This is a genomic window from Arthrobacter caoxuetaonis (assembly GCF_023921125.1).
GTDB classification, from domain to species: Bacteria; Actinomycetota; Actinomycetes; order Actinomycetales; family Micrococcaceae; genus Arthrobacter_B; species Arthrobacter_B caoxuetaonis.
In genome coordinates this window covers 1-55,313 of sequence record NZ_CP099467.1, presented here as the reverse complement: position 1 = coordinate 55,313, position 55,313 = coordinate 1, and the positions used below count along the sequence as shown (strand labels likewise).

The window sequence follows — 55,313 nt, the reverse complement described above, 5'->3', positions numbered from 1 at the left end:
CCATCTCCCAGGCGCTGGACCGGGCCTCCCAGCACGTGCAGGTCGCCGGCACCATCCTCACCGCTGCGCCCAACGAGCTCATCATCTCCTCGAGCGAGCCGGGCTCCGATGAGCAGGTCATCAACCGGTGGGTAAAGAGCGGCACCACCTTCTACCAGCAGACCTGGACCGGGGCGGCGAACGCCTACCCGTTCACGTCCGGTGCCTGGATCGCCGTCTCCAACAAAGGAGCAGCAGCCCCCAACGGTGACGGCAAGCAGGTCACCCGCGTCTCCGTAACGGATCTGAAGGCCGACGCCCCGGCTGTCTTCACCTACTACGGCGTCGACGGCACCGCCCTGTCCGTGAGCCCTGCGCTGAGCGCAAAGGACGGCGGCACGACCGCCATCAAGCGGATTGCCATCAAGCTCAAGGCCAGCGTCGGAACAGCCGGCACTGCCGAGAACGCCACCTCGGCGTCCCTGCGCAACGGCACCGGTGGTGTCTCCGACGGCGCCGCGGCCGCACCGCTCTGCCCCGTGCTTTCCTTCGATGAGCGCGACAAGACGAAGCCGGTGCTCCGCTGGACCGTTGTTCCCGGTTACCGGGACTACGTCATTTACCGCAATGCTGCCGCGGCTGCGACCGTGAACGTGGCTTCAGGCAAGACCGTCGGAACCTGGACGGACACCACCAACCCTGCTGCTGCCGGCGACGCCGTCACCTACACCGTCTACACGAAGGCTGCGGACGGAACCCTCTCATCCGGGTGCCGCCCCGCCATCTGGCGTGCACAGATTGCTGCTCCGGCCTGGAAGGCCACCTCCGTGCTGCCCTCCAGCCCTGAAAGCACCGGCTGGTCCACGGGAGCCCACGCGTCCCTGAAGCAGCCCCGCATCGTCATCAGCTGGGGTGCCGTTCCCGGCGCTTCCGGATACGAGCTGAAGTACCGCGAAGTCAACGCCTCCACCGGTGCAGCGATCGCCGGCAAGACCCAGTTCCTGCAGGCGCCCGGTTTCACCGCGGGAACCAACACCACCACCTACACGTGGGACGGCGGAGGCTGGGGCAAACGCTACGAATGGTACGTCGAGGCATCGGCACTGTCCGGCCAGTCGAACAAATCCACCACCATCCAGACGCTCACCCACCCCGCGGCCCCCGCTGGCCTGAACTCGAAGGCTGAATACGGCACCGGTGCGGACAAGAACACGACGGGCAGGAACATCCTGACTTGGAAGGCGTCGCCGACAGCCAACAGCTACGAGATCTGGCGCTACGCCAACAAAGCGACATCCGGTACGGCTACCAAGGTCGGCACCACGACCGCCCTGACCTACACGGACAAGGCGGCGTACGGCACCAAGTACGCCTACTACGTGGTGGCCAAGAACAACGGCCCCCGCGGAGTCGACGCTGCCCAGGCCGTGGTCACCGACGTGCGCTCCAGCGCCAACCCTGAATCGGGCGCCTCATCCAAGGCTGCCGTGAAGGCCCAGCTGCAGTTCCCGCCCATCCCTAAGATGGTCCCCGCCGGACCCAACGGAACGCGCGACCTTGAAGGCAGCAACAAAATCCTGTGGAACGAGGCTGACTCCGCCGACGGCTACGCAGTCTGGAAGGTTGCAGCGCAGGGAACAAACGTTGTTGCCACCTGCCTTGTTACGAGCTGCTCGGCCGAAGCGCCCAAGGGCGTCCAGGCTGAATCCTTCAATGAGAAAGCTGCTCCGGGCACCAAGTTCTGGTATTTCGTCAAGGCTTACAACGGAACCGGTCTCAGCGTCGATTTCTCAGCCAAGGAGCCGGTCACGCAGCGCCCTGCTGCCCCGGTGCTGAAGGTGACCCGCCAGCCGGATCTGTCGAGCCCCGCAGCATCGTTCTCGGTTGTTCCCAACGCTGACGCCGGCAACGGTTCAGGGGCAAGGTTCTGCACCGAGCTGACCTGCAGCTACCAGCTGTACAAGGATGGCAAGGCTCACGACGTCGCCATGACCGAAAAGCCCGGCAAATCGACGGTGGACTGGACGAATATCGCCAACGCCGAAGGTGCCACCATCGGCTACTCGGCGAAGTCCAGGAATGAAGCCTTCACCAAGGAGGGTTGGAGCGACGAAGCGAAGGTCACCATCAACACCTACCCGGGTCAGTTTGCTGTCCTGGACTGGGCGGGGGACGCCAACGGCAACAAGGCCGACCGGTTCAACCTCGACCTGCGCAACATCGAAATCGGCGGTTCATCCTACGGGGCAGTCCAGAACGGCTACTCAACGGTGACCTGGGCCCGCTCTGCAGGGGCGAGCACCTTCACCCTGAAGCGGGCATCCCTCGCCAATGACAACACCGGCTCATCCAAGGGCCTGCCATCGGGTGCGAACCTGACCAAGACGATCAACAGCGGGGCAGGCGGAACCTGGAGCGAGATCGCAGCCCCGGGCGCCACCTACCGGTATGAGCTGAGCGCAAAAGCCCCCAACGGGCTCGTGCGGACAGTGAACAACCGGGCCAGCTTCACCACCCCGGCCGACCTGCCTCGTGAAGGCAAGCAGATCGTTGTCTGCTCCACCGCGGCCTGGAATGCTCCGCAGCTGGTGTCCGCCAAGCTCATCGACTTCCAGCACACCCCCCGCTACGGCGCCTGGAAGGGCGTAAGCGTCCGCGGACTCGAGCACATCAGCCCTGACAACAAGGGCTGGGTCGAATCCTCCAGCACCACCGTCAACCCCGGCAGCGTGGCCAGGGAAATCCTGACCAGCAACGGAACCGCCTACTACAAGGGCTTCGCCTTCGGGCATGACCTTTGGACCAACGGCAACGGCGGTCCGAACTCGGCACGGCTGCGGCTCTCGCTGGTAGCGATGGCACAGCAGGGTATCGGCTGCGGACCCGCGGGCCAGGGTGGCAATGCCATGAAGGAGCCGACCTACCCCTGCTACGGGTACGTGGAAGGTACCACCTGTGTGGCCGTGAACGAGCACAATCGCCCGCGCTGGGTCACCAACTGATGAGCAAGGCACCGACAGGACGACCGAAGGAAAACATGGCCCTGACCCCCTCGCAGAGGCGGAACCGCCGGCTGGCCGCCGGAGCAGCCCTCGCAGCAGCAGCCGTTGCTGCGGGGGCCCTGGGCCTGTGGGTTACCGGAGGAAAGACAGTTGAAGCATCAGCTTCCTCCATCCCGGCCCTCGTCCCCGCAGACGCCGACACCCTGGTGATCGCACCGTTCTCCGGATCGTGGTGGGAGAAGGTTGCGCCTATGGATGAGCCGAACAAGATGCTTCCGGAACTGGATCCTGCCTCAGCGGGCCTGGACATCGAGAACATCGGCTACTCCAGGAGCGTGGACCCCGAAGACCACGGGGTACCGTTCGCGCTGCCGCTGCGCCTCTTCTACATCGAATCGCCCACCGGTGAAGGTGCCGAAGAGGTGGCTGAATGGCTCAAGGACCAGCCGGCCGCCGACAACAGATCAGTGGCCGTCGAAGGCGACGTCGTGGTTATCGGCAGCTCAACGACGACCTACAAGGCACCCGAGGAGTCCGTCCTTGAGCTGGAAGCCTACGACCCGGAGCGCCGTGAAGGCGAAGCCACCATGTGGATGAACACCGGCCGGGAAGCAGTATCCCTGACAGGCGACGGAAACAACGACAAGGCCCTGGCCTTCACGGAGGTTCTGTCTTCAGGGTTCGGCTTCGAGGAGGGCACCAAGTGGCTGGGCACCAGCACTGACGGGGAAAGCTGGTCTGGCGCTTTCACAGCCGGCGGCGTCAACCCGGATGCCATCGACTTCAAGAAGGCGGTCACCGTCCTCGCCTCGACGGAGGAAGTGCTCGCGTCGGTCGAAGGTCCCACGGGCACGGCAGAAGTCGTCAAGCCAGGCCTGGGAGCCATCCTTGAGACGGCGTCGTTCATCGCGGGAACCAAACACATGGGTGCCTTCCTCGACGAACAGGGTTCAGCAGGGCTGGACGACCCGTTCATCACCGTCACCAGCGATGTGACCGCCTGGAATGCAGCGATCAGCGGGGTGCACATGGCCAATGAGAATCTGTCCGAACGCACCCTGGCCGCCAACGCTGAAGAAATGGTTGTCACCTATTCGTACGGCAAGTAACCGGCGCGTCGGCTTGACCTGAATGACAGAAACCTTTCTCTCATGTACGGTCTTGGCTATGAAGACGATTATGAAGCGCGCGCTGGCCACGGCCGGCTCCATGGCCCTGCTCGGCAGTGGGCTCATCCTCGGTGCCGCACCCGCCCAGGCACTCAGCTGTCCTCCTGGCCAGATCATGGTCGACCTTGGCGGCGGCGGACAGACCTGCATTCCGGCCGCCACAGACGGCGGTAACGGCAACGGTGGCGGAGATTATGGTGGAGGCGGTGGCAGCGGCCCCGGCACCGTGACCGGTCCTCCGGCCCAGAACGGCGGCAACTACGGTCCGACTCCGGGCTACCAGCCGCCGACGCAGACCTACACTCCGCCGGCCCCCGTCTACAATCCGCCGGCACAGACGTATAACCCGCCTGCACAGACGTACACGCCTCCGGCGCAGAACTACTACGCACCCCCGGCCCAGACCGGCGGCGGATATGCCGGCTACGTGAACCCGGGCACCGGCGGGGCCGTCTCGCAGAACGCCGCGGGCACCTGGGTGGATTCCAGCACGGGAGCAGCGGTTGACCCCGGTGTTGCAGCCGAGGCAGCTGAAGCCGAGGCCAAGGACACTGCAGCTGAAGAGAAGGCCGCCGCTGAGAAAAAGGCTGCGGACGAAAAGGCAGCCAAGACGGCTTCGGTGAAGTCCACCGCCGAGAAGGCCGCCACCTACCAGCGCGTCCTGGCGACTGCCGAGAAAGCAGTTTCCGGCCGCTAGCCAATACCATCTGAAGCCCCGCTGAACACCCCGTTCGGCGGGGCTTTTTGGCGTCATAGTGGGCACTGTGCATTGCCGTGAAAATCGCTAAAATGATATGGTATGCCGTCCCCCAGACTACGGAGTCAGATGACCACCGAACCCCTCTCCCCGCTCACCGTTTTCCGGAACAGCAGGGATATTTTCCTCAACAGTGTTGTGACCGGAGTGAGCGGCCTCGAGTCGGCAGTCCTGGAATTCGAAAGGGACCACGCCCGCCGCACTGCAGCAGCGGAAAGTGAAGCAGCACGGCTCCGCGGCGTGAACGCAGACCTGCTCGCAGAACTGGGGGAGAAGGCAGAAGCCCTCCGGGCAGCTGAAACCGGCATCCCGGTACTGCCGGCCGCCGATCCGGCGGAGCTGGAGCAGGCCCGTGAAACCATCAGTGAACTCCGCCGGGAACTGGAATCCCGTCCTGAGCAGCCCGAGCCCGCCCCCGCGGCACCCGACGCCGGGGAAGCAGACCAGCTGCGCCGCGACCTGGCGGCCAGCGAGCAGACCCTCACCGAGAAGGAAGAGGCCCTGCGCGAGGAAGTGCGCCGGCGTGAACAGGCCGAAGCGGATGCCCGGAACCGCCGCAGCGCCTATCACCAGACGCTCACGGGCTTGAACACCCAGATCACAGGCCTCGAGCAGCGCATCCGCGATGAAGAGGATGCCAAGGAAGCCCGCGACGAAGCTGCCCGGATTGCAGCCAGGAACGAGGCGCTGGCCGTCATCAAGGCCGTCGCAGCAGACAGCCCGGACACTCCGCTGGATGAAGCCCTGGACATTATTGCCATCGCCATGGCCATCCCCGCCGGCGACACCGCAGCACCGGAGCCCGCCGCAGGCGAGGGCGCTGAGGAGCCGGTTGCCCCGGCCGCCCCGGTCCTGGAGATCCCCGACTTCGACCCGGAGGATGAAGTGCCTGAGGCGGACGCAGCACCACCGCACGAAGAAACCCCGGTAGCCGGTGAAATGACCGACGAAGAGTTCTTCGGCAACCTTGAGCCTCCTGTCATCCAGGAGCAGCCCCTCTTCGGAGCCCCGGATGCAGACCCCGCACCGGACAGCCCCGACGACGAGGATGACGAGCTGGGCCCGCAGGTGATGTTCGACATCGACGCACCGCTGCCGGCAGAGCCCGAACCGGTGCAGGAAGTCCCGAAACCCGGGTTCGGACTGTTCCGCAAGGGCACTGGCCAGGCGGCCTAGCCCATGAGAAAGCCCCCGCAGGAGAAATCCCGCGGGGGCTTTCCCTTGTCCGGACTCAGGCCCTGGCAGCCATGTTGGAGAGCTTCCTGGACTGGGCGGCGGCCAGAGCGGCACCCTTGAGCGGCCTGCCGTTCTCATCGAGACCCGAGACGCCCATCATCTCGGCCATCGGGTCCTTCATCGCTGCGCGCCGCTGGGCGGTGGTGTCCGGCTCATCGGTTTCGAAGGCGTCCTCCAGCTGCGCCATCTGCTTCCTGGTCGGCTCCGGCTGATCGGTCTTGGGCACCCCGAGCTTCTCCAGCCAGGCACGGTACTGGGTCACCTCAGCGTAGTAGGACTTGAAGACCGAGGGCTCATCGCCTTCAGGCTCTGAGGAACCCACACCGCGGGAAGCGGCGCCGTCGGTGCGGACGTTCTCCGGCACGAGCGGAACCCGGTCCGGATCCGAGAAGACCAGGCGGCGGTTACCTTCGGTGGGTTTGGCTCCCATGAGCAGCTTGTGGTGCAGGTTGGTGCGGAGGGCCGGTTCAATGCCGGTGTTGGCCGAGGCGACCTGGGTGGCGAGCATCAGGAAGACGCCGGTGAAGCGAAGCTCGGCGGCGACGCGCTTGATGCCGTTCTTCAGGATCTCCTTGTACAGGTTGGTTCGCTGGGCCTCCTCGGCCATGTCCTTGAGCAGCTGCGGGGCGTCCTTGCCGGCCTTCGGCACAGCTTCGAGCGCGAAGAGGCCGGTGAGCTCATCGACGATCACGATCAGCGGCTTCAGGCCCTTGTTCTTGGGCAGCAGCTTCCAGTCATTCACGCCGTGGGACTTGATGTAGGCGGATCGGCGTTCGCCTTCCTCCATGATGAGCCGGATGGCGACTGCTGACTGTGCGGGGGAGGCGCAGCCCCAGCCGCCTGGCCGGACATACTCCTTGCACCATTCGAAGTCGGCGCTCTTGGTCGGAAGGTCAATGATTGCCAGTTCGGCACCCTTGGCCAGCCACGTGGCCAGGTAGCAGTTCAGCAGTACGGTCTTGCCACCGCCGGAGATGCCGCCAAGCTGGGCATGTGCGCCGGCATTCATGTCCAGGAAGAACGTTTCCCCGACCGTTTCGCCGGCGGCCGGCAGCTTCATTCCCAACGGGATCTTGAACGTCTCTTTGCTCGTGTGGTCGAACTTCACGACGGCGTCCATGGGCGTCGGGATGGCGCCCGGGAACGTCGGGGGAGAGGAGGGGATGATGGAGGCTGTGAGTTTCCGGGCGTCGACCTTCACGTACCAGCCCTCGTTGCCGACGACGGTCGTGGCCACTTCCTCCAGCTTGGACTCGTGCTTGGAGGGCACGTACTGGCGGGGCAGCTCGAGGTCGAATCCGCCGTCGCGCCGGGGCTTGACCTGCACTTCCCACGGCTTGACGCCCAGGGCTACGGAGACGGCGCCGCGGCAGCGCGCGACGTCGGGAGAGAGCTTGGTGAGGACAGCTGTGCCCAGGAACGGTTCGAAGCGGGTCATTTCCCACCCGTCGCCGTGCTGGTCCGCCAGCTTTATGGCCATCTTCTCGCCGTCGCTTGGCTTGGTGCCGCGGGTGAGGCGGACCGTCTTGGACTTCGAGTTCTCCGACTGGCTGACGGAGGTGATGGTGACCTGCCGGGTTGCTACGGCGACCAGGCCGCTGGAGCCATCCGGCCGGGTGACGGTTTCGATTGAGTCGATCTCGAAACCCTCACCGTGCTTCTCGACGATCTTCTTTTCGACCTGCTTGGTGTGCTTTTCAGGCTGGAAGCCGGCGGGCAGGTTGATCCGGATCCGTTCGGTATTGGAGGCCAAGGGTGTGTCCTTCGATAGGCATAGTTCTCTGCCCTGGGACATGCGTAGATATGAGGCTCGGCCGGCCGCAGCGCCTGCTGGGATAGGCTCGATCAATGCCCGAATTGAGTAATGAAGCCCTGCAGGAACTGGGAGCCTCCGGCCTGACCGCCGAGGAGTGGAGTTCCTTCAACTGGATGAGGTTCAGCCTCACGGCTCCGGACCATTCCTGGGCGGGATCATCGTGCGGCTGCCCGGACGTCGCATGCGCGGGCAAGCACCATGCCTCGGGAACCACGTGCAGTTGCCTGGCCCGCGGGATCGCCAACTACAAGAGCGTGCTCAGGGGCCTGCAGGCCCTCAGGTCCTAAATGCAAGGATCCCTAGCGGGCATTCTCATTCGAGCGCTGCCATGAGAAGATCCGGACACGACTTTCTCAGGGGGACCATGCACCAGCACACCGGCTGCACCGACGCGGCACCCTGGCCCGCAGTCGCCTATGAAGAGCACAGCGGGCCGTCCTATGACGCCGCCGTTCCGCCCTCCATTGCCGACCTGCAGCCGGCACTGAACCTGCGCACCCAGGCCCTCGTCGAAGCGGTCACCGTTGACATGGTCCGATTCGACGCCGTCACGGGACTCAGCGAGCTGGACATCAGGCACCTGCTCCTCATGACCGAGGCCTCCGCCAGCTCCCGGATCGAAGGACTGGCCTCCGGCGCCCTGCAGGTTGAACTGGCCATGGCCGGGGAAACCTCAGACCCCGTTGCCTCACTCGTGGCCGCGAACGCCGCCGCAACCCTGACCGCGGTCTCCGCCGGCACCCCGGCCACCGCCACTGTCAGCCACATCCACCAGGTCCTGCTTGAGAGCAGCCCGGAGTCAGGGCCCGGCCAGTTCCGGAACGTCCAGGCGTGGATTGGCGGAGGTGCGCCGCACACGGCAGCGTTCGTACCTCCCGCCGCCGGCAGAATCAGGGCCGCGATGGAGGACCTGGAAGCGTTCCTTCGGCGCGAAGACATTCCGGTGCTCGTCCAGGCAGCCATTGCGCACGCACAGTTCGAGACCATTCACCCGTTCATTGACGGCAATGGCAGGACTGGCCGGGCGATGGTCTCCGGCCTGCTGAGAGCTCGGGAGATTACCAGGCAGGTCGTCCTCCCGTTTTCTCTGGGCCTGCTGGCTGACACGCGTTCTTACTTCGCGTCCCTTCAGGCGTACCGGGACGGAGACATCGGCCCCATCGTCCTCCGGCTCGCCGAAGCTGCAGGCATCGCCGTGGACAGGGGGCATAACCTGGCCGCAGAGATCAGCAGGACGCGCAGCCATCACGCTGAACAGGGGCGCGGCACCTTCCCCTCGAGCCTGCGGCGGATCCTCGACCACCTGCCGGCCCACCCGGTCCTGACAGCAGAGAAGGTGGCTGCGCTGCTGGGCGTATCCACTGCCACTGCCTACCGGTTCACCGAGAGCCTGGAACGGACCGGAGTTACTGTGCCAGCGGGCAAATGCGGAGGAGTCAAGGCTTGGGAAGTCCCTGAAATCACCGCTTCGGTGGATTCTCTTCTCACCCAGGTGCGCCGATTCACGTGATGTCCGCACACATAGGAGGCATGGACACTACTTCCTCCGTGCCGGCAACGGCGACAGACCTTATCGAAAGCTTCATGCGGCTGCTCTCCAGCGCACTGAGCTCAAATCCCGGGCACACCACCGTGGACCTGAACGGCTGCTACATCTCGCCGTTCGCTGATCTGCTGGACGCTCTCGTTACCGGGGATGCCGAGGCGCAGACATCGGCTGCTGCCAAGGTGCTGGCCATCGAGGAAGCACTCGCCCGGACCGCCACCAGCACCGAGGCCGCCCAGACAAAACCTGAGGCAGTAACGCCTGGCAGCCTCGTCCGCGCTCTGGTGGCTTCACTGGGACGGACCCTGGTTGCGGCGCTGGCAGGAGAGAAGGACCGGTCAGTGGTCGACGGCTGGTGCCGGGAAGAACGCCCTGCACCCGGCCCGGAGGCCCTTGAAAGGCTGCAGTGCGCCTACGAGCAGTGGCAGCTCATCGAGGCTTCAGAAGGCGCCGACGTCGCCCGCCTGTGGTTCATCGGAATGAATCCCCGGCTCGACGGCACCGCTCCGGTAGAAGCGATCATGGAGGGCCGCTTCAGGGATGTTGCGGCCGCTGCACGCGAGATGGCCGGCGGAGGAGGATGGGCATGAAGGCTTATGCATCAACCGCTGCCTGGCTGCTGGCCGAGTCAGGGCTGACGGCGAACCAGATCGGCAGATGCCTCGATGTGCCGGGCCGGGCACTCCATTCCTGGTCGCACGGTACGACTCCGCCCCCGCGGTGCATTGAACGCCTGGAGGAACTCAAGGAGCTCATCCTCAGTCTCCCCGCGGACAACCCCGAAGACAGGCGCGCCCTCCTGCTGGATTCAGCCAAGGGCCCAAGCCTGTTCCGCCGGTTCATGGACACAACACCGAGGTCCCAGCGGATCCAGTTCACGGTCCCGCTCATCGAAAGACTTGGCGCCTAGCGCAGAGACAAGCTGAACTTCGGAAATACGAAGTCACATTTTCGGTTATCCAAAAAACAACGAAGAGCGGCGGGTCAATTCTGGTAAATTCCACGCCATGTCTCGATTCTCAATAGCTGCGCGTCAATTTGCAGCAATCACAGTTCTTATTGGTTCTACGGCAGCTTTGAGCGGGTGCACGTCCACTCCAGCTGAGGCTGAAGGAAGCGGCATCCCGACCCGTACCCAGACAGCTCAGCCGTCTTTGACGGCCGATGACCACAAAGAAGCGGAATGGAAGAAGAACGGCTTCGACATCATCAACGGAGATAAAGTCACGGCGCCGGACGGGTCGACCTACCAGAAGATTGCCCTGGCACCTGGCGAGGTCGCCGGCGCAGCCGCGGAATGGGACCGGATGGAGAACATGTACAACCAGTACGGTTGGAGCCGTGAAGAGTTCATGGAGGGAATGCGGCTCTCATCCGAGTACGTCGTCTCCGAGCTGCTTGACTCTGTTGCCCTGGAAACCGGCAGTGAAGGGGTAGGCCTGTGGCGCAGCTCCGGGGCTCCCGAGAAGCACTTCGGTCCGTCGATGCTCGTCGACGCCGCGTTTGCTGTCCCCAGCCCGGTTCTCATTACAGCATCTCAAGGAGACGGGCTGCCTCCGATCATTCCCCAGCTCATCCACGACGGGAAACCGCGCGCTGCGTCCGCGCGCGTTCAGATGGATCCGAGCACGGGGACAGCCCCCTACGGGGACGCCGGAGAGTACATCCAGTACCCGTTCGAATTCGAAGTCCTCTACCGCGTCTCCCCGGAGGCGTTCAAGGACTTTGCCGCCGCGAACCCCAAGGTGACCTCAGAGCTGCCGGACGGAGAAAGCGTCTACCGGGTGGCCGGAGAGTGGACTGCGGTGGTTGGAAGGACTGCCGACGGCCTGAGAATTGAAGGGGCCCAGTTCCACGAGACCAAGTACGGCGAGCTTTAGGCATCACCCTGGCCCGAGCGCACCCAGTGCATTTGCTATAGGGTGCGTTCGGGCCGGCTATGAGACAGCGGGAAAAGGTTGGGCCTGGTGACTGACCAGGATGCGTCCGCACACATAGGGCTTATGGAGCATATTTCTGAGTCAGCCGGCACCAGCCGCGTAGGTGAGTCGACCGCGCCTGTGTACGCAATCGCTGTCAGGGCCACCCAGGGCGTGGGGGATTACGCCGAAGATTTCACCACAGCTGTCCGCAGGGATGTAGAGGACCTTCTTCAGGGAATCTATGCCCTCGCCGCGGCCGTCGCCCGGGAAGCAGCCGAGAGCAACACGCTGGCAGAACAGGCGCGTGCCCGGGGACTGCATGCGGTGCCCGTGTTCTTCCACCCGGCGCTGGACAGTGTCCTGGCCTGGACGCAGCAGACAGGGATTGTGGGGAAGGAACTCACCGAAGCGGCGCTGACTGAGATCTTCCACCGCAGCCTGGGGACACGCGCAGAGTCCCAGGTCCACAAGGATCGCGCCGATGCCGTCCAGGTTCACAGCGGTCTGATGACGGACCTTCGATGGATGAAGGCACGGACGCGGTTCCTCCGGCAGTACCTCAGTGCCTGCGAGACAGAGGGCGATTAACCTGACGGTGACTGACCGGGTCCTGTCCGCACACATAGGGGTTATGACAGGAATCCGGAACACTCAGCCCAATCCGCTCGACCTCACAGACCTTGGCGGCGCGATCCGCCAGCTGGGTCCCGAAAGCCACGGCATCAAAGGCATCGGCGTTATGACGCTTCTTGTCGACGACGGCTTGGTGCGCATTACGGTCACCCATCCCGATGACACTGACGTGCGCGAACTTTTCGGCTGGGATGACGGCAGCAAGGAGGTTGATGCCCGTGCTGAGGCGCTGAGCGTCCTGGAAGATTACATTGGCTTCGTTCCGCAGCTGGACCCCGACCACGGAGAAGAAGTCAGAATCCTCGACGGCCGGATTACATTTACATTCCACGAGACGATTGGCGATGACCAGGTTATCGACCCCGAAGACCTCGCATCTTGGGTGTCCGACTTCGCTGCCATTGCCGACTGCGCCGTGCGTGCTGACCTCGCATCCCGGATCGTAGAACGCTACGAGCAGGGCTGAACACTCGGTCGGGGCCGTCCAAGACTGCCACTGTTCGTTATAACGAACAATGGCAGAACTAACCAATTTGTTCGATATATTGCACTTATCGCTGAACTGGGCGTATGTTCTTTATATGGAACATGAGACCACCCCGTTCTTCCGGGCTGTCGACGCCGCAAGCCTTGGCAGGTCCATTGCCGAGGCACGCCGTGAAGCCGGCATGACCCAGCAAGAGGTTGCCGAGCACCTGAAGGTCACCAGGGGGACCATCGTGCGCCTCGAGAGCGGACGCCCCGTTTCCCTGGTGGTGGCCATGGAAGCGATCCGGCTGATCGGCCGGGACGTCGCCCTCATCCCGCGCTTCGCCAAGGTCCAGGTCCGCCAGTGAGCGCCCCAAGGTTCCTGAACGTTTTTCTCCGCGGCCGGCACATCGGCGAGCTGCGCGGAAAGGACCTGAGGCTCTCTTTCCAGTACGACAGTGCCACCGTCGCCGAATACGGCGCCGGCAGCATCCTGCTGTCCCTGTCCATGCCGGTCCGCCGCAAACGCTATGAAGGCCCGGAGGTGTACAACTACTTCGACGGACTCCTGCCCGAGGGCCAGGTCCGGGCGCACCTAGCCTCGCAGAACAATGTCAGCACCCCCGACGCCTACGGACTGCTGACCGTCCTGGGTGCCGACTGCGCCGGAGCCGTCCAGGTGCTGCCACCAGAGGTTGAACCTGAAGCACCCCTGGCCGCGGCACCCATGACCGAAGACCAGGTGACAGCCGCGGTCGAGTCCCTGCCGACATGGGAGCTTCCGGAAGGCTTCCTGGTGACCGCATCGCTCGGCGGGGTGCAGTCGAAAGTGCTGCTGACCCGCCTGGCCGACGGGTGGGCGTGGCCGGGCCGGGGGGCGGCGTCGACGCACATCATCAAGCCGGCACCCACTGACGCGGCCATCCCTTTACTGCTTCCATCCGAACACTGGGCACTGAGCCTTGCTGCTGCCGCCGGGCTTCCGGCAGCCAGCACGAGCATGGAAACCTTCGGATCCCGGCAGGCCATTGTCGTGGAACGGTTCGACCGGAGCGATGACGGCAGCCGCCTGCATCAGGAGGACTTTACGCAAGCCCTGTCCCTGCCCAGCAGCTCGAAGTACGAAGGCGGGCTGGCTGCCCGTTCTCGTCTTGGACAGATAGCCGGTCTTGCCGCGCCTTTCACCCGGTCAGCCGACGCCTTCCACTGTGATCTGCTGCGTGCCATCACCTTCAACCTGCTGATCGGCAACGGTGACGCCCACTCCAAGAACTACTCACTGAGCCTGGGGGATAACGGCGAAGTCCGGCTTGCGCCCCTTTACGACGTCGCGCCCACCCTGCTCCTGTACGCGCAGAGCGTCAATGCCGGGCACGCAGTCAACAGGCAGATCCGACTGCCCTACATCACCCTTGAACATCTGGTCGCCGAAGCCGTCTCCTGGGGCCTGGGCGAGGATGCAGCCCGAAACACCACAGAAGCCGTCCTGCACGACGCTGCCGAGGCCGCCGCGGATGTGCCCGCCCCGGTGGATCTGGAGTTCCTGCAGGACCTCATCCCCAAGCGTGCCTCCCAGCTGCTCGCAGGCGGCACCGCGGGCAGAACACTCTAACCGCCGGGCATCAGCGAACCTCTCGGAGCCGGGAACAACCCCGGCGGATCTTCCAGCGCCCTAAGCCAAGCCCTCTTTTGGGGAAAGCAAGGGTGCGAAACCAGCTGGAATCCGGCGCTACGGCACGTCGTCTTCTTCAAGCACAATGGGATGGCCGCTCTGCTCGCAGGAATCGACGATGTCGTCCCTTACCTCCCAAAGCCTGACGCGGCGATCAATAGTTCTTGCTTCCTCGGCAGTGCCCAGTCGAGTTTCAACGTACTGGTCCACGTGCTGCGCGAAATTCAGGGTGTGGAACTCCACATCCCCGGAAGCCTCCGTTGAGGCAGCCTCTGCCACATCGCCGAGTTCCTGCAGTGACTGGGTGAAAAAGTAATCGTCCTTGAACAGCATTTTGTCGTCCAGGTCGGCCTTATTGTAAGCCGATTCGAAACTCGTGCAGGGGCCTTCATTGTCAGCTCCACAGGCACTAAGGGTCGCCAAAAGAGTGACGGCCAGCGGAACAATGGCAAGTTTGTTATTCAAGTCAGCCCCCCAAATGTGATGTGGCATTCAGGGTACCTAATCAAATGTCGCTTGCGCAGAAAATTAAGTTCAGCTGGAACCGCTTCCGAAGGCTCATTCTGAGCGCCGATAACGAACGTTACGTCAACCTAAGCCCTAGAAGACCCTGCGCCCTCCGGCGTGACGCAGCGCATCCAGGAGCAGGTCCTGCAGGGCGTAGTCGAGCATCGACACGTCGGAGAGGTCTGCAGGCTCCCCGCCGCCCAGTGACGCGGCGAGCAGCAGGAAGCGGCGCTCACCGCCGGACAGTCCGCCAGTCCACTCGGGAATCTTCTCCCAGTCAACCCAGGCACTTGGCTCGTCCGGCACAACCCACGCGTTCCCGCGGTCGGCGAACCGGCCGCCAAACGCACGAATGAGAAGCTCCACGGCCGCTTCCGCAGTAATGTCGCCGCGCGCCCATGCGCGCAGTTGATCGTGATGCTCCACTTGCCCCATGAGTTCCATGCGGCTCAGCCTATCGAGGCGTTAGGGATCCGCCCAATACTCCCTGCTATGCCGCCTCCTGCATCGTGAACACGGGCGCGTCCTCAACGAACACGAAGTTCTCGCCATGGATTCCCATGAAGCTTCCGACTTCGAGCATGCCTTTGCCTGAATAGAATTTCCTGGCCAGCACGGAGGTTGAGATAACAGCCAGGGCCGGCTGGCATCCCCTTGCCCGGGCGAACTCAAAACCGGTCTGAAACAGTGCTGTGCCGACACCGCAGCCCTGGAAGACCGGGTCCACATAGAACTTAGAGACTTCACTCAAGCCGTTCTCCGCAATGGATGTGTATCCCAGTGCAGACAAGGCGCGGTTCAGGTATGGGTGTGCCCGCGTCATTGCCAGGTGCCCGGCCACCTTGCCGTCAACGAGCGCCACCCATCTGCCCAGCACTTCCTCCTCCAGCAGCCAGCGAGAAAAGGACGCAGCTGTCGCGTCTGCATCGCGCGGCGGCGGGTAGGTTGGATCGCCCTGCCTCACGTGCAGAAGTGCTGTAACGGCGGCATCCAGGTGGAGGTCTTCAGAAAAAGGAACGGTTATTGTGGGCATGCCCAATTCTATTTGAGAGGCATTCTCATCGAATTCATCACTACCCTCAGCCCTGGCCCAATGATGACCCAGCACCAGTTCTTCCAGCCCTTCTCAATCCGGTCAGGACTCCGCAGGTGCGCCGCGTTTCAGCCTCACGTTGTGCATCATGCGGCCGGCGAAGGTTCGCACCCTGGGGAACTCACCGTCGGGCAGGACCTGGAGTTTGACCGTTTCGTCGCAGGGAACCCCGGCGGGCACCCTGCAGGCAGGACAGCTGTGGGCTTCCTCGACCATTGACCATGCTTTCCCCAGCTCAACCTTTTCCCCGGCGCTGAGGTGCCTGTTGCATGCGGCCACCCGACCTCGGCCGGGCCAGAACACCGGGATCTGCTGGCAGGGCTCCCCCGTCTTGGTTGGCCGACCGCAGACAGAGGCCATCTCGTCGTGGTGGGCGCGGTTCCGCCTATCCTCCTCGGCCAGCCGGTTGAGCAGCTGCGGCAGATAAGCCTGGTCGCCGGGTTTGGCGATCTCCGCGAAGTACAGCAGCCAGTGGGGGCTCAGGTATGGGCGCCACGGCCTTCCATGCTCGCTTCTGGGTGCAATCTGGGTGTCGTTCTCGATGAGGCTCATGGCCGTCCGCCACTGGGACATTTCGCGCTCCAGCCGGGCAGACATCCTGCTGAGGCTTTTCATGGCGTCGTCAAAGTCCAGGCATGCCAGCGGCTCATCCCGGTAGCGGGCGGCCTCGTACTCGAACGCTATGAGCGAGCCCATAAGCCTTTGGCAGGCAATAAGCATCCGCCGTTCGGCACCGAGCCATCCTGTACCGTCTTCGTCCTCGTCATGGAGTGCCGGCCGCCTGACCGGAGCGTTCCACGGAAGGTCCTGGTCATCGCCGTATTCGCCGTCTGGAAGGAGCACGTCGAGTTCCTTTTCCTTATGGCCTGGTGTCAGCCTGCGTCCACATCTTCGAGGCCGGCCAGCCGGATCATCTCGGCGCTGAGCTGTTCCTCCTGCCCGCGGGCTTCCAGATAGCCCGGCAGTGCCTCCCTTGCAGCTTCCAGGTCGCCTGCTGCAAGACGGTCTGCCACGACCGATGCCATGATTCCTGCGTGAATCTGGGCGTTGTTGAAGCGATCCGACAGGGCGCGTGCCTGCTCTTTGTCGATACTCATGAGGCCAACGTAGTCGATGTACCGGACATCCGGGCGGAAAGAAACAGGTCACCTGCAACCGGGATATTGGCCTGGAGATCGCCTAATGTTCGATACTGCGGGGCTCCAGTGGTAGAACAGGTCCATGCCGACCGACACCGCTTCGTGGCCTCCCGAGTGGAGGGAGAACCTTGGCGTGTACCAGGAAGCCCTGACGGCCGATGGCGGCCATGCGCTGACCCGGGAAACCTGCAGCGAGATCCCTGCCGGTGACCTGGGCGGCATCGAAACAGGTCTCCGCGGAATCATCAGGCTCCGGCCCCTGGAGTCGATCACGGTGGGTGACCTGTATGTGGCCACTCCCCCTGTCCCGACACGGGAGGAAGCCCTGCGGATCAAAGCATGCCTCATCCTGTGCCGGAACCAGTCCAGTGATTATCTGGATCTGGCCGTCCTGGTCTGCCCCATGGGGCCTAACAAAGCAGCAGCGGTCCTCTCGGGCATGGATGCCTACTACGCCGGCCAGAACCGCGACGGATCAGCTGTCAGCTCCCAGATCGTTCGCCAGCTCGCAGACCCCCAGCCGAAGGATGCACCGGAAACAGCGAAGCAGGAATACATGGGAGCATTGTCCGGCCAATGGCTGGACTGGAGCGCTACCGTTGACGCGTGCCGCGGCGTCGCAGCACAGATGCTTACCGAGGTGGAGGCGTCATGGCGCTGAAGTTCCGGAACCTCACCGTGAGCCCGCAGGATCCCGTGGAGCAGTGGGGCGTTGAAGGACTGCTCGCAGCCGTTGAGCGTGGTGACATCAACGACTGGCGCCGGATCGCGCGGGCGCTCCGGACTGACCCGCATGGGAAGGTTGCCCAGCAACTCTCCGAGGTCGCAGCGGCAGCTGAGAACCCGGCCATCCCCACACTGCTGCAGCGGATTCACCGGCAGGCACTCACCGGAAAGACAGCCCCGAAACCCTGAAAATTTGCGCCGGAAACAGGGTCTGCATTTGGCCCCCCAAAGCGCCTCTGACTAGCGGAAACAATCTGAAATACTCCCCTGTCGGCACCACGGTTCCCGTAGTGTCAGAACTATGAGTAAATGGGGGATTCTGCAGGAAGACGCTACCGGCTCGGCGATGAAGCGGCGGCGAAAGGCATTGGCAACACTCGCCACCACCGCCGTTCTCGGCGCCTCAATGCTGCTCTCAGCAGCCCCCGCCAGCGCACGCATGGTGTGCTCGGACGGCGTCCCCGGACTTCCCCCGGTCTGCAACTGGGTCGAAGACAACACTGGCCCGGGCACGGGCAACACTCCGATCGACCTGGGCGGCACATCTCCGGCTCAGCCCGCACCCGCACCGATGCCCCCGGCTCCTGCACCTGCCCCGGCGCCGGCCCCTGGCCCGGTCTACAACCCGCCGACCCAGTCTTACACGCCGCCGGCCAATAACGGCGGCGGCTACCAGGCTCCGGCGAACAACGGCGGCTACCAGGCCCCGTCCTACACTGCACCGTCCCAGGGTTACGCTGCGCCGTCCGGCCAGGGTTACGTTCCGGGCAACACCGGCTACACCGCTCCTGTTGACGGCGGATCTGCTGCTCCCGCCGCAGGCGAAGCTGCTCCGGCTGAGGACAGCCCGGCCGCTGAAGACGAGGCAGCCAAGAAGAAGGCAGCCGAGGCTGCAGCGGCGGAGAAGAAAGCCGCCACGGAAAAGGCCGTCAGGGATGCTGCATCCCAGGCTGTCACCCACTACCAGCTGCGCGCAGCCGCGTCCCAGGCCGCCAGCACGAGATAGCCCAGGCTCCCGCCGCCCCGGCTGCTGCTTCAGCGGGTTCCGGCAGGTCCTGAACGGTAGCCGGACAGCCGCAGGATCTCGCTCGCTACACCCTCGGCCAGCATGCGTGCCTCCAGGTAGGCCGGGAGTGCCTCTTCGGCTCCCCTGGTATCTCCCACGGCGAGCCGGTCCGCAACCTTCATGGCAAGCGAGCCGGCGTGCGCCATCTTGTCGGCGTACCACCGGGACATCTCACGGATTTCATCCCTGCCGGCCATGCCCCGAGCCTAGCGCCAACCCCTACTCCCCTGCCGTGGCCGGAGAAGCGGCTGTGGATAAGCCCCCGCCCGCTGTCTGGTTGGCAGCAGTTCAAGCCCCCTGAGGTGCCAGTTCCACCTCATGGTCCAGGGACTCCAGACCTTCCGGAAGCTCGTCCGGGAACTGGGGGGTGTCCTGCTTCTTGGGGCGCACGGACAGTTGAGGCGCACCGGCCTCTGTCAGTGCCTGGTTGAGTCCGACGATGCCATCCACCGTCCATTCCCGAGCGACTCTCAGAGTGCCGTCTCCGAAGGCGAAAGCGGCTTCCTTCTCGCTCTCCGGCTCGGTGTAGGCCTTGGCAGAGGTCCAGGAAATGTAGGAGGCCCTGGTCAAGGGCAGGGTTGCGTTCACTTCGGAGTTGCTCAGCCGGGCGTAGTCGGGCTGCCAGATGCGAACGAATTCAGCAAACATGACTGCTGCGTCGGAAACGGAGCCGAGAGGGAAGGCATCGTCCAAGGCCAGATGGATTTTGTTCCAACGGTCCAGTGGCGAGCCACATGTGATGTGGATCCGGGCTGCCGCCGGCAAGTCGTTATCTGCCGGTCCGGTGCTGAGAAACGCGGTGAAGGACGTTGCTGTTTCACCCCAATCCAGGTTGCGGCTCTCCTCCAGAAGACCGGCCAGGGCATCCGGGGTGGTCGGGACGACCACGAAGGTCGCTTTCCTGCTCATCAGGTCTTCGGTGTCGCGGTACCACCTCATCCCTGTCTTCTCCGACAGGAGTACCAGGGCGGTGGACAGGCGGGCAGCCGATGATTCGTAGCCCTCCTCGCGGCCGCTCCAGCCGAGGCTCATCGTGGCCCGGCTCCCGGCTCCGAAGATTTCCCTAATAGTCTTCACGAAGTTCAACCTACCCGTCTTTCTTCATGGGGACCCAGTTGACGGTCAACCGGCCCGAGGCGAGCAAAGCACTGGCATCCGGATCATCCGCGAGACGTGCACGGAAAGCGTCGGCGACGGACTTGTCATCGAAGTTCCACTCCAGCCTTGCGTTGGGCACATCCTCGATGGCCCTGATCTGCCTTGCGGACTGTTCGACCCAATCGTTCAGTGCCTGCTCAAAACGCTGAGGGATATTCATCATCCAGGCGTAATAGCCTTTCGACTCCTGGAAGCGGTGCAGCGGCGGCGGCCCCGGGTCGGGGATGTATCCGTCAAAGTCGACTTCACCCTTCGACCCCGGCGTCACCTTCTCGACTGGCATGGAGTATTCGAGCCACTTGCCCTCCACAGGATCAACGCCGGTGATGAACTGCTGGTAGGGACCCCCGTGGCTTTGTGCGGTGGTGTAGTTCCAGGAACCACCACCGACGCCGGTCTCCCCCAGTTGGGGCTGCATCTCAGGTGCCCGGCCGACATATCCGGGCCGCGGATCGTTGAGGTTCGGCATCCGGACTCCGTAACGGGGCGGACCATCTCCTGCCGGAGTTCCGGAGCTGCCGCGGCTGTCGGGGCCCACTGCTTCGCTGCGCCAGACGGAGGTTTTAGAATCGGCCAGCCACGTATCGGGGATGCCTGCGAAGGAAGGCTGCAGTCCCCCGAAGATGCCTGCCGGCTGACGGGCCTGGCCCTGGACGGAAGGGGCTGGGCGGTGCGGTGCGTGGCCTGGGGCGTGTGGCCGGACCGAACCCAGGTCTCCGACTTTGAGGGCTTTGGCGGCGAGTCCGCCGGGAATGAGGATCGTGGCGATGTCGAAGATGTTGCGGCCGCCGGCGCGGGCAGGATCGGTCTCCCACATGTCCAGGCCGATCGCGTCGCCGCCCATGTCCCAGAGTTTGGCGCGCGCTGTATCGCCCAGGGGCCCGAAATGGGTGGCGAATCCCATGGTGACCACCAGGTCCCCCAGCCCGGCCCACGCTTCCTGGCCTTTCTCGGCTCCGCGGATGAACAGCAGCGACCCGGCGAATTCGACTGTGTCCCTGGCGCCGTCCATGAAGCCGAACATCATGCCCTGCGGGATGGAGCCCTGTTTGAAACCCGTGTAGTTCCATTCGGCGTTGTTGCCCCAGCTGAGCAGGTTCGCCTCGCCCATGGCCTCGTACGCACGGCCGGTCAGCCCGAAGGCCCTCTCCCCTGCCCCGGCACGTCCTGTCTCATCGGCGGCACCATAGGTTGCCCCTCCCCAGATCCCTCCGAGGGCGTTTGCGCAGCGGCGCTGGGTTTCCTCCAGCTCCATGGTCAGTGCGGTGAGGGACGCGAGGATCCGGTCCTGCTTGTCCGTCATGGCCCGGTCGGTGTTCCATTCCGGGTCGCCGGCGGTTTCGGCCATGAAGGCCTGCGCCTCCGGCTTCACCGTGGTCAGGTACCGGGTCTTGATCTCGGCTGCCTCGTCGGCGTACCGGCGCAGGGCGGCTGCGGCTGTCTCGACGTCCTCGAGCAGCGCATTGGCGGCGTTCGTGACCGGGACCATGGCGCTGTACACGTTCTCCTGGCCGGGAGCTGAATACACGCCGGGGTTTTGCAGGGCCGACCAGGTCGTGGTGCTCTCGGCGGTGGCTTCCTGGACGGTGCGGGCAGCGTAGAGCAGGGTGACAGTGTGTTCGCGGACGCCGTCCGTGTCCGGGAACTGGGATTCAAAACTGACGAGGTCAATGGCTGCGGACCCGTCGCCGCACTGGGAGATCACTGGATCCACAACCCGGGGCCGGCCCGTGTCGGGGCGTTGGGGTCTGCCAGCGGGTCATCCATGATGGAGGCCTGCGCTGCCTGTGCACTGCTGGTTCGGGCTGTGCCGCTCATCTCCTGGTCGGCGGAGAGAAGGATGTTTACGACGTCGGTGACCGCGGTGATGTTGTTCCGCATCCGGGTCTCGATGATGAGCATGCTTCGCTGGAGCACATAGGTGTTCAGTCCGGACAGCTGTTCGGCGACCGGCCAGGCCTGGGCCGCGGAGGCAATGTTCGCGGCGGCGGTTTCCAGGGCCCTCGCCATGGCCTCGTTTGTCTCGGACTGGCGGGCCACGTCGGAGAGTACCGAGCCGATGACCTGCGGGGTGACATCGAAGTTTCCTTCGCCTCCGGCCGACGGCGGCGGGCCGGGGGCCTGGTGCATGTCGAACTTCATGATCCCCCTGGGTGCAGCTTGGCCGCGGACAAGGTCCCATCCAAGCCAAACGCACCCAGCCAGGTCAAGGGTGGTGCATGGGCAGAACTACCCATGCGCTCCGGAGACCGTGCTGTTGTGCTGCTCGATGGCGGCCAGGATGTCCCGGACGACGTCCTCCAGAACATAGCCGGGGTGGACCTCAATGAGGGTGCAACCGTTCTCGGCGCAGGTCATGGCTTTCACAATGTCCCGCACTTCCTGGTCTTCGAACGTTTTCTTTCCGCCGAAGAACTCCACCGGCCGGGTGTGCTGCAGGCCCTGGTACTCCACCGCGATGTCGTAGGCCGGCAGGAAGATGTCCAGGCTCTGGGGAGCAAGCCAGTAAGGGCGGTACTGGTGGACAAACTTCTCCTGCGGCATCGCCTCCCTGAGCTGGCCCAGGAGGTGCATTTCGGAACGCCACTGCTCACCCACCCGCGGCACACCGGCATGATCGCGGGCATCGTTCTCGGCCTGCCGCGTCAGGAACCTCAGCCAAGCCCTGAAGAGGCCGTAATGGCGGGTGGATTCGATCCAGGGACCCGGCCACGGCACTGTTCCGTCGGGGTCCCATCTGCTGGGATATTCGTAGGTCCGCGGCGGCGCTGCACGGTCCTGCTCCAGGAACCATCGGATGTCATCGGCCGTGTAGACCTGCTGGACCTCGTCTTCGATGTCGGCGGCGACCTCATCAACGGGCTTGTCGGCTGTGAGGCGCCGCCAGAAGTCAGTGACGATGCTGACGCCACGCTCGGCCTGGAACTCATCCAGCCGGGCCTGAAGGGCGTCCACGACGTTGTCCAGGTCATGGATACCCTTCCGCGTGATGCCCCATTCGCTCCACTGCAGCACCTGCATTGCCTTCAAAGGCGGATGGCCCAGGTGCTCGGCCAGCGTCAGATGCAGCGACGCGGTCACCCCGATGCGGAGGGCGTCGTACCCGGCCGCGAAATCGCCGTCGAGAAAGCAGAACGTTGCCATGGTGTCGCTGGCGCGGAATGGCCCGCCGTCCTTCGCATACGGGTAGGCGTCAATGAGCGCTGTCAGGGTCCGGCGCGCAGCCGCGGGGTCGGCATCGCGTTCTTCGACAAGGCTTCGCATCAGTACTTCGGCGTACCCCGTCTGCCCGTTCACGTCGACGGGATTCCCGGCAAGGAAGGAGGGCAGGAACACCCGGTTGTAGAAGGACTTCTGGAGCCGGTTCATCCCCTTCTCTTCGTCCAGCTCGTCGAACTTGGGGACGCGCCTGGGTTTGGCGGGGACGGAAGATGGCTCACTCATGCAGGGAACATAGCATCACCGCAGGTCAGCTGAGCATCGGACCCAGGTCAGTCCTGCTGCGGTGTGTCCATGTCGCCGGCGGTCCGGTGGGTAACCATGCGCTTCTTGACCTGAAATTTCCGTTTGGATTTCACCCAGATGTAGTCCACGCACGGGCTTCGGCGTCCGGACTTGCACTTCGGGCATTCGTCCTTATTGCGCTCAGGTTCGGGCTGCTGGGGGCGCCGGCCGGCCAGGACCATGCTGGTTCCGGTTTTCCCGTGCTTGATCGCTCCCATAACAGCCCTTTCCGTTGCGCGGACTCTCTGCCCGGCATATCCATCATGCCCGCTCCCCCGCTGGCTGGGCGGCAAGATGCTGCCGGTTGTTGGTCACGCAGGGTTCCTCAAGCACTCGTATGCCGGGAATCGGCAAGATATTGCCTATTTGGACTTAGCATGGGAGGATCACGTCAGGATTCGATGAAAACGGCAGCTTGTTGCCGGTAGGAGGAAGTTGTGCCGGACTTCGAGGCCATAGGCCAGGCCATACGTGATGCACGACGTCGTGCCGGGATCACCCAGAAGGACGCTGCGGACCTCTCAGGGGTAGCTGAGCGCACCGTCCGCGCCATCGAGTCCGGCGTCGGCAACCCCTCACTGGGTTCAGTCATCGCCGTGGCCAACACCGTCGGCCTCCATGTGAAGGCCCTCTGATGGCCTCAATCGAACAGCTGCGCTTCCTCCCGGCAGCCGACGTCTACAAAGCCGGACGGCACGCGGGAACCATCTCCCGGGCCTCGGACGGCGGAACCGTCTTCGAATACCTTCCCGGCTACCTGGACTCCAGCGGGCCCGCGGTCGCCACCACCCTGCCGGCCGTACCGGAACCCGTCACGACGGCGCACGGCGCCCTGCCACCCTTCTTTGCCGGGCTCCTGCCCGAGGGGCACCGCCTCACGACCCTGCGCAGCGCAGTCAAGACCAGCGCAGATGATGAACTCACGCTCTTGCTCGCCGTCGGGGCGGACGTTCCGGGCGATGTCCAGATCGTGCCGGCCGGCGAAGAGCCCCGGGAGCCGGACGTGCTGGCCGACGCCGGAGACACCGAAGATCTGGACTTCAAGGAGCTTGCCGCGGCACTTGACCTGCATGGCCTGCCGGGAGTCCAGGACAAGATCAGCCCGTCGATGCTGACCGCTCCCCTGGCGATGCGCCGGAACCGCTACATCCTGAAGCTGGATCCGCCCGTCTACCCGCATCTGGTCGTCAACGAAGCACTGCACCTCACGGCCGCCAAGGCGCTGAAGATCCCCGTGTCCAAAGCTAGTGTGGTGAAGGACCGCCACGGTTCATCCGGGCTGCTCGTTGAACGGTTCGACCGGCGCAGCGCTGACGCGAAGACCTGGACACGCATGCCCATGGAAGACGCAACCCAGGTCATGGGGCTGCCGCCGGCATCGAAGTACAACGTGGCCGCGGAGGACGCTGTCAACGCATTGGCCGCCGTCTGCCGGGCCCGCCCGGTCGCAGCCCGAAACCTGTACCTGCAGCTGATGTTCGCCTGGCTTACCGGAAACGGCGACCTGCATGCCAAGAACATTTCCATCCTGGGCAGCGGAGGGGACTTCGCAGTCGCCCCGGTCTACGATGTGCCGTGCACACTGCTTTACGGGGACGACACCATGGCCCTGAGCATCGCCGGCCGAACCAAAGGCCTCAAAGCCAGGCACTGGGCAGAGTTCGCCGAATCCATCCTCCTGCCCGAGCGTGCGGCACAGTCAGCCAATAAGATCGCCCTGGCCGCGGCCGCCACGGTCAACCTCCAGGACATCCCCGTAGTGGGTTCGCCCCTGCGCGGTGCCGAACGGGAACTTCGGCACCGGCGGGCTGAACTGGCCAGCTAAAGGCAGGCCGCTACCGGGAGACCTCGTCGATCCCGTGGTTGAACATGATGTCTTCCAGTTCCTTGAGGGCTTCGCGGACCGTCCGGATCTTCTCACGGTCAAGGGGGCCGGAGAGCGCGGCGGACATGGCATCTGCAACCACCCGCACCTCAGCTTCCTTGCTGGTCTTCCGCATGTCCCGCGGGATGATGCGGAACGCCTCGGGCAGGATAACGTTCACGCCCTTGAAGCTGCGGATGTGCTCGAAGTATTCGGTATCCCGGCGTGCTTCAGCCACCTCCAGCGCGCCGTCGATGGCCGCCTCCAGCTCGGTCGCAGCGTAATCGAGGGATGAGACGTCCTGGCCTGCGCTCAGTAAATTCAGGCTCAGCCCGGTTCCGCCGTGGTTGTTACCGGTGCCGTAGGTGTTCACCGAGTAGTAGGGCTCGCCGATGGTCTCCCAGACCTTCCCGTCGATGACCAGGTACTTCCACAGCCGTCCATGGGCCTCACGCTCGGCGGCGACCTGATCCGTCTCCCGCGATTCCCACGTGCGCTCTGACGGGAAGTCCTCGTCCCCTGCATTCACATCGCGGCGCTGGATGTAGAAGGACCCGTCGAAGGTGCGAAGGGCAATCTCATCTGTCTCGTCGTGGGTAAGGCGCTGATAGCCGGGATCGAAGATGCAGGCAACGGGTGCATCCGCAGCAGTGACCGAAGGGATGTCAGTCGTCACCGTGAAGGTCTCCTCCACCCGACGAGGTTTGCGGCAGCGCGGCGGAACCCGGAGCGGATGGAACGTGACGGTCGTGGTGATGGTGAAGGTATCCATACCCTTTATGTGTGCGGCAAAGGGTCCTTCGCTCACCGCCGGCTGCACCTGATCCAGCTAGCGGATCCCGAGCTCGCGTGCCCGCATACGCTGCAGAGAAGAAATCTTGGTGCGCTGAATGTTCAAGATCAGTGTGACAAGGGATGCCGCAAGACCCACCAAAAACCAGGCAACGGTTTCTCCCTGGACAGCCAGAATCACCACAATTATGGCTGCGGCCACCCATACGAAAAACCGGGTGATCCCCAGGCTGTTGAACCGGCGGTGAAGAGTCATCATCTCCGGGTCATTCATCATGATGAGTTTGGCCGTCTGAATGTCCATTAGTGCCCCCGCACGTCAGTGAGTATTTACTTCGGACTTTAATGGCGGCCACCGACATCCGTCCCAATATGTCAGCTGCCCGACATATTCACGGGCGGAACAGACCGGGCTAATCAGCTGTGACCCCTTGCTGCGGGCTGGACGCGGCCGTCACGCCGATCTCTACGCATGTCCCCGGGCATGACCACTCCCCTGGCAGCCGGCGCTGCACCCGCGGACAAACTCACGGCACTCCCCACCACGCAGACATCCAGCCTGGAGCGGTATCTGGCTCAGATCCCGGACCCCACGCTGCGGGAGAACCTCGCCCGGGAGATCGCCGGGATGGGCCGCACGTTCGGTTTGGTCTTCGAGCGCCACCATCCTGAAGGCATCCGGCTGCCCAAACACCAGGTAAAGCGCGGATCCAAGGTCATCATCAATACGGTCAAGAACTCCGGCTACTACCGGGTCGCCCGCCTCGCCAAGGACGACGGCACCGCGGTGCTCGTGGACGACGAAGGCAACGAGGCCATCTACCCGGTGGACCAGCTGACGGTGGCAAAAGAGTTCGGCGACGTCATGTACCCCGGCCTGCGCAAACTCTCCGAAGTCCGCCGCGGTGCCCCGGACGCTCCCGTGCACACCATCATCAACGGTGAGAACTACCACGCCCTCGAAGCTCTCCAGTACACGCATTCGGGCAAAGTCGATCTCATCTACATCGACCCGCCCTACAACACCGGTAACGCCGACTGGAAGTACAACGACCGGTACATCGACTCCAAAGACGGCTACCGGCACTCCAAGTGGCTGTCCTTCATGGAGAAGCGCCTGCTCATTGCCAAGCAGCTCCTGAAGCCGACTGGCGTCATCATCATGGCCATCGACGACAACGAACACCACCGCCTTCGAATGCTCGCCGACACTGTGTTCGGTGAGGGCAACTTCATCGCGGACTTGGTGTGGGACGACAAAGGATCAAACCTCTCAAAATTCACCTCCGGCGGCGTCGACTACATGCTCGTGTATGGGAGGGACGCCGATTTGCTTGACGGGTTCCGGGACATCAAGAAGCATGCGCCCGAGCTGGTGACACTGGGTGCCGGAGTCCTTGAAGGCCGCAACCGCGAGGACGTCCAGGGCGCTCTCCGCGAGTACCTTAAGGCCAACAAGGAAGACCTGCCGAAGGGCGTGTCAGCCTACCGGCACGTGGATGACCAGGGGCGCGTCTACTGCACTACCAATATGGACAACAGCCTCTACCGTCCCAACCTGAAGTACCAGATCACCGATCCGGCCACAGGGACTACCTTCGATCCGCCAGCTAAGGGGTGGACCGTCCAGCCCTCCACTTTGAAGAACTGGATGGATGAAGGCCGCGTGCTGTTTACGAAGTCCGGGCCAATCAAGAAGGTGTTTCTGCACGAGGCAATGGACGTGCTGCCCAGCCCGGTTTTCAATTCCCCCCGAATCCGGGCCACCAAGCACCTCAAAACCGTTATGGGTGACAAACGCTTCCCCTTCCCCAAGGATCACGAAGTCCTGATGCGCTGGTTCCGGATGGTCGTCCCGGAAAACGCCGTCATCCTGGACTTCTTCGGCGGTTCCGGCACGACAGCGGAAGCGGTCATCCGGCTCAACGGTGAAGACGGCGGCACCCGCCAGGCCATCCTAGTGACCAACAACGAGTTGTCCAAGAAGGACGACGCCGCCCTGCGAATGGCCGGCCACGCTCCGGGGGACGCTGAATACGAAGCACTCGGCGTGTTCCACCACGTCACGAAGCCGCGCCTGGAGACCGTCATCACCGGCACCCGCCCGGACGGGTCCACCTATTCGGAGGGGCTTGCCGCAAACGCAGCGTTCTTCGAGCTGACCTATCTGGAGGAGCCGGAGATCGTCACCGGCCGTGCACTTGAGGACCTGGCTGGCCTGTTCTGGTTGAAGTCCGGGGGCTCCGGCGGGACCGTGGAAATTAACGCCGCCGCAAGGCGTGACGGGTACGCCATCTCCGAGTCCGGTGCTGCAGCCATCCTGTTCACCCCGGGCCGAGCTCGCGCGCTGGCTGAGCAGCTGAAATCCACCGGCCAGGTGATTGGCCACCTCTTCATCGTCACGGACTCTGATGCCGCCGGCGACGAAGCAGCATCACACTTCCCGCTCGGCATCAACGTCGAACGGATCTACGGCAGCTACCTGGAGGCATTCCAGGTCAACAGGAAGGACTGAAATTGCGCAAAGGAACCAACCTCGCTAGAGGCATAGTGCTGCATGCGGGAGAAGCGGAGGGCGGTGCTACCGAATCTGGGTCAGTACTGAAGCTGAACCAAGTGTTGGTTCAGGTCTTCGGCACGGACAGTCACCCAGGAATGCGGCTTAGCCTGGATCTCAAGGCGCTCAGATCACAAGGACTGCCCGGACACCTTCTTCCCCGCCAGGGGCAGGACGTAGCAATCGACATCGACCTAGCAGGCGCATCGCGGCCTGAAATCGAAGCTCATGTGACGTTCTTAGTCGAGTCTCAATGGACAGCGCAACTCGACCTACCCACGGCCATTTCAGTGAGAAATTTGTCGGTCAGATACGAGGACTTTCTGCCCGACGCCGGCTACATACGACCAACTTGGCTTGAATCCCTTGGTACTAAGTCACAGGAAAGCAAAGGATCTGCCGAGTGAAATTCACCCTCACGGACTACCAGCACGACGTCACGAATACCGTCGTGCAGCGTCTGAACTCAGCTGTGGCCATGTTCGACAACGACGGCGGCCGCACCGCGGTGGGCCTGACGGCTCCGACCGGCGCCGGCAAGACTGTTGTCGCCACCGCGGTCCTGGAGAAGCTGCTGTTCGGCGGTGGTATCCAGTCCCCGAATCGGAATCTCACTGTGCTGTGGCTGACCGATGACCCGTCGCTGAATGAGCAGTCCAAGGACAAGATCCTGAAGGCCTCCTCGGTGATTCAGCCTTCGCAGATCGAGATGATCGACTCGACTTACGACCGGGATTCCCTGGAGCCGGGGAAGATCCATTTCCTAAACATCGGCCGGCTCACCAAAGGTGCGACCGGGCACACGGTCACGGGCGATAACCGGCGCTGGTCGCTCTGGGAAACCATTGGCAACACTGTCGCCCGCCGCAACCGGGACTTTCTGTTCATCGTTGATGAAGCTCACCGCGGTTCCTCCGTCAAGGCCGGCGACAAGAAGACCATCATGCGCACTATCCTGGACGGAGGCCCGGTCGAGGTTCCAGATGCCTCCGGGGCTGTCCGTACGATCGTGAATCCGCCGGTGGCTGTCATGCTCGGCATCTCCGCGACACCGGCGAAGTTCGAGGCTGCGATGCGGTCCAATGATTCCGACCGGATGCTCATGAAGGTCAGCGCCGACATCATGAAGGTCCGTGAATCCGGGATGATCAAGGACCTCATCCAGGTCAACCATCCCACCGATAATCAGCCAACGGATGACACCCTGGTCAGGGCAGCGGTCCGTGACCTGAAAGAGTACGACAAGCTGTGGGCCGAAGAGGCGAGCATTTCCGGCAGGGCCCGCTCGGTGAATCCGCTGCTGGTCATCCAGGTGCCGGACAAGATCTCCGCGGCTGCCGTTGGAACGCTCGTGGCCTCCCTGACGGATGAGTGGACGGAGCTGCAGCACCAGCCGGGCACTCCGGTACCGATCGTCCACAGCTTCGGCGAGAAGTCCCCGATCGACCTTCCCGGCGGCCGCGTCATCCCGCACATGGCCCCGGAACTGATCGAGGAGAACACCCACGTCCGCGTTGTGATCTTCAAAGCGGCCCTGACCACCGGCTGGGACTGCCCGCGCGCTGAAGTCATGGTCTCCCTCCGTGCAGCCAAGGAACACACGGCCATCGCCCAGCTCATCGGCCGCATGGTCCGCACCCCGGTGGCCGGCCGCATCGAGGAGCCGGGCCTGGAGGAACTGAACTCGGTCTCCCTCTACCTGCCGCACTACAGCCGCGATGAAGTGGCCCGCGTCGTCATGTCCTTCGTGGGCGACGCCGACATCGAGATCCCGGTCTCGGTGAACCCGGTGGTCTTCGAACGCGCCGCGGGCTTGCCGGAGGCCCTCTGGGAGCTGGAGCTGCCGACCGAGACGAAGCCCAGGAAGCTCTTCACCTCGCAGACAGCACGGCTGGCAACACTGGGCTCACGGCTGGACAACCTCGGGATCCAGAACCCTTTCAACCCCAGCGTCACTCTCACAGAAGAAGTCGAACAGCGCGTCACGGCCATCCTGATGGCAGAGTACGCCCGCCTGAAGACCGGCATCGACGAAGAGGCCGACGGTCTCCTGGAGGTCACCTACGACCGGGTCGGCTACGACCAGTACGACGGTAGGGACAGGGGTGTGACAGCGCTGAAGGTCCGTGCCTCCGCGGAGAATCTGCGAGAGCTGAAGGCCAAAGCTCTCAAGGGGATGCCGGACGCCTCGGGTTCCTGGCTTTATGCGGCCCTGTACGAGGATCTCGATGATGACCAGGAAGCCATAACCCGCCTCTCGGCCATGGCCTCCAACGACGACATCATCAGCACGCTCGAGGCCTCGGCGGCAGCCCTGATCGACTCGTGGCGCCAGGCCTTCAACCCTGCCGTCTCACGGTTGGGCACTGCGGATAAAACTGCCCTTGATGAGATCTGGCATCCGCACGGCCAGCCGCTCAGGGGCACGTTCACCCTCCCCAAGACCGTGAAGACCAAAACCCAGAAGCTCGTTCCCGGCAAGGTGCAGGCCTGCGTCGAGGACATAGAGACCTTCACCGGCCACGTCTTCGCGGCAGCTGACGGAAAATTCCCTATGGTGGCCACCGGGTGGGAGCGGGAGGTCATCGAAAAGGAGCTCGCTCAGGTCGGGCTCATCGGTTGGTACCGCAACCCGGCATCAGCATCCCAGGGCCTCTCCGTCTCCTACACCGAAGGAAAAGTAGATAAATCCCTGTACCCGGACTTCCTCTTCTTCCACGAGGTCGACGGCGAGCTGGCGGTCGACCTCGTGGACCCGCACAACCACAACCTCGCCGACGCCCCCGGCAAGTGGAGCGCACTGGCCAGGTTCGCGCGGGAGAACCCCGGTGTATTCCGCCGGGTCACTGCGGTCATCCGGAACAGCAACGGCATCCTGAAGGGCCTGGACCTGGCCGGGCGTGCATCGACCGTCGTTGAGGACCGTCTGGCGGCCTGCTCCGGTGGAGAAGACATCGCCCAGGTGTTCGAAGAGTTCGGAGGGAACTACTAAGCAGCAATGGAAGGGTCCTGGCTTCGGCCGGGGCCCTTCTCCGTGTCCTGGCGCTTCATGAAGTCGTGTCAGCTGCGCGTTTCGCATGCTCGCCGCTCACAATGGGGTGAGTGATTCTCCTTTCCGGCCGCGTGTGCCTGCCGGCGTCCCCGGTGGTGGCCAGTTCACCACCCTCCAGCGAAACGAAGCCGACGTCACCGTCTCGGCCATCCACTCGGCTCCGGCTGAGCCCGTACCCGCTCCCGTCCAGGAGGCTCCGAAGCCTGCTGAAGCTCCGACACGCGTATCTTCGAGCGAGAACCCGGAGATGTAGATGGTTGCAGACTTCGAGGCTGTGAAATCCCGTGCCGCCGGTCTGTTGAAGCGTTTCCCCGGCCGCTAATCCACTCTTGCTGGCCTCCGTCGATTCGGCGGGGGCTTTTGCATACCCGAAAGACTCCAGAATGTTTGTGGTTCGGCTGAGTAGATCGGGTACAGCTGGCCGACTCCTCTGATGAAGAGGCCTGAAGCGCGCCGGCTGGGAGATTTTTCTACACTTCCGCGGAAGGCACTGGCAGTTCATACTGCCCTCCTCACCGAGAGGGGCCGCCATGGGGTCAGTAAGGGAATCAACCGGGATCAAGTGGAAGCAGATCTCGGCCGTTCTGACAGCCTTTGCTGCTGCTGTCACAGCTGGGATCCTGCTGGGCAACACCCCGTTGTTCCAGGAGAGATTCAACAGGGACGACTATTACGCGGGGAAGATACTCAGCTGTACGGAACGGCACGGGATGAACCAGACCTCGCAACACACCGAGGAACTGTTCAGCGAAGAGCACATATCAGCCACGGGCGAAGTGCTCTTAGAGGTCTTCGAAGAGTGCAAGTGGCCCCCAAACAGGACGCAGGAGGTCGACGGTTACAGCAGGATTGAGGTGCTGTCACGTTACGGACCCCTTGAGTCCGAAGCCAGTTCAGCCAACGTCACCGACCGGATCGAAGCGACGTGCCCCATCGTGGAGCTGGACTATCAGGTCACCTCCCAGGGTAACTTTGAGGCGCTGCCGTCGGTGCAAGTGTCTAGGGGCATGGTTGTTTTTGCAGCGGAGGGGCGCGTGGTGGAGGTGACAGGCCGGTGGCCTGGTACCGGGGATACCTATCCCGAGCCCCATCAGATCATCAGCCTGCATAATGGCAAGCGGACACTTAACGCTGCCCGGTGCGTAGAAGAAGTACTCACGAAACCCTCACCTTTTTCAGGTTGGAACCCTTCCATGCGATAGCAACGCGTTGACCCCTGTGGAGGCGTTGCACCCCAGTTCACGATCACGGTGCCGGAGTGGGCGGCCGACTTCACCATCCAGGCCTTGCGCCTTCCGCCAGATCGGATAGCCCGTAACGGCCGGCCCTCCGTCCGTTCTCCACAGTCGCCGGGAACCCTGCTTGAAGAATTCTTTCGTGGGGATGAGCAGATGGAGGGCGCCTGGCCGACTCCTCCTTTGAGCCGGCAACCAGGGCGCCTGAAATATCCGTTCTTATTCGCATCAGGCGCTGTCTCCCGCTGTAGATTCTCGGGTGAGTACTAACCAGGGGGAGAAAAATGAAGAACAAGGCTGTGCTGGTTCCGCTTGGCGGCGCTCTGGTGATCGCTGTGCTTGTCGTCCTGATCGTCATCGTGGGATACCGCGGGGTTAGTGGCACGACCGCGGAGGCGGACACACGCACGACACCTTCGGCATCAGCCTCACCGAGCAAGACCCCCTCCCCCAAGCCGACGCCCACACGTACGGCCAAGCCGACTCCGACTGCCAGCAAGCCCCCGGCCAAGCCCAGGATGGCTGTTGTCCTGGACTGCACCGTTGACGGGACGAAGAAGGAATTCGCTACGGTCCAGGCCGTCTGGGGCCTTGCCGCATCTTCTTTCTGCGAAGGCCGGGTGCGGACCTCCGGCGTCCTGTCCGACGTCGAGAAGGAGGCTATGGAGATTACTTTCGGCCCGGGATACGACCCCGAGAACCTGAGGTATCTCTACGGTGTCTGCGCAAACACCGAAGGAATCTATGTGGACTATGTCCGCAGCGGCGGCCAGGCGAAGTACCTCATGGGCGCCTACAAGCTCTGCCCCGACCACCCGAAAGCAGCTGCCATCGAAGCGACCATCGCCTCGGGCCAGCAGATGATTGCCGAGGAGGAAGCCAACGAGAATGCCGTAGCCGAAGTGCGACAGTTCGGGCCAGGCAAGTACCTCATCGGCGTGGACCTGCAGCCCGGTGTCTGGCAGTCCGTAGGCGAGAAGGTCACCGACTGCTACTGGGAGATCTCCGACGCCCAGGGCAACATCATCGAGAACAACTTCATCAGCGTTGCACCCCAGTTCTCCATCACGGTCCCTGAGTGGGCGGCCGGGTTCACGATCTCTGGCTGCACTTTCCGTCAGATCTCGTAGGCGAGCCGCTAACGTTGGTACGTGCCCGCCCCCGTTTCGCATAACGACCAGCAATGGCTGTCGACCCTTGAAGAGCTCATAGACTTCAAGGCCCGGTTCGGGTCCCTTCCAGGGGATAGCGGCCGGCACCCGCGTGAACGGGCACTGCAGCAGTGGCTCAAACGCCAGCAGCGCCTTGAAGCACAAGGCCTGCTCAGACCGTCCCGGGCGGAGGCCCTGAACAGTGTGGACGGCGATTGGCGGGCGAACCAGACGCAGCTCTCCTGGGAGAACAACCTGGCGGCAGCCATTCTCGACTACCAGTCACGGGGCCACATCCCGGCTAACGGCGAAGGCGCCGGCCCATGGCTCCTGCGGCAGCGTTCGCGGATGTCGGCCGGGAAACTGACTGCCGACCAGATCCAGGCACTCGATGATGCCCTGCCCGGGTGGAGGAACCTTGACCGGCTCAAGTGGGCTGAACGGGTCCGCGAGCTGCGCCTCTACGTTGATGCGGCGGGAGCGCTCCCCACGAGCCGGGTGAAGGACCCAGCCGCGTTGAGGACCTATACCTGGCTGGCATTCCAGCGGAAGAAGCTTCGGGAAGGGCGTCTGGGCGCCGCGCAAGCTGCTCAGCTCGATGACCTCGTCCCGGGGTGGCGGGGCCGTTCGGCCGGCTAGCTCGCTTCTGCGTACTGGCGGTTGGATTCAATGAAGCAGTGCACCGTGGCCAGCACAGCGTTGATCTGCCCGTCGGTGAGCGTATCGGCGCCGGCGGGCAGCAGCCGCGCCAGCGCAGGTGTCCTGTTCTCGGTGCTGATGCCCAAGCTCACCGCGCACGCTTCGATGACAGCGAAGGTTCCGACCCTGAGCCCCCGGGCCAGTGCCTTGATGGTTTCCGGGTCCGGGAAGGCATGCTGGGTTTTGGTGGCCATCTGCTGGATCCGGCCGGCTGTGGGATTGCCGCCGCAGTCCTGCGAGAGCTGTTCATACGATCGCTGCCCCTTGCAGGTCCGGATGAGTTCCTCAAGCGTCAATTTCATGGTGCGTGCCTTCGATGGTTCTGGATGGTGCATCTACAACGTTACCGACCGCCCCTGACTCTTCAGCTCGCCTAACGGGTGGCCCTGGCGAGGAATGCGTCCAGGGCAGCAACTATGTGCGGAGCTACCCAGATGAGCTTCCCTGCGACCTTGGGTGCGGGTTCCAGGATTCCTGCGGCTGTCAGCTGGTCCAGGGCCCGGTAGGCAGCCGATTCGGATACGCCCAGTGCGGCCATTGTGGTGGCAGCGTTCACGGCTGGTGACCTGTGGAGCGACGCTGAGATGCCGGCGGCCGCAGGCGACCTGGTGCTGCCGAGCAGCTGGCGATGGATTTCACCTGCGGCCGTGATGTCTTTGGCAAGCAGGAGACTGCTGTCCAGAGCCTTGAAGATTGCTTCGATACATAGCTCGATGATGGGCATTGAGTTTCCGTGCCGGTGGGCGGTCCGGGCAGCCTCACTGCGCGGGTTGTTGATCAGGCCTGCCGAGATGGGCACGACTGACTCCCCCGTGACGCCGGCGGACCTGAGCATGGCCAGCATGAGTGCCCTTCCGGTCCGGCCGTTGGCGCGGGTGAAAGGGTTAGCTACTGCGAACCGCGCGTAGGCTTCGGCTGCCTGGACAAGGACCGGTACGTCGGCGCGCCCGAGGAACTTGGCCAGCGGCTCCAGATGGGGGCTGTCGGCCTCAGGCGTTGCCTGGGTGATCGTCCGGTTGAGCTCGACGAATCCCTGCACGCTGAGCATCGGCTGTCCGCGCTCGGTTCGGGTGACAGCCAGAGCTGTGGACCGGATCTGTTCGGCTTCCGGGATGCCGGGCGCCGGCCCCAGGGTAGTTGCCGCCACGTCGCGCGCGTTGGCCTGGATCCCGTCTATGGCGCAGCTGGAGGCGGCTTCCGCGAGGGTCAGCAGTTCCTTCAGGTGCCCGTGCCCGGCGTCGAAGCGGACCAATTCGATGACGGCCATTTCTGCCGCGGCGAGCAGCGGTGTCGGCAGGTCCAGGACAAGGCGGTTCCGGGCAGCGTCAGCAGTGTCCAGAGCAGTGTTTTCCCCCATACTCCCAATTAGTGGGGTAACTGGGAGTATTGGCAAGGAATTCTGCCCTTCGTGACGGTAAATGTCAGGGACCTGCCGATTCTTCGTGACGCCGCACACAGGCGAAGTGGATAGGGGGGGCCTATGACACAGCCCGTAAACCGCGTTTCGAAGGGCGTACCTTCAGGCGGACAGTTCGCAGCGACGCGCCACGGCGAGCCCGCCGTCGCGCTGACCAGCCCTGCCCGGACCGGACCCGAAGACTGGGGACGCGCACGCCGCGAGGCATGGGATGACAGGTTCAATGAAGTCCTGGAATACATCGCAGACAACGGCGCCATGCCAACACACAACCCGTCCAGGCCACAGTCAAAGCGTCTTGCAGGATGGCTGAACGAGCAGCGCCGCTTCAAGGATGACCTTCCTGAGTTCAGGGCGCGCCTTCTCGACGAGCACCTGCCGGGATGGCGCGACCCCAGGGACGCCGCATGGCAGGCCAGGCTGGATGAGGTGCGCGCCTACCGGGAAAGGCACGGACGCCTGCCGGCAGCCGGAAAAGAGTCCAACGAGGTCTCAAGCTACGGACGCTGGCTGGTCTACCAGCGCAAGAACGAGGACAGGCTGCCCGAGCACCGCATCCGGGCCCTCGACGCCCTGGACCGGGACTGGCGGGACCCCAACCCGCTCTCCTGGGCCAAGAATGTGGACCGTGCGGCCGCCGTCGTCGAACGCCTTGGCGGGAAGTTCCCGACCTCCGGCTCCAGCGACCCCGAAGAGCACCGGGTTGCCGAATGGCTCAGCTCCCAGCGCACACACCGCTCACGCATGACCAACGAGCAGATCCGGGAACTCGATGAGAGGCTCCCAGGCTGGAACCGCGGGCGCGAGCAGGTGTGGAAGGAGCGCCTCCGCTGGACTTCCGACTTCCTGCGCCGCAACCGCCGCTTCCCGTCCCAGCACAGTGCGAATCTGGTGGAGGCCAGTCACGCTGCCTGGGTGAGGGCACAGCGCCGCTCCGCCACCAAGCTCACTGAAGAGCGGGAGCGGATGCTCAACGAAATGCTTCCGGGTTGGCGCCGGTAGACCTCAGGAAGGCCGGTAGGCGCTGACCATAGGACATTCGAACGGGTCACGGCCGGAGAGGCCGACCTTGTTCAGGTAGGTGATGACGTTCGCGTACGAGCGCAGGAGAGTGGTCTCCGTGTAGGGGATTTTCTGTTCCTGGCAGTACGCGCGCGTCAGCTCCGCCGCCCTGGCCAGATGCGGCCGGGGCATGGACGGAAACAGATGGTGCTCTGCCTGGTAGTTCAGTCCGCCCATGAATACCCCGGTGAACCGCCCTGTGATGTTCCTGCTCGTGAGGACCTGACGGGACAGGAAGTCGATGCGCGAGCCCTCCGGGATGAGCGGCATGCCCTTGTGGTTCGGCGCGAAGGACGCCCCCATGTACACACCGAAGACAGCGAGCTGAACGGCAAGGAATGCTGCAGCCTTGCCGGCCGGGAGGAACACGAAGACCGCAGCGGTGTACAGCCCGAGCCTGCTGAAGACCATGGCCAGTTCTGTCGCACGGCCCTGAACCTTCCTGGCCGTGAACAGGTACTTGATGGACTGGACATGGAGGTTCACGCCTTCACCGGTCAGCAGCGGGAAGAAAGCCCATCCCTGCCGGCGGGTCAGCCAGGCCATGAATCCACTGCGGGCCTGCGCCTGCTCCGGCAGGAAGGAGACGGTGTCCTGCTCGATGTCCGGATCCTTGCCGATCGTGTTCGGGTTGGCGTGGTGGCGGTTGTGCTTGTTCATCCACCACTGGTAACTGATGCCTACGATCAGGTTTGCGATGAGGCGCCCTGCCTTGTCGTTGGCCGGCCCGGAGGAAAAGACCTGGCGGTGGCTGGCCTCATGAGCAAGGAACGCGAACTGCGTGAAGAGGATGCCCAGGACGGCAGCAGGGATGAGCTGGAACCATGAGTCGCCGATCACCGCCATGGCTGCGCCCGTTCCGGCAGTCAGTACGGCAAGCACCGAGAAGACCTTGATGTAGAAGCCGGCTGCCCGATCCAGGAGCCCCTCCGCCTTGATGGTTTTCAGCAGGGTTGAATACCCGGCAGTGGCTGTCGTCCTGGGACTGCGGCCGGGTTCAGATGTTCTCAACGTTCCTCGATGCTCGTTGTGCGGTGCTGCTCTTAACTGGGCAGGGACATGCGTAGAGCAGTTGCCGGAACGTCCCGCCGAAGAGCCCGCGGTCACGACGACATGTGACGCGACACGAAGTAGTTTCTGTTTTCTTAATACCGGGCATGTTTGAAACCCGGTGGTAGCTTCGAGTTATCGGAAACAGATTCGCTACACCTTTTCTGTGGCCACCCGGCCTTCCGATGCCTTTTGAGACTGATCAAGGACCGATAGCCCCTCCCCAGGGGCCGGAAATTCTAAGGACAAGATCATGACTGCTGAAGTACGGAAGCGTCCCGGACGCAAGTCCAAGGGCGACCGTAAGTTCTTCGGGTTCCGCATCGCCACCGAGCGCGCGGACATCGTCAACGACATCGCAGCCGCGGAGGGCTACAAGTACGTCAGCGACTGGGTGGCCAGCGTAATCGAAGACCGCATTGAGAACACCGATCTAAGCGCGATCAACCGCCAGGAGGAACTGCCTATCGGTCGTATCGCTTAAATACAGAAGGCCCGCATAGAAGCGGGCCTTCGAAGTATGAGACTTTCGCCTGGATTGCTTGCCGGCGGATCAGGTGAAAGTCGATTTAGTTACCAAGCCGTTTCTCCTTGCAGGGAGATCCGGCCCAGAAAGCCCTTTAGGGGACTCTCTCTTCGCTTAGGCCGTTTAGAGCCTTCGCACTATTCCTGTTGGGAGGAATGAAACCATCGTACATCAGCATGACCCCGAACTACCAGACTTACAGAGTTCCGGCGCGCCCCGCGTGTCGCAGGTCCATGATGACCCCTCTACTGTCTGGTCTGCCCTGGCCCCGCTCCTGGCCGGCCAGCCACGTGTCCGCCTGTCCAAGGACGGCGGCAAGTCCTACCCTCAGCGTTTCGAACGCGACCTGACATCCGGGCTGCCCTCTTATCCGGCCGCTGTGCGGATCTTCGGCAAGGACGGCACCTGCAGCGCCATCTTCCTCGACTTCGATTCCTCCGTAGCCGGAACCGACTGGGTTGAAGCTGACGTCCGTGCTGCCCAGACTTGGCTGCACAGTGTCGGCGCCCGCTGGATTGAGGACTTCTCTCCCAACGGCGGCCGCCACCTCTATATTCCTCTCGCCGAGCGTGTCGTCTTCTCTGAAGCGCGTGACCTTGTCGAAGCCCTGGGATCCCGTTTCCGGAGCCTGGACAAGACCCCGCACCAGAACCTCCTGCACGGCTGTATGCGTACCCCCGGAAGCCCGCACAAGCGCGGCGGCCACCAGATGCTGGCCATGAGCCTTTCCATGGCGTACGACGTCGCCCGCCGGCGGAACAGCCCCGACATCTGGACGGCCATGACCAAGAGCCTGGCCCCGGAGATCGAAGCAGCGCGTACCTACCGGCTGGAACAGGCAGCACCCGCAGCGGTGGAGGCCCCGGAGCCGGCAGGAGTCGACAAGGCCCTCGGCATGTCCCGCTCCATGCAGCGGATCGCCGTCACAGGCCTCTATGAGGTGAACCGGTACAAGTCCGACTCCGAGGCACGCCAGGGCGTCCTTGCCGGTGCTGTCGCCTCCGGGCTGGCCATGACGGACGTCCAGCGCCGGATGAACCAGGGCCTCTGGCCGGGGCTTGCATCCTTCTACGGGCGCTATCCGGCCCGCCACAGGGCCAATGCACTGCAGCGGGACTGGCGGAAGGCTGAGCTCTACCTGCAGCGAAACGCCTCCAAAGGGCCCGAAAAGAATAGTGTCCGTATATCCCCCACAAGCGAGCTCAATACACAGGCGGGGGGCTTACATGGCAGTAATTCACCTCGCCTCAGCGACGACAACGAACACCGCTTCATCCGTGCATGGCGCAGCAGCCTTCGCCTCCTGGAACAGAGATACAAATCCCGGGAAGGTATGGCCAGGAGGATGGTCCTTCGTGCCCTGGGGGAGGCAGCACACATGAGCGCCAGCCGGTACGTCGAATTCGGTGACCGGTCCCTGGCCGTCGCCACCGGTCTCGACCACACCACGGTCGGCTATCACCTGCGGGCACTGCGCTCCGAGAACGATCCCCTGGTAACCCTTATCGAAGCGGGCCGCGGCACCAAGGGGGACCTCTACATGCTGACCATCCCGCAGGCCGTGATGAAAGCAGTCGAAGCCCTGCCCTGGCGAAAGGGGAAGGTCCATGCCCTGCGCCCTGTCTTCCGTGAACTGGGTCTGCCGGCCGCCTTCGTCTACGAAGCCATCGAGGATTCCCCCGTTCCGCTGTCCACCATGGAGATCGTCCGGGAAACCGGTATGTCCCGCAGCGCCGTATCCGAGGCACTGGAAACCCTCGCTGCCTGGGCAATGGTCCGCAGGGACGGCGGCTGGTCCATCGAATCAGCGACGAGCCTGAAAAACCTGGCCGAGTACTTCGGTGTGCTCGAAGCCGTGGCCGCCCAAATCCAGACCTACCGGATCCAGCGTGCGCTCTGGCGAGAATGGCTGGCCAGGAACGCCAACGTCGTCCAGCTCATGCCGGCACCCGATGACGATTACCCATGGGAAGACTTCGAAGGGCCACCTGATGAGGTCACTTTGGCAGACTATGCCTTCCGGGCCACAGGATAGCTCCGTGCACTATCGACTCTGTCAGTCTGTCAGTCTGTGGCAACGACGATCGCGCGCTTTACGGCAGTGCCGCACACAGATCAGTCATGCTCTCACAACCGGCGTTAGTTCTCCCCACGATTCCACGCCCAGGAACCGCACTCCGGGAAGGAGCTGGCCCATGGACGTGATTACCATCCTCATCGGCATTCTGGTCTACCTGGTATTCCTGACAGCAACTTGCGTGGGAGCCATGGCACTGGACGTTCTGGTCGACCCGATCATACTGATAGGCATCTGGGGCACGCTCACGGCAGGTCAAGTCATCTTCGGTCTACGTGCACTCACGACGAAGAAGAAGGCGTCAAGAGGCACCCCTCTGGCCGTCGGTTCCCTGGTCGCCTCCGGGTTCATCGCTTTCGCGGGCGCCTCAGTCGCCATGCAGAGCCCCTGGCCAGTCATCTGCGCAGCCACTGTCCTGCTCACCGCCGGTGCGGCAATGATGAGACAACGGCATGAGCGCAGATCGCTCGAACTGGGCCGCACCCTACGGAACCCTGCCCTGTCCTCAACTTTCATGAGCGCAGCTGTCATGATCTTCGTTGCAGCCGGGTTCGGTGTACTTATTGCCGTACGGCCGGGCTAGCCACACGCCACTCTGTGACTCTGTGACTCTGTGACTCTGTGACTCCGTGAGTCTGTACCTGCCGGTTTTGTCTTCCAGCCGCACACAGGATGTGCATGAGCACGATTCTGATGGACCAGGCAGCAGAGCACTCCCCCGTCGTCGATGAGCTGGACCGGCTCGTTAGCTTCCTGGAATGCATCGAGAAGAAGACCTCGCGCGAACTTCGCAGCGCACGGCTGGCGTCGGCAGCACTCAGGATCCAGTACACCGCTCCCAGTATCCGCGAGATCGTGATCTCAGGTGCCGGCACAGAGCACACAGAGATAATCTCTGCACTCTCGGATGCCGGCCAGAACGTACCCGTACAGGACCTTGAAGCAGCAGCGGGAATCATCGCTGCTCTTCCGAAGAAGGACTTCATTCATCCCGCGGGCACCCGGGTGGTCATTGCCGAGGCTTCAGCATGGTGGCCCGGCCAGTAAACGGCTCCGCTCCCCTGCCCCGTCAGCCGCACACAGATGGGCATGACGACTACACCAAACCGCCAGCCCGAAGGTTCGCCCGCCGGAGGCCAGTTCGCACCGTCCGCCCACGCTGAAGCAGCAGGCATCGTCCTTTCCACACCTGAGCCTGAAGCGATCCAGGCCGAAGAGTGCGATGAGTGCGGCGAGGAGAAGGAAACCAGCGGCACCTGCCTCAGCTGCCAGTGCAGTGAATGCGGTGAATCCCTCAGCGACGGCGAAGGCTGGGACGGCCTCTGCGGCAACTGTGCCGATGCCAAGGAGGGTGAAGGCCAGCAGATCTTCGATATGTCCCTTACCGACGCTGACGGTGAAACCGTTGAGTTCTCCGTGAACCGGATCGACGACGGTCATTACGAAGTCGAAGACGATGAAGGTGACAGTGTCCTGGAGTTCTACCACAACGGCGATGAAGAAGATCATCTCTCCATCCAGGAAGCCGCGGTCGAAGAGCTGAACAAGGCCGGCCACCAGGTCAGCGACGAGGAGTGAGCACCGGGATCATCAGGGACCCTCTTGGCCGCTTCGCCAGGATGTCCCACCGGGAGCCTGAGCTGAGCCTCCCGGCTGCCGCCGCAGGGGAAGATCCCGCACCTCTCCTGGAGGCTTTCACCGGGACGGACCCGCGTCTGGACATCTGGAGCCGCTACCCCGACATCTCCGAGGAAGAAGACGAAGCGACTGACGACTGGGCCTGCGGTGAGGTCAGCGGACAGTTCGCGGCCTACGCCCGGGAGCAGGGCTGGGATGCAGACGTCGTAACAGCCCAGGCGGATCACCCGATGGCCGATGAGCACGTATGGGTTCACCTCCATCGCGGCGGCCGGACCATTGCCGTGGACTGGACAGCCCGGCAGTACCACAACCTCAACGAGATCAGCTGGGACCCGAAAGTCCTGTCCGCTCCATGGCCGCTGACCTGGGACCCGGACATTGTCCCGAACGAGCATCCCCTCATGGGTTCCTTTACCCTGCCCTGACCTGCGGGCGAACCTGTTTACCTCCGTGATGCTGGAGGCTTCGTGGGCTAGGCTGTACCTCACGCCGGAGCACGAGCCCCGGTGCGATTCATCGACGGCGCCTGCAATCCAGCACTGCAGCGAACCGGTGGATCCGGCTTACGTTTATGGGGGAAACATGCAGTACAAAACCATGGGCAGGACCGCTGCTGCCCTAGCCGTTGGTCTCAGCGTTCTGCTCACCGGCTGCAGCGCGCAGGCAGCACCGGAAGAAGCAGCCGACACGGTATCGGCCACACCGGAACCATCGCCCTCGGAGACCGGTCCCGCAGGCCCCTCCCTTCCGGGTGGCGAGGTTGTCCAATCGGCAAAGGGCGAGTACCTGCAGTCCACGATTGCGGCGGATGACCCGGTCCTGAAATACGACCCCTCCAAGACCCCCGGGAACCTTGAAGAGTACTTGACCCCGGAGCAGCTGCAGAAGGGTCAGGAGTTCGCACTGCGGTACATCGTCGAGGAGCTGATCGACTCTCCGCTGAATAACAACCCTGACGCCGATGTCGACGCCTGGTGGGAGGAACACAAACGTCTCTTCGACCTTGGACAACACGAAGCTTTCCGCGACGGGATAACCGATGAGACCGGACCCGTCCTGCGAAACCGCTGGCAGGCAGGCATTGAAAGCTTCGCGTATGACTACGTGTACAGCTCGACGGAGACACGCTTTTCCAACCTGACCCTAAATGTTAAAGACCTGTACTTCACCGAAAAAGGCGTGTTGGTGATCAATACCGACTTTGAAGCCACTGCCAAGGTCCGCACTCCCGATGGGATCGGATATGAGACTCTCTACGCTGATGCCACACTGGGCCTCATCCCTTCCGACCTGAACGAAAGCGGCTGGGTGATCTGGAACTACAAGTGGGACCTAACGAACGCCGACATTCCTGAACCCGCAGACAGCGAACTCAGGCAGAAAGAAAGCGCCGAGGGCTGAGCCGACGCCGCTTACCCGGTACCGCGGACTGGCAAGCTTACAGAAGGGCCGGCGGCCACGAGCCGCCGGCCTTTCCCATGTCCTCCGTTTAGTGTCGGTGCCGCACACAGAGTGGCATGACTACTTCACACATGAACCGCCAGCCCGCAGGGATTCCCGTCGGCGGCCAGTTCGCAACCACCGCCCACGCAGAACCAGCCGGCGTACACCTGAATGACCAGTCCGGCAGCATCCCGGCATCAGCCCCTGGCGCCTGGGCAGCAGCCTTCAGCCTCGGCCAGGCCGGTCTCCAGGGCGACGTAACCCTCTACACCGGAGGCAACCCTGACGCCGCTGAAGGCGCCCTCGCCTACGTTTCCCCGCGCGGCCACGAACTGGTCATTTCCGGGGTCGGCACCGACAACCTCACGATCCACCACTTCGACCCCACCGAAGAGAACACATTCACCACCGAACGGACAGGTTGCGAAGACCCGGCCAAGGCTGTTGAAGCTATTGAGGACGTCCTCTGGGATCTCGAAACCCGGGACGTCTTCACAGCCGGGTTCTATGACGGCGAAGTCTTCGAGACCCGTGAAGTTGAACTCGGCCGCACCGGCGACGGCACCAGCTGCGCTTCCATGACTGTCCGTGACGAGGACGACAACGAGCTGTACGTCAGCCACGACTACGACACCGGGAAGACGACCCTTTCCTCCGAACGCGGGGAGCTGTCCGGTCTGGCACGGGAAGCGGCCCTGGACGCACTGATCGTCGACATGGCTGAAGAACCCGAGGACGGGAACAACGAGGTTGCCGCAGCCCGGGCCTTTGAGCGCATCCGTTCCGCAGCCCTGAAACTGCCGGGTGCTGAAAAGCGGCTCGCTCCCAGGAAGGAGAGCGACATGAAAGCCGGTATGCGCGATCTCATGGAGCACGTCCAGAACCGGGACTCCACGACGGGCCAGCAGGCACGCAACACTGCCGTCTTGGCCACTGGTGCGCAGCTGGGCCTTGAGTACATCAACGCGGTCAGTACGGTCAACGCCGGCGGGGACTCCACCTCGGCTGCGATGTACGCCATCGGTGCCGCAGCCCTGGCTCCGCTGCCCGGCCGCCTTGAAGCGGACAAGCACGATACGGCTGCCATGCGGGAGCACATTCGGAAGGCACAGGAAACACTGCGGAAGACAGGATCACTCCTGGACGGTTTCGCAGTCGGCGGCCGCCAGCCGGTCTTCCTGCAGCTCGACAACACCCTGACTGAAATGGACGAGTTCCTTGTCGGGCCGTAGCTGCTCCCTCCGGTCCTTCGCCGCACACAGGTGGGTATGACTACATTCCGTAACCGCCAGCCCGAAGGTACTCCCGCCGGCGGACAGTTCGCATCCACCCCCAAGTCCGAATCCGATGTGGCCCTCGCGGCAGGGACCGGCACCGGCGGACTCGACATCGACTACGACTGCAACACTGAGGAGGTGCGTGCGCTGGCCCGGGCAGGCCTCCAGGGACGCATCACCCCGTACAACGGCACCGATGAAGACATCCCGGCCGGCGCCGTCATCTACACCTCCCACGAAGGCCACGAGCTGGCCATTTCCGGCCTGGGTGGCGAAGAAGTGGAAGTCAGGGTCGTCACCGACGATGAGCACCGCTCCTTCCGGATGACTCACGGCGGCTACCCGAGGGCTGAAGAGGTCGTGACCGGTATCGAGTTCGCTGCCTGGCGGGAGGACGTCACCGATGCCTTCTCTGTGGGGTTCACTGACGGCCAGAACGAGGTCCGCGAGACCTACTTCGACCGGAATATTGAGACCGGTGAATTCTTCGCCGGCATGACCCTCTCGGACCAGGAAGGCAACTGGTTCACGGTCGAGCATGACTACGGTACCGGCGAAACCTCTGCGACGCCGGAATCCGGTCCGGGTGCCGAGATGCCGAAGATCGACCTGGATGCGGTCATGTCCGACCTGACGGGAAGCGATGCCAGCGGCAACGCCCAGACGGTCGCAGCGGCAGCGTTCGCCAAGATCCGGAACCGGGTCGAAGGCTACCCGTTCTACAACAAGCTCGCCGCCGCTCAGATCCCCGTCGAGTAGGTTCAATCCAGCGAAGGCCGGTGGTTGATTCCGCCGGCCTTCGCTGTGCCAATGGTGCCCTGCCGCGCGGGGCGTACAGCCGCACACAGAGGGGTATGAATACATTCCGTAACCGCCAGCCGCAGGGAATTCCTACCGGCGGCCAGTTCGCAGCCACGACTCACTCTGAATCCTCGATCAGCCTCGGCGGACCTCCCCGGCCCGACCTGGTGATCCACGACCCCTCCATCGACTCCGAGGCCGTCCAGGAACTGGCCGCCGCGGGCCTCAAGGGCGGACTCTTCCCGGCCCGCGAGAGCCAGGATCTCCCCGAAGGATCAGTGGAGCTGTGGACCGACGGCGCCAGGCTGGGCATCTCAGGTCTTGGCACCGATGAAGTCGCCGTGAAGTTCCTGTCCGATGACCCGAACCGCGAGTTCACCATGACCCACAGCAACAAACCCTCGACCGAAGACATTATGAACGCCATCGAGGCCGCGCAGTGGAAGGACAAGCTCACCGACGTCTTCGCTGGAAGCTTCAGGGACGGCGAGGACTTTGAAGTCCGCGACAACTATCTGGGGCGCAACAGCCACACCGGAGACTACGTCGCCGGCATGACCGTCTCCACCCACACGGGTGACTGGTTCACGCTCGACCACAACTTCACGACCGGGCAGACCACCGTGGACAGCGAATCCTGGATGAATGAGAAGCCCTTCCCGCAGGACTTCGTCGACCCGATCATCTCTGACCTGACAGGGAAGGACGCTTACGGAGAGGACGCCCAGCGCGCCGCCGCCGAAGCCTTCGGCAAGGTGAAGGAACGTGCAGAGCAGATGCCCGGCTACGAAAAGTTCTCTGAGCTGGCCTAGCCTCACGAACCATTGGAAGGACCGGCGGACACTTCCGCCGGTCCTTCTTCATGACTTCCAGGGGCGTGAGTGCCCAAACACCAGCCCAGCCGCACACAGAGGGGTATGACACATAACCCTGTACGGCAGCCCGCGGGAATCCCCGTCGGCGGTCAGTTCGCACCCACGACCAAGTCCGAGCCAACGGGCGTCACCCTGGACTTTGATGCCGCCAGCGGCCAGCAGCTCACCCAGCAGCGCATCAAGGACCGCGACGAGATCAGGGAGATCCTCGACAGCGCAGAGGACCCCGACTCCCGTGAAATGAAGCAGCTTGACCGGCTGCAGCAGCACCTCTCCATCCAGCTGGCCGCGGACAGCATCATCAAGCAGTTCCCGGGCGCCTCGAGCATTGTCCTGCGCGAAAACGAGGACGGCGAAAACCAGTACGACCTCCTCTCGGTCCGGGACGATGCCGGAAACGAGCTCGCCGGCCGCGAGGACAACGACTGGACCAGGAACGAAATCGCCGGTCCGAACAGCCCTCAGCTCGATGAGCTCTGCTGGGCGCTGGACACTGAGGACGACGGCTGGGCGAAGGGCATCGGCCGTATCACCCGTGACCGCTACAACGGCAAGACTGCAGAAATCGACCTGGTTTCCGCCGTCGACAAGGTGGCGCCGCCGCGGAGCATCGCAGCCGTGGAAGCAGCCGAGAATTACGCTGCATCCCAGGAGCGGATGGAACACCTGCGCAAACAGACCGCCATGATCCAGGAAATCAACGACCACGCCTCCATGCGCCTGGTCGCTGCCGGCATCCTGGACAAGTACCCGGATGCACGGCGTCTGAAGTGCAGCCGGGACATCAACTCGAACGGCCGGCTGGAAGTCCTCGCCGTCCTTGATGCTGACGGCAACGTCGTCGCCGACCCCGACTTCGACACAGAACTGAACGACGTCGACCTGCTGGGCGGCAACGGGCCCACCGTGCGGACCCTCGTGCAGTGCATGGATCCGGACAACCTCAGCTGGGCAACGATGATCGGGGAAGTGCGCAGCAACCGGCACCAGACCTACGTCGACGTCGATCTGTACAAGGCCATGAACCAGGAGTTCCCGGACGACGAACGGCTGAAGGACCCCCGGGTCCGCCCGCTGAGCCCCCAGAACCAGTCCGACCTGGTCACGGCAGCCGAATTCGGTCTCCCGAAGATCGAGGAGGCCATCGCCGGCGCAGAGAACAGCCACCACGAGAACTGGCTGAAGGATCTGGCAGAACGGACTGGGAAGGCCCTGAAACCATAGCCACTCCTTTGCCCTGGGGCCCGAACCGGTGAAGACCTGCCGGTGAGGGCCCCTTTTGGTTTCCTGGACCGCTCCCTCAACCCCGCTGCCGCACACAGATGGGGTATGACAAACAACCCTGCACGCCAGCCCGCGGGCATCCCCGCCGGCGGCCAGTACGCACCCACGATCAAGCCTGAAGCTACCGGAGTCACTCTCAAAGCCACTGAAGGGTACCCGGACATTTCGTCCATCGAAGCAGCGCGCGAGGAACTCAAGGACAAGTGGCTCGAAGGGCCTCAGGGGGATAGCTTCCTCGCGGTCGACGCGCAGTATCAGCGGGCATCCATTCAGCTGGCCGCAGCGGCTATCCTCAGGGACTATCCCGGCGCTGAAACGCTCGTCATGTGGGAGAACGCGGACGGTGAGCGGCAGTACGACATGAAGGCTATCCGCGACGCCGACGGCCTGGACATCGTGGACTCCTCCGATAACGACAACTGGACCAGGGATGAGTTCGGCGGGGCCAACAGTGCGCAGCTGGATGAACTGGGATGGGCTATCGACCTTGGCAATGACAACTGGGCTGACGGCATCGCGTCGGTCACCTCCGACATCCGCGACGGCAAGACTGCAATCGTCAACCTTCGCGCCGCTGCCTCCCTGGAAACCGCCGGCACAGTCCCTGCCGTACCTTCAGAGGTTCCGGCCGGACCCTCAGCCAGGGCCGTGACTACGGCAGCCATGGAGCGTTATGAGGATCTCGCCGACATCAGGGCGCGTGCCGAAGAGCAGGCGAAGCTCGTGAAGGCAGCCTCTCAGCACGCCTCCATGCAGCTGCTGGCCGCAAGCATCCTGGAACGCCACCCCGGCGCCCACACCCTTGAGCTGGTCTCCAGCGCCGACACCGGAGGCCGCTTCAAGGTCTTCGCCGTCCGGGACAACTCCGGCGACAGCATCGAAACCGGTGCCGGCAGCCTCTTCGAACAGCACGTTCCCGGCGGCGGCGCCAAAATCGGGGACCTCGCCTCAGACCTGGACGAACACGGTGAATGGGGGGACGGCGTCGGACACATCATGGCTGGCAGCAAAGGCGCCTACGCCTCACTGGATCTCAGGGCCATCATGACCGCCCCTTCGCCGGCCTCCGAGGTGATGGCCAACCCACGCACCAGGCCCCTGACCCGCACCGAACAGGCTGACCTTGTGGAGGCTGCCTACTTCGGGCTGCCCGAGATTGGAGACGCAGCCGAGAAGGTGGAGAGCAACGAGCGGGCCACCGCACTGCTGGGTCTGCACGAACGCGTGAACCGGGCCATGCGAAGGCCTGCAGCGTAATGCACGGTGCGGTCCGCTCCCCCGGCGGGCCGCACCCGTTGCCCCTAACTCAGGATGGACTGCTCGTCACTGAGCATTGCCATCAACGTGGGCCTAGCCACGAGGACCCGAACAGCTCCCTGGGTCTGGATGACTGTGCCTGAGTGCAGGATGGAATGGTTGCTGATCCGGTCATGCAGCCAGCGCATGCTGGCCCAGTCGAATCCAGCAGTAAACTGCCCGTTGAACTTCACGGCGATCACACCGGTAGAGGCGCCTCTCCAGATAGTGAAGTGGTCGCCCAGGACGAGCGGCTCCTTCAGGGACAGGGGGTCCTTCAGCCGGCAGGAGCGGATCCCCAATCTGTGCAGGTCACGGAGACGGGGATTCACCAGCTTTCCATCGTCGAACGCGAGGGACAGTCCGTAGCGTGAGCTAACCAGCTGAAGAGGCGGAGCCTCATCGTCCTTGACCCGTGCAAGGCGCTGCGTCGCCTCCGCCCCGGGCATGTACCGTGCACCGGAGGCAGGCCTGACCTCCCAGCTCCTCTTTACTTTCTCCATAGCTGGAATATATGCGGCATGCCTGGCAGGCAGGGCCACATGTCTACCGCGCGTAATATTGAGGCACCAGCGACAACCGTTGCCAGTCTCAGCCTTGGGCGCCGGCAGGCGGAGTCCAAAAAACGGGGCCCAGCTACTTGGTGAGGATCTGGAGCAGCTCCCAGCCCTCCGGGATCTGGTCAATCAGCGCCTGACGGGCTTCGTCATAGCTTTCGCCCTCTGCTGAGATCTCGCGTTTTTCTACTGGGCGGATCACTCCGCTGACTTTTACCACCCTCCAATTCTACGGCGGCGCGATCCTGGCCGAAGCCGCACACAGGTGGGCATGCACACACCTCACCGACAGCCGCAGGGCATCCCTGCAGGCGGCCAGTTCGCCTCCGCGAGCCACAGCGAAGCACCCGTAACCCTCCACCCCCAGACCTCAGGAACAAGATCCGCGGCTCCTGTACCCCTGCCTCCCATGCCTGATGGAGGGTTCGAGGGCCGCCACGCCGGCCAGCCGGCTATCGCGCCGGGACGGTTCGGCGGCCCCGACGTCGACCAGAACGTGGACACAGTGATGTCCGGCCCGCTTTCCAGGGGCGTGGCCAATGCCTCACGCCGTGAAGCAGCTCAGCTCTGGCATGAATGGGCACTCGAATGCAGCCGGGAAACGGGCGATCCTGACTACGAGGACTTCGCTGAAGGCATCAAGACCGGCATCACTGCACTGTACGAGCGTCATCATCCGCTCGAGGAAGACACCGACCGCTTCGAGAAGGGCACCGTCCCGGTGTACGCCATGGATCTCGCCCTGCAGACTGCCGGCCGCAAACGGGCATCGGCTCAGGACCGTGAACACTGGCGCCGGCTGCTGAAGCACACACCGTCAGAATCCTGGCACCGCGGGCACCTGGCAGCCGGGGTCATCCTCTCCGGAGCGGACGAATACTGGGGCATGCGTGAGGACCCCGTCCATGCCGTGAAGGGTGCAGAGACGGCGTAGGCCTGGCGGCTGCCGGCTGTGCTGGCGGGCCGGCAGCCGCACACAACAAGGGCATGAGCAACTTCCACATAAGCCGCCAGCCACAGGGCATCCCCACCGGCGGCCAGTTCGCAGAAACCACCCATTCCGAAGCCGTCGGTGTCAGCATCTCAGCCCCGCTCCCCCATCCGGACCCGAAAGTGTACCGGGTCGGCCGGCACGTCCTCTGGGAAGACGAAATCGGAGAAGAGCATCCCGGGGTCATCAGCACCGCCGATGGAGGGAGTAACGTCACCGTCACCCTTGAAGGCGGAAACAAAGTCGTAGCAGCCTGGCATTCAGTCCGCCTGGACGCAGACCGTGAAGCCGATGCCCTCATCGAACGGGTTTCCGCCGGCAGCGACACCTACAGCCTGGCTTTCGTCCAGTACGACGACCGTCTCCGGGATGACCAGGTCAGCAGGTACCTCAGCGGCAGTTACAGCGAGGTTGAAGACGAGGTCAACGACCTCTTCACCGAATCAGTCATTGATGCTTCCACCGAGCAGGCGCGCGACCTCCTGAAGGAAGCCGGCATCGACGTGGACGAGGTGGACACCGACAAGCTTGACCAGCTCGCCGAAGAAATCCGGGAGAAGGATGACTCCGACCCCATGGCAGGCCTGGTCCGGAACACGCCGGAGAAGCTCATGCGGCTCACCCTCGGCCAGCCGGGCGGGACGAACACCCTTTATGACGGCAACGTCGACGGCGCCCAGGAAGCACGTGAAGCCAGGATTGCCGCCATGCTCAATGAGCGGGGCCTGGATGCCTCCTCCCCCGAAGCGAAGGAAGCGATCTCTTCCCTGGTAACCGAAGGACCGCAGTACTGGCATGAGGGCGTGGACCTGGACGTCGTCTACTTCGACGACATCCGCGACTCGACGGTCTTCAACGCGGATACCGGCGAGGTCGCGTCCCGGGAAATCCAGTTCAAGGATCCGTATGTCGTCCTGCTGGACCGCGTGAACGGCTCCGGGTACGACGCCAGGATCCCCGGCATGATCAAGGCAACGGCCACTGAAGAGAACCCGGTGAAGCTCGACGCCGACGACAAGTACGGTTACGGCTGGGACGAAACGGCCGGCGTAGTCCACTCGGCCTACCGCACGGACACGGGCAGCACGTGGGTTCCCACCGGCACCGAATCGGCTGCAGCATGATCGCCCGGGTCCCCGAAGGGGTACCCGCCGGCGGCCAGTTCGCGCCCGGTGCCCACGAGGAAGCTCCCATCGTCCTGACCGGGGAATTCAAAGCACCGGTCCAGGCCAGCCACTCCCCCGGCCTCTTCGGTGACAGGGAACTGCAGATCACCCAGAACCTTTACCGCGACGGGCTCATCAAGCGGCAGAAAGCCATCGACGATGTCGCAAACCTGGCCCTGGCACAGATCGCCATTCTGACTCTTCGGAAGTTCCCCGACGCCGCCACCATCCGCGTCCAGCCAAGCGAGGACGGTCCCGGCATGGTTGTGACTGGCGTCCATGACACTGACGGCCACACCATCGCGTCGGAGGAGGGGTACGAGGAGGCCCAGCTGCTCCACGAGTTCAAGAGCCTGCGCGGGTTCGCCGGCGCCAGCATGGATGATCTTGCCGCTGAGCTGCCGGTTCAGGACGCTGACTGGTGGAAGCATGCGTCGGAGGCAGACGGCGACGAATGGTGCGGCACCCACGACGTCGACCTCCGGGCAGCCGCGTCCGGATCATGACTCTGTAAGTCTGGCAGTCTGTAAGTCTGCGACTCTGTGAGTTAAGAAAGAACGCCCCCGCCGACCATGGCGGGGGCGTTCTTTTATGGGTCTTGGCTCAGTACCGCGGCGGGAGGTTCAGCGCTTCCCTCAGCTCGGCTTCGGTGGATCCGACCAGTTCTTCCTTGCGCTGGAACAGCAGGTCGATCGCGCAGCGGACCAGGGTATTGTCCGTGATCCGTTCACCCCGCTCCCCCGAGCCGCCCTTGAGGCTGTTGATGTGCATGGTCAGCATCTTCAGGTCAGCCGCCTGGTCCTGGAAGACTCGCAGTTCCTTGCGCAGCAGCTGTGTGTAGTGCGGGCGGGCCGGGCCGGACGGATCCTTGGACTCTGCAGGGGCTTCCGCCTTTACATCCGTGGCCGATGAGCTGGCTGAGGTCGGTGCAGGTGCCGGGGCGGCGGGCGGTGCTGCCTGGACAGACCCTGCAGCCACTCCCCCACTCTCGGCCGGTGCATGGACTGCAGGTGCGGCCGGGGTTTCCACTGCAGCTGCCGGTGCTGCGGGCTGAGGCGCCTGGACGGGCTGCTGTGCTTCCTGTTGTACCGGAGTCTGGACCGGTGCCGGGGCAGGCTCAGGCGCGGCGACCGGCTCCTGGGCCTTGTTCGGAGGAAGCATGTCCTTGAAGCTTCTCTTGACTGCCATGGCCGCTATCCCTTGTTCTCTTTGACCCAGATGCTCAGGAGCTCCCGGGCTACGTCCTTGTAGTCGCCGGCGGCCTTCTCGGCATTCCGGCTCGCCTCGTACGTGGTGGCCACGTTGCCCGTCATCGGTGCCCGCTCATGGATCTTGTAGGAGCGGACATAGGACTTGAGCACCTCCAGGCCGTACTCACGGAGGGTTTCCTGCGCTTCAGTCGCATCGCTGATCGACCTGGAATCGACCTGGGTGACAAGGACCCGATAGTTCAGGCCGCTGGGCTGGACGATCGTGTTGTACGTGTTGATCAGCGGGAGCATTGCCAGCGCTGCGGGTTCGCTCGGCAGCAGGACGAAGTCGGAGTTGTCGACGACCGCCTTGAGGACCTCGGAGTTGTCCAGGTTGCCGGGGGTGTCGACGAAGATGGTGTCGTAGTCGAGGTCGCGCATCTGCTTGAGCATCGTCGGGTCAGTTTCACTGACGACATCGAAGGGAAGCTGCTTGCCTTCAGGAAGAGCGTCAGCCGTCTCAGCCCAGGTCGTAACCGACTTCTGGGGGTCCACATCCACGACAAGCACCTTCGAGTGCTCCGCGGTAACGGCGGCTAGGTTCATCACGGTGGTGGATTTACCTGCACCACCTTTTTGATTGGCGACGGCCACGACCCTCATTGACGGTTCCTTCTTCACACAGCTGTAGGGTGCCGACGTTGAAGGAACGGCCGCGGCCCGTGTAGACCGTGGCGTGGAAAGGCGGGACCTGCATCGTCCCTCGTCGCCGGCATGCGATTTAGCTCCAAGTTACCAGCTAGAAACTGTTTTTCATTGGATTTACTTACAGACTCTGCGTGTCTGGAAGTCTGGAAGTCTGTAAGTCACAGACTCTGTAAGTTCCAAACAAGCAGACTCTGTTAGTCCGACCCCTCCCCCACCGCGCAACATGAGCCCCATTTGGCACATTTTTATCAGGATTCGCACTCCCCTCCCCCGCTCTCCATCATGGAGATGTGGACAGGTCAAGGCCTGCCGACGGCGGACTGCCAGGTCGCTACACCATCCCCCGGTTAGCGGCCTGGCTCTTCGGCAAAAACAGCTCTGCTTCACTGACTTTGCGGTCATTGGGCGTTGGGCCGCACCTTGCTTTACCGTCGGCTCCCCCGTTGCAGCGGGTGGCGTTGCCATGACCCTGTGGCCGGTCGGTGCCGGCGTGACGCCCGGCCACAGTCCGTCCTCCCCCGCCCTGGCAATACCAGGCAGGCGTGGGACAGCTGCAGAGCGTGCTGCAGCTCCTGCGCAGCACTATCACTAACAGACTTACGGACTCTGCAACTCTGTGACTCTGTTAGTCCGGCAGTCTGTTTGTCTCGTTGGGGGGGGCAAACAGACTGCCGGCCGCGGCCAAGCAGGGAATCAGCCCCTTCCAGATCCCCTGTCTCGGGTCACAGAACTCCGGACCTCACCCTTAACCGACTACGGAGCTCTGTGACTCTGGTAGTAACAGACTCTGTGACTCTGTGACTCCGGCAGCCTGGAAGTCTGTTAGTCCGTAACTCTGTAAGTGACAGAGCCTGTTAGTCCCAGGCAGGTCAAATCTGTTAGTCAGGAAGTCTGGAACTCTGTCACTGCGGAACTCTGCGAGTAACAGAGTCTGTAAGTCTGGTATTCAGGCTTCCTCCGGGATCATTTCAACTCTGTGACTGCCGGAGTCTGTTAGTCGGCGGCTGACAGGGCATTGCAACTCTGTAAGTGCGGGAGTCTGTAAGTCTGTTACCCGGGGCCCTGGACATCACTGCCGGAAGTCTGTGACTAACAGAGTCCGGTATTGGAGGTCGGCAACTCTGTTACTAACAGACTCAGTGAGTCTGCCCGGAAGAGAGTCCGAAAGTCTGTCACTCTGGAAGTCTGTTAGTCGGAGCGGGCCAATTC

61 protein-coding genes (1 of these 61 running past the window's edge) are annotated in these 55,313 nt (G+C 63.4%); 40 read left to right on the top strand and 21 right to left on the bottom strand.

From position 1 onward, the window contains the following. The 4 genes from NF551_RS16805 to NF551_RS16790 form a co-directional block, all read left to right on the top strand. Positions 1-2,981, top strand: partial view of a hypothetical protein gene (locus NF551_RS16805; RefSeq protein WP_227897251.1) — the 3' portion only. Its footprint begins 148 nt before the window's first position; the window shows 2,981 of its 3,129 coding nt (coding positions 149-3,129); its start codon lies beyond the left edge, outside the window; the stop codon is at positions 2,979-2,981. A gap of 35 nt (positions 2,982-3,016) precedes the next feature. Continuing rightward, positions 3,017-4,090 carry a hypothetical protein gene (locus NF551_RS16800; RefSeq protein WP_227897252.1) on the top strand — a complete coding sequence of 358 codons (1,074 nt, stop codon included), beginning with the start codon at positions 3,017-3,019 and terminating at the stop codon, positions 4,088-4,090. A gap of 58 nt (positions 4,091-4,148) precedes the next feature. Beyond that, complete coding sequence (locus tag NF551_RS16795; RefSeq protein ID WP_227897253.1) at positions 4,149-4,847, top strand: hypothetical protein; 699 nt, start codon at positions 4,149-4,151, stop codon at positions 4,845-4,847. Positions 4,848-4,976: 129 nt separating this feature from the next. Next, positions 4,977-6,083, top strand: a complete 1,107-nt coding sequence (locus tag NF551_RS16790) for a hypothetical protein (RefSeq protein ID WP_227897254.1) — start codon at positions 4,977-4,979, stop codon at positions 6,081-6,083. A gap of 55 nt (positions 6,084-6,138) precedes the next feature. Here the strand turns inward: NF551_RS16790 and NF551_RS16785 are convergent, their stop codons facing one another. After that, positions 6,139-7,896: a cell division protein FtsK gene (locus NF551_RS16785; protein ID WP_227897255.1), complete on the bottom strand. Its 1,758-nt coding sequence runs from the start codon at positions 7,894-7,896 to the stop codon at positions 6,139-6,141. A 95-nt stretch (positions 7,897-7,991) separates the two neighbouring features. On the opposite strand from NF551_RS16785, the gene NF551_RS16780 reads away from it, so the two are divergent. The 9 genes from NF551_RS16780 (at position 7,992) to NF551_RS16740 (ending at position 14,140) form a co-directional block, all read left to right on the top strand. Beyond that, positions 7,992-8,246, top strand: a complete 255-nt coding sequence (locus tag NF551_RS16780) for a hypothetical protein (protein ID WP_227897256.1) — start codon at positions 7,992-7,994, stop codon at positions 8,244-8,246. A 77-nt stretch (positions 8,247-8,323) separates the two neighbouring features. After that, positions 8,324-9,469 carry a Fic family protein gene (locus NF551_RS16775; RefSeq protein ID WP_227897257.1) on the top strand — a complete coding sequence of 382 codons (1,146 nt, stop codon included), beginning with the start codon at positions 8,324-8,326 and terminating at the stop codon, positions 9,467-9,469. Between the two features lie 20 nt (positions 9,470-9,489). Beyond that, complete coding sequence (locus NF551_RS16770; RefSeq protein WP_227897258.1) at positions 9,490-10,095, top strand: hypothetical protein; 606 nt, start codon at positions 9,490-9,492, stop codon at positions 10,093-10,095. After that, on the top strand, positions 10,092-10,415 hold the full coding sequence (locus NF551_RS16765) for a hypothetical protein (protein WP_227897259.1): 324 nt from the start codon (positions 10,092-10,094) through the stop codon (positions 10,413-10,415). The genes NF551_RS16770 and NF551_RS16765 overlap by 4 nt, the downstream gene beginning before the upstream one ends. Before the next feature lie 166 nt (positions 10,416-10,581). Beyond that, entirely contained in the window at positions 10,582-11,385 is an 804-nt protein-coding gene (locus tag NF551_RS16760; RefSeq protein WP_227897260.1) for a hypothetical protein, read from the top strand. Positions 11,386-11,508: 123 nt separating this feature from the next. After that, a complete protein-coding gene (locus NF551_RS16755; protein ID WP_227897261.1) occupies positions 11,509-12,015 on the top strand; it encodes a hypothetical protein in 507 nt (168 codons plus the stop codon). Between the two features lie 43 nt (positions 12,016-12,058). Next, positions 12,059-12,526, top strand: coding sequence for a hypothetical protein (locus tag NF551_RS16750; RefSeq protein WP_227897262.1), 468 nt, complete (start codon positions 12,059-12,061; stop codon positions 12,524-12,526). Positions 12,527-12,641: 115 nt separating this feature from the next. After that, complete coding sequence (locus NF551_RS16745) at positions 12,642-12,896, top strand: helix-turn-helix transcriptional regulator (RefSeq protein WP_227897263.1); 255 nt, start codon at positions 12,642-12,644, stop codon at positions 12,894-12,896. Then, positions 12,893-14,140 carry a HipA domain-containing protein gene (locus NF551_RS16740; protein WP_227897264.1) on the top strand — a complete coding sequence of 416 codons (1,248 nt, stop codon included), beginning with the start codon at positions 12,893-12,895 and terminating at the stop codon, positions 14,138-14,140. The genes NF551_RS16745 and NF551_RS16740 overlap by 4 nt, the downstream gene beginning before the upstream one ends. A 117-nt stretch (positions 14,141-14,257) precedes the next feature. On the opposite strand, the gene NF551_RS16735 is transcribed toward NF551_RS16740, so the two are convergent. The 5 genes from NF551_RS16735 to NF551_RS16715 form a co-directional block, all read right to left on the bottom strand. Then, a complete protein-coding gene (locus NF551_RS16735) occupies positions 14,258-14,692 on the bottom strand; it encodes a hypothetical protein (RefSeq protein WP_227897265.1) in 435 nt (144 codons plus the stop codon). Between the two features lie 108 nt (positions 14,693-14,800). Then, complete coding sequence (locus NF551_RS16730) at positions 14,801-15,151, bottom strand: hypothetical protein (protein WP_227897266.1); 351 nt, start codon at positions 15,149-15,151, stop codon at positions 14,801-14,803. A 46-nt stretch (positions 15,152-15,197) separates the two neighbouring features. After that, positions 15,198-15,740 carry a GNAT family N-acetyltransferase gene (locus NF551_RS16725; RefSeq protein ID WP_227897267.1) on the bottom strand — a complete coding sequence of 181 codons (543 nt, stop codon included), beginning with the start codon at positions 15,738-15,740 and terminating at the stop codon, positions 15,198-15,200. A 102-nt stretch (positions 15,741-15,842) separates the two neighbouring features. Further along, positions 15,843-16,643, bottom strand: coding sequence for a hypothetical protein (locus NF551_RS16720; RefSeq protein WP_227897268.1), 801 nt, complete (start codon positions 16,641-16,643; stop codon positions 15,843-15,845). A 29-nt stretch (positions 16,644-16,672) separates the two neighbouring features. Further along, positions 16,673-16,897 carry a hypothetical protein gene (locus NF551_RS16715; protein ID WP_227897269.1) on the bottom strand — a complete coding sequence of 75 codons (225 nt, stop codon included), beginning with the start codon at positions 16,895-16,897 and terminating at the stop codon, positions 16,673-16,675. Positions 16,898-17,021: 124 nt separating this feature from the next. Here NF551_RS16715 and NF551_RS16710 point away from each other — a divergent pair, with 124 nt between their 5' ends. The 3 genes from NF551_RS16710 to NF551_RS16700 all read left to right on the top strand — a co-directional run bounded on the left by NF551_RS16710 (position 17,022) and on the right by NF551_RS16700 (position 18,671). Continuing rightward, positions 17,022-17,600 (top strand): hypothetical protein, encoded by a 579-nt coding sequence (locus tag NF551_RS16710; RefSeq protein WP_227897270.1) that lies wholly within the window; start codon positions 17,022-17,024, stop codon positions 17,598-17,600. Continuing rightward, entirely contained in the window at positions 17,591-17,854 is a 264-nt protein-coding gene (locus tag NF551_RS16705; protein ID WP_227897271.1) for a hypothetical protein, read from the top strand. The genes NF551_RS16710 and NF551_RS16705 overlap by 10 nt, the downstream gene beginning before the upstream one ends. A gap of 112 nt (positions 17,855-17,966) precedes the next feature. Continuing rightward, entirely contained in the window at positions 17,967-18,671 is a 705-nt protein-coding gene (locus tag NF551_RS16700) for a hypothetical protein (protein ID WP_227897272.1), read from the top strand. 29 nt (positions 18,672-18,700) lie between these two features. On the opposite strand, the gene NF551_RS16695 is transcribed toward NF551_RS16700, so the two are convergent. From NF551_RS16695 to NF551_RS16670, 6 genes are all read right to left on the bottom strand, one after another. Continuing rightward, positions 18,701-18,928, bottom strand: coding sequence for a hypothetical protein (locus tag NF551_RS16695; protein WP_227897273.1), 228 nt, complete (start codon positions 18,926-18,928; stop codon positions 18,701-18,703). Positions 18,929-19,019: 91 nt separating this feature from the next. Then, the gene (locus tag NF551_RS16690) at positions 19,020-19,808 is read right to left on the bottom strand and encodes a hypothetical protein (protein ID WP_227897274.1); all 789 of its coding nucleotides are present in this window, start codon (positions 19,806-19,808) and stop codon (positions 19,020-19,022) included. Positions 19,809-19,818: 10 nt separating this feature from the next. After that, a complete protein-coding gene (locus NF551_RS16685) occupies positions 19,819-21,594 on the bottom strand; it encodes a hypothetical protein (RefSeq protein ID WP_227897275.1) in 1,776 nt (591 codons plus the stop codon). Continuing rightward, positions 21,591-22,031 (bottom strand): DUF6507 family protein, encoded by a 441-nt coding sequence (locus NF551_RS16680; protein WP_227897276.1) that lies wholly within the window; start codon positions 22,029-22,031, stop codon positions 21,591-21,593. Before NF551_RS16680 ends, NF551_RS16685 begins: the two co-directional genes overlap by 4 nt. A gap of 87 nt (positions 22,032-22,118) precedes the next feature. After that, complete coding sequence (locus tag NF551_RS16675; protein WP_227897277.1) at positions 22,119-23,333, bottom strand: PDDEXK family nuclease; 1,215 nt, start codon at positions 23,331-23,333, stop codon at positions 22,119-22,121. Positions 23,334-23,380: 47 nt separating this feature from the next. Continuing rightward, positions 23,381-23,611 (bottom strand): hypothetical protein, encoded by a 231-nt coding sequence (locus NF551_RS16670; RefSeq protein WP_227897278.1) that lies wholly within the window; start codon positions 23,609-23,611, stop codon positions 23,381-23,383. Between the two features lie 219 nt (positions 23,612-23,830). Here NF551_RS16670 and NF551_RS16665 point away from each other — a divergent pair, with 219 nt between their 5' ends. Both NF551_RS16665 and NF551_RS16660 read left to right on the top strand, forming a co-directional pair. Then, positions 23,831-24,028: a helix-turn-helix transcriptional regulator gene (locus tag NF551_RS16665; protein WP_227897279.1), complete on the top strand. Its 198-nt coding sequence runs from the start codon at positions 23,831-23,833 to the stop codon at positions 24,026-24,028. Further along, a complete protein-coding gene (locus NF551_RS16660) occupies positions 24,028-25,218 on the top strand; it encodes a type II toxin-antitoxin system HipA family toxin (RefSeq protein WP_341482283.1) in 1,191 nt (396 codons plus the stop codon). The genes NF551_RS16665 and NF551_RS16660 overlap by 1 nt, the downstream gene beginning before the upstream one ends. A gap of 10 nt (positions 25,219-25,228) precedes the next feature. On the opposite strand, the gene NF551_RS16655 is transcribed toward NF551_RS16660, so the two are convergent. Both NF551_RS16655 and NF551_RS16650 read right to left on the bottom strand, forming a co-directional pair. Next, positions 25,229-26,029: a hypothetical protein gene (locus tag NF551_RS16655; protein ID WP_227897280.1), complete on the bottom strand. Its 801-nt coding sequence runs from the start codon at positions 26,027-26,029 to the stop codon at positions 25,229-25,231. 57 nt (positions 26,030-26,086) lie between these two features. Continuing rightward, positions 26,087-26,353, bottom strand: coding sequence for a hypothetical protein (locus NF551_RS16650; RefSeq protein WP_227897281.1), 267 nt, complete (start codon positions 26,351-26,353; stop codon positions 26,087-26,089). A gap of 180 nt (positions 26,354-26,533) precedes the next feature. Between NF551_RS16650 and NF551_RS16645 the strand changes: the two genes are divergently transcribed. From NF551_RS16645 to NF551_RS16620, 6 genes are all read left to right on the top strand, one after another. Beyond that, positions 26,534-28,564: a site-specific DNA-methyltransferase gene (locus NF551_RS16645; RefSeq protein ID WP_227897282.1), complete on the top strand. Its 2,031-nt coding sequence runs from the start codon at positions 26,534-26,536 to the stop codon at positions 28,562-28,564. A 445-nt stretch (positions 28,565-29,009) separates the two neighbouring features. Continuing rightward, the gene (locus NF551_RS16640) at positions 29,010-31,598 is read left to right on the top strand and encodes a DEAD/DEAH box helicase (protein ID WP_227897283.1); all 2,589 of its coding nucleotides are present in this window, start codon (positions 29,010-29,012) and stop codon (positions 31,596-31,598) included. Positions 31,599-31,704: 106 nt separating this feature from the next. Continuing rightward, the gene (locus tag NF551_RS16635; protein ID WP_227897284.1) at positions 31,705-31,911 is read left to right on the top strand and encodes a hypothetical protein; all 207 of its coding nucleotides are present in this window, start codon (positions 31,705-31,707) and stop codon (positions 31,909-31,911) included. A 277-nt stretch (positions 31,912-32,188) separates the two neighbouring features. Then, positions 32,189-32,860: a hypothetical protein gene (locus NF551_RS16630; protein ID WP_227897285.1), complete on the top strand. Its 672-nt coding sequence runs from the start codon at positions 32,189-32,191 to the stop codon at positions 32,858-32,860. A 317-nt stretch (positions 32,861-33,177) separates the two neighbouring features. Further along, on the top strand, positions 33,178-34,023 hold the full coding sequence (locus NF551_RS16625) for an Rv1352/Rv1906c domain-containing protein (protein WP_227897286.1): 846 nt from the start codon (positions 33,178-33,180) through the stop codon (positions 34,021-34,023). A 21-nt stretch (positions 34,024-34,044) separates the two neighbouring features. Beyond that, positions 34,045-34,683: a helicase associated domain-containing protein gene (locus NF551_RS16620; RefSeq protein WP_227897287.1), complete on the top strand. Its 639-nt coding sequence runs from the start codon at positions 34,045-34,047 to the stop codon at positions 34,681-34,683. Here the strand turns inward: NF551_RS16620 and NF551_RS16615 are convergent. Further along, entirely contained in the window at positions 34,680-35,045 is a 366-nt protein-coding gene (locus tag NF551_RS16615) for a hypothetical protein (RefSeq protein WP_227897288.1), read from the bottom strand. The genes NF551_RS16620 and NF551_RS16615 overlap by 4 nt on opposite strands. A gap of 71 nt (positions 35,046-35,116) precedes the next feature. Continuing rightward, the gene (locus NF551_RS16610; protein ID WP_227897289.1) at positions 35,117-36,100 is read right to left on the bottom strand and encodes a Fic family protein; all 984 of its coding nucleotides are present in this window, start codon (positions 36,098-36,100) and stop codon (positions 35,117-35,119) included. 123 nt (positions 36,101-36,223) lie between these two features. Between NF551_RS16610 and NF551_RS16605 the strand changes: the two genes are divergently transcribed. After that, complete coding sequence (locus NF551_RS16605; protein ID WP_227897290.1) at positions 36,224-37,162, top strand: helicase associated domain-containing protein; 939 nt, start codon at positions 36,224-36,226, stop codon at positions 37,160-37,162. A 3-nt stretch (positions 37,163-37,165) separates the two neighbouring features. On the opposite strand, the gene NF551_RS16600 is transcribed toward NF551_RS16605, so the two are convergent. Beyond that, on the bottom strand, positions 37,166-38,233 hold the full coding sequence (locus NF551_RS16600; RefSeq protein ID WP_227897291.1) for a fatty acid desaturase family protein: 1,068 nt from the start codon (positions 38,231-38,233) through the stop codon (positions 37,166-37,168). Between the two features lie 292 nt (positions 38,234-38,525). Here NF551_RS16600 and NF551_RS16595 point away from each other — a divergent pair, with 292 nt between their 5' ends. The 12 genes from NF551_RS16595 to NF551_RS16540 all read left to right on the top strand — a co-directional run bounded on the left by NF551_RS16595 (position 38,526) and on the right by NF551_RS16540 (position 49,453). After that, complete coding sequence (locus tag NF551_RS16595; protein ID WP_227897292.1) at positions 38,526-38,756, top strand: hypothetical protein; 231 nt, start codon at positions 38,526-38,528, stop codon at positions 38,754-38,756. A 262-nt stretch (positions 38,757-39,018) separates the two neighbouring features. Continuing rightward, positions 39,019-40,833, top strand: coding sequence for a helix-turn-helix domain-containing protein (locus NF551_RS16590; protein ID WP_227897293.1), 1,815 nt, complete (start codon positions 39,019-39,021; stop codon positions 40,831-40,833). Between the two features lie 160 nt (positions 40,834-40,993). Then, entirely contained in the window at positions 40,994-41,458 is a 465-nt protein-coding gene (locus NF551_RS16585; protein ID WP_227897294.1) for a hypothetical protein, read from the top strand. Between the two features lie 95 nt (positions 41,459-41,553). Next, entirely contained in the window at positions 41,554-41,922 is a 369-nt protein-coding gene (locus NF551_RS16580) for a hypothetical protein (protein ID WP_227897295.1), read from the top strand. A 42-nt stretch (positions 41,923-41,964) separates the two neighbouring features. Beyond that, on the top strand, positions 41,965-42,453 hold the full coding sequence (locus NF551_RS16575) for a hypothetical protein (protein WP_227897296.1): 489 nt from the start codon (positions 41,965-41,967) through the stop codon (positions 42,451-42,453). Beyond that, positions 42,450-42,941: a hypothetical protein gene (locus NF551_RS16570; RefSeq protein ID WP_227897297.1), complete on the top strand. Its 492-nt coding sequence runs from the start codon at positions 42,450-42,452 to the stop codon at positions 42,939-42,941. The genes NF551_RS16575 and NF551_RS16570 overlap by 4 nt, the downstream gene beginning before the upstream one ends. A gap of 157 nt (positions 42,942-43,098) precedes the next feature. Beyond that, the gene (locus NF551_RS16565; RefSeq protein ID WP_227897298.1) at positions 43,099-43,917 is read left to right on the top strand and encodes a hypothetical protein; all 819 of its coding nucleotides are present in this window, start codon (positions 43,099-43,101) and stop codon (positions 43,915-43,917) included. 116 nt (positions 43,918-44,033) lie between these two features. Further along, positions 44,034-45,191, top strand: a complete 1,158-nt coding sequence (locus NF551_RS16560; RefSeq protein WP_227897299.1) for a hypothetical protein — start codon at positions 44,034-44,036, stop codon at positions 45,189-45,191. A 36-nt stretch (positions 45,192-45,227) separates the two neighbouring features. After that, positions 45,228-45,995, top strand: a complete 768-nt coding sequence (locus NF551_RS16555; RefSeq protein WP_227897300.1) for a hypothetical protein — start codon at positions 45,228-45,230, stop codon at positions 45,993-45,995. 95 nt (positions 45,996-46,090) lie between these two features. Beyond that, a complete protein-coding gene (locus NF551_RS16550; RefSeq protein WP_227897301.1) occupies positions 46,091-46,849 on the top strand; it encodes a hypothetical protein in 759 nt (252 codons plus the stop codon). Positions 46,850-46,954: 105 nt separating this feature from the next. Then, positions 46,955-48,136: a hypothetical protein gene (locus NF551_RS16545; protein WP_227897302.1), complete on the top strand. Its 1,182-nt coding sequence runs from the start codon at positions 46,955-46,957 to the stop codon at positions 48,134-48,136. A gap of 105 nt (positions 48,137-48,241) precedes the next feature. Next, a complete protein-coding gene (locus NF551_RS16540) occupies positions 48,242-49,453 on the top strand; it encodes a hypothetical protein (protein ID WP_227897303.1) in 1,212 nt (403 codons plus the stop codon). A 44-nt stretch (positions 49,454-49,497) separates the two neighbouring features. Here the strand turns inward: NF551_RS16540 and NF551_RS16535 are convergent, their stop codons facing one another. Together NF551_RS16535 and NF551_RS18980 are read right to left on the bottom strand one after the other, a co-directional pair. Next, the gene (locus tag NF551_RS16535) at positions 49,498-49,995 is read right to left on the bottom strand and encodes a hypothetical protein (RefSeq protein WP_227897304.1); all 498 of its coding nucleotides are present in this window, start codon (positions 49,993-49,995) and stop codon (positions 49,498-49,500) included. Between the two features lie 133 nt (positions 49,996-50,128). Beyond that, positions 50,129-50,251: a hypothetical protein gene (locus tag NF551_RS18980; protein ID WP_269439037.1), complete on the bottom strand. Its 123-nt coding sequence runs from the start codon at positions 50,249-50,251 to the stop codon at positions 50,129-50,131. 207 nt (positions 50,252-50,458) lie between these two features. On the opposite strand from NF551_RS18980, the gene NF551_RS16530 reads away from it, so the two are divergent. From NF551_RS16530 to NF551_RS16520, 3 genes are read left to right on the top strand one after another with little or no spacing between them, the layout of a single operon-like run. Continuing rightward, on the top strand, positions 50,459-50,983 hold the full coding sequence (locus NF551_RS16530) for a hypothetical protein (RefSeq protein ID WP_227897305.1): 525 nt from the start codon (positions 50,459-50,461) through the stop codon (positions 50,981-50,983). Positions 50,984-51,036: 53 nt separating this feature from the next. Then, positions 51,037-52,164: a hypothetical protein gene (locus tag NF551_RS16525; RefSeq protein ID WP_227897306.1), complete on the top strand. Its 1,128-nt coding sequence runs from the start codon at positions 51,037-51,039 to the stop codon at positions 52,162-52,164. Beyond that, positions 52,161-52,712, top strand: a complete 552-nt coding sequence (locus NF551_RS16520; RefSeq protein WP_227897307.1) for a hypothetical protein — start codon at positions 52,161-52,163, stop codon at positions 52,710-52,712. Before NF551_RS16525 ends, NF551_RS16520 begins: the two co-directional genes overlap by 4 nt. Positions 52,713-52,809: 97 nt before the next feature. Here the strand turns inward: NF551_RS16520 and NF551_RS16515 are convergent, their stop codons facing one another. Further along, positions 52,810-53,394, bottom strand: a complete 585-nt coding sequence (locus tag NF551_RS16515; RefSeq protein ID WP_227897308.1) for a hypothetical protein — start codon at positions 53,392-53,394, stop codon at positions 52,810-52,812. Between the two features lie 5 nt (positions 53,395-53,399). Further along, on the bottom strand, positions 53,400-54,059 hold the full coding sequence (locus tag NF551_RS16510; protein WP_227897309.1) for a ParA family protein: 660 nt from the start codon (positions 54,057-54,059) through the stop codon (positions 53,400-53,402). Between the last annotated feature and the right edge of the window lie 1,254 nt (positions 54,060-55,313).

Excerpts from the sequence above, each read along its gene's own strand:
- NF551_RS16800 (WP_227897252.1), top strand. The coding sequence starts at position 3,017 with ATGGCCCTGACCCCCTCGCAGAGGCGGAACCGCCGGCTGGCCGCCGGA.
- NF551_RS16795 (WP_227897253.1), top strand. The coding sequence starts at position 4,149 with ATGAAGACGATTATGAAGCGCGCGCTGGCCACGGCCGGCTCCATGGCC.
- NF551_RS16790 (WP_227897254.1), top strand. The coding sequence starts at position 4,977 with ATGACCACCGAACCCCTCTCCCCGCTCACCGTTTTCCGGAACAGCAGG.
- NF551_RS16780 (WP_227897256.1), top strand. The coding sequence starts at position 7,992 with ATGCCCGAATTGAGTAATGAAGCCCTGCAGGAACTGGGAGCCTCCGGC.
- NF551_RS16775 (WP_227897257.1), top strand. The coding sequence starts at position 8,324 with ATGCACCAGCACACCGGCTGCACCGACGCGGCACCCTGGCCCGCAGTC.
- NF551_RS16770 (WP_227897258.1), top strand. The coding sequence starts at position 9,490 with ATGGACACTACTTCCTCCGTGCCGGCAACGGCGACAGACCTTATCGAA.
- NF551_RS16765 (WP_227897259.1), top strand. The coding sequence starts at position 10,092 with ATGAAGGCTTATGCATCAACCGCTGCCTGGCTGCTGGCCGAGTCAGGG.
- NF551_RS16755 (WP_227897261.1), top strand. The coding sequence starts at position 11,509 with ATGGAGCATATTTCTGAGTCAGCCGGCACCAGCCGCGTAGGTGAGTCG.
- NF551_RS16750 (WP_227897262.1), top strand. The coding sequence starts at position 12,059 with ATGACAGGAATCCGGAACACTCAGCCCAATCCGCTCGACCTCACAGAC.
- NF551_RS16745 (WP_227897263.1), top strand. The coding sequence starts at position 12,642 with ATGGAACATGAGACCACCCCGTTCTTCCGGGCTGTCGACGCCGCAAGC.
- NF551_RS16735 (WP_227897265.1), bottom strand. The coding sequence starts at position 14,692 with ATGCCACATCACATTTGGGGGGCTGACTTGAATAACAAACTTGCCATT.
- NF551_RS16730 (WP_227897266.1), bottom strand. The coding sequence starts at position 15,151 with ATGGAACTCATGGGGCAAGTGGAGCATCACGATCAACTGCGCGCATGG.
- NF551_RS16725 (WP_227897267.1), bottom strand. The coding sequence starts at position 15,740 with ATGCCCACAATAACCGTTCCTTTTTCTGAAGACCTCCACCTGGATGCC.
- NF551_RS16715 (WP_227897269.1), bottom strand. The coding sequence starts at position 16,897 with ATGAGTATCGACAAAGAGCAGGCACGCGCCCTGTCGGATCGCTTCAAC.
- NF551_RS16710 (WP_227897270.1), top strand. The coding sequence starts at position 17,022 with ATGCCGACCGACACCGCTTCGTGGCCTCCCGAGTGGAGGGAGAACCTT.
- NF551_RS16705 (WP_227897271.1), top strand. The coding sequence starts at position 17,591 with ATGGCGCTGAAGTTCCGGAACCTCACCGTGAGCCCGCAGGATCCCGTG.
- NF551_RS16700 (WP_227897272.1), top strand. The coding sequence starts at position 17,967 with ATGAGTAAATGGGGGATTCTGCAGGAAGACGCTACCGGCTCGGCGATG.
- NF551_RS16695 (WP_227897273.1), bottom strand. The coding sequence starts at position 18,928 with ATGGCCGGCAGGGATGAAATCCGTGAGATGTCCCGGTGGTACGCCGAC.
- NF551_RS16680 (WP_227897276.1), bottom strand. The coding sequence starts at position 22,031 with ATGAAGTTCGACATGCACCAGGCCCCCGGCCCGCCGCCGTCGGCCGGA.
- NF551_RS16675 (WP_227897277.1), bottom strand. The coding sequence starts at position 23,333 with ATGAGTGAGCCATCTTCCGTCCCCGCCAAACCCAGGCGCGTCCCCAAG.
- NF551_RS16670 (WP_227897278.1), bottom strand. The coding sequence starts at position 23,611 with ATGGGAGCGATCAAGCACGGGAAAACCGGAACCAGCATGGTCCTGGCC.
- NF551_RS16660 (WP_341482283.1), top strand. The coding sequence starts at position 24,028 with ATGGCCTCAATCGAACAGCTGCGCTTCCTCCCGGCAGCCGACGTCTAC.
- NF551_RS16655 (WP_227897280.1), bottom strand. The coding sequence starts at position 26,029 with ATGGATACCTTCACCATCACCACGACCGTCACGTTCCATCCGCTCCGG.
- NF551_RS16650 (WP_227897281.1), bottom strand. The coding sequence starts at position 26,353 with ATGGACATTCAGACGGCCAAACTCATCATGATGAATGACCCGGAGATG.
- NF551_RS16645 (WP_227897282.1), top strand. The coding sequence starts at position 26,534 with ATGACCACTCCCCTGGCAGCCGGCGCTGCACCCGCGGACAAACTCACG.
- NF551_RS16630 (WP_227897285.1), top strand. The coding sequence starts at position 32,189 with ATGGGGTCAGTAAGGGAATCAACCGGGATCAAGTGGAAGCAGATCTCG.
- NF551_RS16625 (WP_227897286.1), top strand. The coding sequence starts at position 33,178 with ATGAAGAACAAGGCTGTGCTGGTTCCGCTTGGCGGCGCTCTGGTGATC.
- NF551_RS16615 (WP_227897288.1), bottom strand. The coding sequence starts at position 35,045 with ATGAAATTGACGCTTGAGGAACTCATCCGGACCTGCAAGGGGCAGCGA.
- NF551_RS16610 (WP_227897289.1), bottom strand. The coding sequence starts at position 36,100 with ATGGGGGAAAACACTGCTCTGGACACTGCTGACGCTGCCCGGAACCGC.
- NF551_RS16605 (WP_227897290.1), top strand. The coding sequence starts at position 36,224 with ATGACACAGCCCGTAAACCGCGTTTCGAAGGGCGTACCTTCAGGCGGA.
- NF551_RS16595 (WP_227897292.1), top strand. The coding sequence starts at position 38,526 with ATGACTGCTGAAGTACGGAAGCGTCCCGGACGCAAGTCCAAGGGCGAC.
- NF551_RS16585 (WP_227897294.1), top strand. The coding sequence starts at position 40,994 with ATGGACGTGATTACCATCCTCATCGGCATTCTGGTCTACCTGGTATTC.
- NF551_RS16580 (WP_227897295.1), top strand. The coding sequence starts at position 41,554 with ATGAGCACGATTCTGATGGACCAGGCAGCAGAGCACTCCCCCGTCGTC.
- NF551_RS16575 (WP_227897296.1), top strand. The coding sequence starts at position 41,965 with ATGACGACTACACCAAACCGCCAGCCCGAAGGTTCGCCCGCCGGAGGC.
- NF551_RS16565 (WP_227897298.1), top strand. The coding sequence starts at position 43,099 with ATGCAGTACAAAACCATGGGCAGGACCGCTGCTGCCCTAGCCGTTGGT.
- NF551_RS16560 (WP_227897299.1), top strand. The coding sequence starts at position 44,034 with ATGACTACTTCACACATGAACCGCCAGCCCGCAGGGATTCCCGTCGGC.
- NF551_RS16555 (WP_227897300.1), top strand. The coding sequence starts at position 45,228 with ATGACTACATTCCGTAACCGCCAGCCCGAAGGTACTCCCGCCGGCGGA.
- NF551_RS16550 (WP_227897301.1), top strand. The coding sequence starts at position 46,091 with ATGAATACATTCCGTAACCGCCAGCCGCAGGGAATTCCTACCGGCGGC.
- NF551_RS16545 (WP_227897302.1), top strand. The coding sequence starts at position 46,955 with ATGACACATAACCCTGTACGGCAGCCCGCGGGAATCCCCGTCGGCGGT.
- NF551_RS16540 (WP_227897303.1), top strand. The coding sequence starts at position 48,242 with ATGACAAACAACCCTGCACGCCAGCCCGCGGGCATCCCCGCCGGCGGC.
- NF551_RS16535 (WP_227897304.1), bottom strand. The coding sequence starts at position 49,995 with ATGGAGAAAGTAAAGAGGAGCTGGGAGGTCAGGCCTGCCTCCGGTGCA.
- NF551_RS16530 (WP_227897305.1), top strand. The coding sequence starts at position 50,459 with ATGCCTGATGGAGGGTTCGAGGGCCGCCACGCCGGCCAGCCGGCTATC.
- NF551_RS16525 (WP_227897306.1), top strand. The coding sequence starts at position 51,037 with ATGAGCAACTTCCACATAAGCCGCCAGCCACAGGGCATCCCCACCGGC.
- NF551_RS16520 (WP_227897307.1), top strand. The coding sequence starts at position 52,161 with ATGATCGCCCGGGTCCCCGAAGGGGTACCCGCCGGCGGCCAGTTCGCG.
- NF551_RS16515 (WP_227897308.1), bottom strand. The coding sequence starts at position 53,394 with ATGGCAGTCAAGAGAAGCTTCAAGGACATGCTTCCTCCGAACAAGGCC.
- NF551_RS16510 (WP_227897309.1), bottom strand. The coding sequence starts at position 54,059 with ATGAGGGTCGTGGCCGTCGCCAATCAAAAAGGTGGTGCAGGTAAATCC.